General features: G+C 63.9%; 52 protein-coding genes and 1 pseudogene (1 of these 53 cut by a window edge). 24 read left to right on the top strand and 29 right to left on the bottom strand.

All coding sequences use genetic code 11. The features are described from left to right. The first annotated feature begins 32 nt into the window (after positions 1-32). From ACSQ20_RS12475 to ACSQ20_RS12465, 3 genes are all read left to right on the top strand, one after another. On the top strand, positions 33-266 hold the full coding sequence (locus ACSQ20_RS12475; RefSeq protein ID WP_436023068.1) for a FitA-like ribbon-helix-helix domain-containing protein: 234 nt from the start codon (positions 33-35) through the stop codon (positions 264-266). Next, positions 253-669: a type II toxin-antitoxin system VapC family toxin gene (locus tag ACSQ20_RS12470; RefSeq protein WP_436020347.1), complete on the top strand. Its 417-nt coding sequence runs from the start codon at positions 253-255 to the stop codon at positions 667-669. Before ACSQ20_RS12475 ends, ACSQ20_RS12470 begins: the two co-directional genes overlap by 14 nt. 184 nt (positions 670-853) lie before the next feature. Then, entirely contained in the window at positions 854-1258 is a 405-nt protein-coding gene (locus ACSQ20_RS12465; RefSeq protein ID WP_436020345.1) for a hypothetical protein, read from the top strand. 64 nt (positions 1259-1322) lie between these two features. On the opposite strand, the gene ACSQ20_RS12460 is transcribed toward ACSQ20_RS12465, so the two are convergent. Beyond that, positions 1323-2567 carry an MFS transporter gene (locus ACSQ20_RS12460; RefSeq protein ID WP_436020343.1) on the bottom strand — a complete coding sequence of 415 codons (1245 nt, stop codon included), beginning with the start codon at positions 2565-2567 and terminating at the stop codon, positions 1323-1325. Between the two features lie 316 nt (positions 2568-2883). Between ACSQ20_RS12460 and ACSQ20_RS12455 the strand changes: the two genes are divergently transcribed. Further along, positions 2884-4554 (top strand): methyl-accepting chemotaxis protein, encoded by a 1671-nt coding sequence (locus ACSQ20_RS12455; RefSeq protein WP_436020341.1) that lies wholly within the window; start codon positions 2884-2886, stop codon positions 4552-4554. 418 nt (positions 4555-4972) lie between these two features. Here the strand turns inward: ACSQ20_RS12455 and ACSQ20_RS12450 are convergent, their stop codons facing one another. From ACSQ20_RS12450 to ACSQ20_RS12440, 3 genes and pseudogenes are all read right to left on the bottom strand, one after another. Next, positions 4973-5701: an OmpA family protein gene (locus ACSQ20_RS12450; protein ID WP_436020339.1), complete on the bottom strand. Its 729-nt coding sequence runs from the start codon at positions 5699-5701 to the stop codon at positions 4973-4975. Positions 5702-5768: 67 nt separating this feature from the next. After that, positions 5769-10502, bottom strand: a complete 4734-nt coding sequence (locus ACSQ20_RS12445) for a YadA-like family protein (RefSeq protein ID WP_436020337.1) — start codon at positions 10500-10502, stop codon at positions 5769-5771. A 1079-nt stretch (positions 10503-11581) separates the two neighbouring features. Further along, a pseudogene (locus ACSQ20_RS12440) lies at positions 11582-11951 on the bottom strand (YadA family autotransporter adhesin); the annotation flags it as partial. A 200-nt stretch (positions 11952-12151) separates the two neighbouring features. Here ACSQ20_RS12440 and ACSQ20_RS12435 point away from each other — a divergent pair. Continuing rightward, positions 12152-12610 carry a hypothetical protein gene (locus ACSQ20_RS12435; protein WP_436020335.1) on the top strand — a complete coding sequence of 153 codons (459 nt, stop codon included), beginning with the start codon at positions 12152-12154 and terminating at the stop codon, positions 12608-12610. On the opposite strand, the gene ACSQ20_RS12430 is transcribed toward ACSQ20_RS12435, so the two are convergent. From ACSQ20_RS12430 to ACSQ20_RS12415, 4 genes are read right to left on the bottom strand one after another with little or no spacing between them, the layout of a single operon-like run. Then, the gene (locus ACSQ20_RS12430; RefSeq protein WP_436020333.1) at positions 12579-13439 is read right to left on the bottom strand and encodes an efflux RND transporter periplasmic adaptor subunit; all 861 of its coding nucleotides are present in this window, start codon (positions 13437-13439) and stop codon (positions 12579-12581) included. The two genes, ACSQ20_RS12435 and ACSQ20_RS12430, sit on opposite strands and share 32 nt — an antisense overlap. 59 nt (positions 13440-13498) lie before the next feature. Further along, positions 13499-13699: a DUF1656 domain-containing protein gene (locus ACSQ20_RS12425; protein WP_436020331.1), complete on the bottom strand. Its 201-nt coding sequence runs from the start codon at positions 13697-13699 to the stop codon at positions 13499-13501. Beyond that, on the bottom strand, positions 13689-15848 hold the full coding sequence (locus ACSQ20_RS12420) for an FUSC family protein (RefSeq protein ID WP_436020329.1): 2160 nt from the start codon (positions 15846-15848) through the stop codon (positions 13689-13691). Before ACSQ20_RS12420 ends, ACSQ20_RS12425 begins: the two co-directional genes overlap by 11 nt. A 12-nt stretch (positions 15849-15860) precedes the next feature. Further along, a complete protein-coding gene (locus ACSQ20_RS12415) occupies positions 15861-17393 on the bottom strand; it encodes an efflux transporter outer membrane subunit (protein ID WP_436020327.1) in 1533 nt (510 codons plus the stop codon). A gap of 158 nt (positions 17394-17551) precedes the next feature. On the opposite strand from ACSQ20_RS12415, the gene ACSQ20_RS12410 reads away from it, so the two are divergent. After that, positions 17552-18490, top strand: a complete 939-nt coding sequence (locus ACSQ20_RS12410; protein WP_436020325.1) for a LysR family transcriptional regulator — start codon at positions 17552-17554, stop codon at positions 18488-18490. Positions 18491-18577: 87 nt separating this feature from the next. Here the strand turns inward: ACSQ20_RS12410 and ACSQ20_RS12405 are convergent, their stop codons facing one another. Continuing rightward, positions 18578-18748, bottom strand: a complete 171-nt coding sequence (locus ACSQ20_RS12405) for a hypothetical protein (protein WP_436020323.1) — start codon at positions 18746-18748, stop codon at positions 18578-18580. A gap of 136 nt (positions 18749-18884) precedes the next feature. Here ACSQ20_RS12405 and ACSQ20_RS12400 point away from each other — a divergent pair, with 136 nt between their 5' ends. Next, a complete protein-coding gene (locus ACSQ20_RS12400) occupies positions 18885-19067 on the top strand; it encodes a hypothetical protein (protein ID WP_436020321.1) in 183 nt (60 codons plus the stop codon). Between the two features lie 10 nt (positions 19068-19077). Here the strand turns inward: ACSQ20_RS12400 and ACSQ20_RS12395 are convergent, their stop codons facing one another. The 4 genes from ACSQ20_RS12395 to ACSQ20_RS12380 all read right to left on the bottom strand — a co-directional run bounded on the left by ACSQ20_RS12395 (position 19078) and on the right by ACSQ20_RS12380 (position 23202). Beyond that, positions 19078-19401 (bottom strand): DUF2288 domain-containing protein, encoded by a 324-nt coding sequence (locus ACSQ20_RS12395; protein ID WP_436020319.1) that lies wholly within the window; start codon positions 19399-19401, stop codon positions 19078-19080. Between the two features lie 73 nt (positions 19402-19474). After that, positions 19475-21127, bottom strand: a complete 1653-nt coding sequence (locus tag ACSQ20_RS12390; protein ID WP_436020317.1) for an acyl-CoA synthetase — start codon at positions 21125-21127, stop codon at positions 19475-19477. 432 nt (positions 21128-21559) lie between these two features. Next, positions 21560-22246 (bottom strand): peptidoglycan DD-metalloendopeptidase family protein, encoded by a 687-nt coding sequence (locus ACSQ20_RS12385; protein ID WP_436020315.1) that lies wholly within the window; start codon positions 22244-22246, stop codon positions 21560-21562. Between the two features lie 44 nt (positions 22247-22290). Then, on the bottom strand, positions 22291-23202 hold the full coding sequence (locus ACSQ20_RS12380) for an aldose epimerase (protein ID WP_436020313.1): 912 nt from the start codon (positions 23200-23202) through the stop codon (positions 22291-22293). Positions 23203-23796: 594 nt separating this feature from the next. On the opposite strand from ACSQ20_RS12380, the gene ACSQ20_RS12375 reads away from it, so the two are divergent. The 7 genes from ACSQ20_RS12375 to ACSQ20_RS12345 all read left to right on the top strand — a co-directional run bounded on the left by ACSQ20_RS12375 (position 23797) and on the right by ACSQ20_RS12345 (position 30424). Next, entirely contained in the window at positions 23797-24816 is a 1020-nt protein-coding gene (locus tag ACSQ20_RS12375; RefSeq protein ID WP_436020311.1) for an AAA family ATPase, read from the top strand. A gap of 29 nt (positions 24817-24845) precedes the next feature. Next, positions 24846-25709: a DUF58 domain-containing protein gene (locus ACSQ20_RS12370; protein WP_436020309.1), complete on the top strand. Its 864-nt coding sequence runs from the start codon at positions 24846-24848 to the stop codon at positions 25707-25709. Then, complete coding sequence (locus ACSQ20_RS12365) at positions 25706-26704, top strand: calcium incorporation protein MxaA (RefSeq protein ID WP_436020307.1); 999 nt, start codon at positions 25706-25708, stop codon at positions 26702-26704. Before ACSQ20_RS12370 ends, ACSQ20_RS12365 begins: the two co-directional genes overlap by 4 nt. Beyond that, a complete protein-coding gene (locus ACSQ20_RS12360; protein WP_436020305.1) occupies positions 26704-27687 on the top strand; it encodes a vWA domain-containing protein in 984 nt (327 codons plus the stop codon). Before ACSQ20_RS12365 ends, ACSQ20_RS12360 begins: the two co-directional genes overlap by 1 nt. After that, positions 27684-28280: a hypothetical protein gene (locus tag ACSQ20_RS12355; RefSeq protein ID WP_436020303.1), complete on the top strand. Its 597-nt coding sequence runs from the start codon at positions 27684-27686 to the stop codon at positions 28278-28280. Before ACSQ20_RS12360 ends, ACSQ20_RS12355 begins: the two co-directional genes overlap by 4 nt. Further along, positions 28277-29263, top strand: a complete 987-nt coding sequence (locus ACSQ20_RS12350; protein ID WP_436020301.1) for an MxaL protein — start codon at positions 28277-28279, stop codon at positions 29261-29263. The genes ACSQ20_RS12355 and ACSQ20_RS12350 overlap by 4 nt, the downstream gene beginning before the upstream one ends. A 63-nt stretch (positions 29264-29326) precedes the next feature. After that, positions 29327-30424: a beta-propeller fold lactonase family protein gene (locus tag ACSQ20_RS12345; RefSeq protein WP_436020299.1), complete on the top strand. Its 1098-nt coding sequence runs from the start codon at positions 29327-29329 to the stop codon at positions 30422-30424. Between the two features lie 38 nt (positions 30425-30462). Here ACSQ20_RS12345 and ACSQ20_RS12340 read toward each other — a convergent pair whose 3' ends face one another. Further along, positions 30463-32754 carry a TonB-dependent receptor gene (locus tag ACSQ20_RS12340; protein ID WP_436020297.1) on the bottom strand — a complete coding sequence of 764 codons (2292 nt, stop codon included), beginning with the start codon at positions 32752-32754 and terminating at the stop codon, positions 30463-30465. 137 nt (positions 32755-32891) lie between these two features. Between ACSQ20_RS12340 and ACSQ20_RS12335 the strand changes: the two genes are divergently transcribed. After that, entirely contained in the window at positions 32892-33920 is a 1029-nt protein-coding gene (locus ACSQ20_RS12335) for an ATP-binding protein (protein ID WP_436020295.1), read from the top strand. On the opposite strand, the gene ACSQ20_RS12330 is transcribed toward ACSQ20_RS12335, so the two are convergent. The 11 genes from ACSQ20_RS12330 to ACSQ20_RS12280 form a co-directional block, all read right to left on the bottom strand. Continuing rightward, the gene (locus ACSQ20_RS12330; protein WP_436020293.1) at positions 33890-34552 is read right to left on the bottom strand and encodes a response regulator; all 663 of its coding nucleotides are present in this window, start codon (positions 34550-34552) and stop codon (positions 33890-33892) included. The two genes, ACSQ20_RS12335 and ACSQ20_RS12330, sit on opposite strands and share 31 nt — an antisense overlap. Next, entirely contained in the window at positions 34549-35739 is a 1191-nt protein-coding gene (gene pqqE / locus ACSQ20_RS12325; protein WP_436020291.1) for a pyrroloquinoline quinone biosynthesis protein PqqE, read from the bottom strand. The genes ACSQ20_RS12330 and pqqE overlap by 4 nt, the downstream gene beginning before the upstream one ends. Before the next feature lie 4 nt (positions 35740-35743). Then, entirely contained in the window at positions 35744-36037 is a 294-nt protein-coding gene (gene pqqD, locus ACSQ20_RS12320) for a pyrroloquinoline quinone biosynthesis peptide chaperone PqqD (protein WP_436020289.1), read from the bottom strand. After that, on the bottom strand, positions 36034-36774 hold the full coding sequence (gene pqqC, locus ACSQ20_RS12315; RefSeq protein ID WP_436020287.1) for a pyrroloquinoline-quinone synthase PqqC: 741 nt from the start codon (positions 36772-36774) through the stop codon (positions 36034-36036). Before pqqC ends, pqqD begins: the two co-directional genes overlap by 4 nt. A gap of 30 nt (positions 36775-36804) precedes the next feature. Continuing rightward, positions 36805-37734 (bottom strand): pyrroloquinoline quinone biosynthesis protein PqqB, encoded by a 930-nt coding sequence (gene pqqB, locus ACSQ20_RS12310; RefSeq protein WP_436020285.1) that lies wholly within the window; start codon positions 37732-37734, stop codon positions 36805-36807. A 13-nt stretch (positions 37735-37747) separates the two neighbouring features. Beyond that, entirely contained in the window at positions 37748-38368 is a 621-nt protein-coding gene (locus tag ACSQ20_RS12305) for a cytochrome b (RefSeq protein ID WP_436020283.1), read from the bottom strand. A 70-nt stretch (positions 38369-38438) separates the two neighbouring features. Then, positions 38439-39272, bottom strand: coding sequence for a formylmethanofuran dehydrogenase subunit C (locus ACSQ20_RS12300; protein ID WP_436020281.1), 834 nt, complete (start codon positions 39270-39272; stop codon positions 38439-38441). Beyond that, a complete protein-coding gene (gene fhcD / locus ACSQ20_RS12295; protein WP_436020279.1) occupies positions 39269-40225 on the bottom strand; it encodes a formylmethanofuran--tetrahydromethanopterin N-formyltransferase in 957 nt (318 codons plus the stop codon). Before fhcD ends, ACSQ20_RS12300 begins: the two co-directional genes overlap by 4 nt. Before the next feature lie 16 nt (positions 40226-40241). After that, on the bottom strand, positions 40242-41987 hold the full coding sequence (locus ACSQ20_RS12290) for a formylmethanofuran dehydrogenase subunit A (RefSeq protein ID WP_436020277.1): 1746 nt from the start codon (positions 41985-41987) through the stop codon (positions 40242-40244). Next, complete coding sequence (locus ACSQ20_RS12285) at positions 41984-43396, bottom strand: formylmethanofuran dehydrogenase (RefSeq protein ID WP_436020276.1); 1413 nt, start codon at positions 43394-43396, stop codon at positions 41984-41986. Before ACSQ20_RS12285 ends, ACSQ20_RS12290 begins: the two co-directional genes overlap by 4 nt. A gap of 335 nt (positions 43397-43731) precedes the next feature. Next, positions 43732-44508, bottom strand: a complete 777-nt coding sequence (locus tag ACSQ20_RS12280; RefSeq protein ID WP_436020274.1) for a HisA/HisF-related TIM barrel protein — start codon at positions 44506-44508, stop codon at positions 43732-43734. A gap of 30 nt (positions 44509-44538) precedes the next feature. On the opposite strand from ACSQ20_RS12280, the gene ACSQ20_RS12275 reads away from it, so the two are divergent. The 3 genes from ACSQ20_RS12275 to ACSQ20_RS12265 are packed head-to-tail and all read left to right on the top strand — an operon-like array spanning position 44539 to position 47382. Next, entirely contained in the window at positions 44539-45609 is a 1071-nt protein-coding gene (locus ACSQ20_RS12275; protein WP_436020272.1) for an ATP-grasp domain-containing protein, read from the top strand. Then, positions 45606-46718 carry a hydantoinase/oxoprolinase family protein gene (locus ACSQ20_RS12270; protein WP_436020270.1) on the top strand — a complete coding sequence of 371 codons (1113 nt, stop codon included), beginning with the start codon at positions 45606-45608 and terminating at the stop codon, positions 46716-46718. The genes ACSQ20_RS12275 and ACSQ20_RS12270 overlap by 4 nt, the downstream gene beginning before the upstream one ends. A gap of 40 nt (positions 46719-46758) precedes the next feature. Next, positions 46759-47382 carry an amino acid kinase family protein gene (locus ACSQ20_RS12265; RefSeq protein WP_436020268.1) on the top strand — a complete coding sequence of 208 codons (624 nt, stop codon included), beginning with the start codon at positions 46759-46761 and terminating at the stop codon, positions 47380-47382. A gap of 31 nt (positions 47383-47413) precedes the next feature. Here ACSQ20_RS12265 and ACSQ20_RS12260 read toward each other — a convergent pair whose 3' ends face one another. From ACSQ20_RS12260 to ACSQ20_RS12245, 4 genes are all read right to left on the bottom strand, one after another. Continuing rightward, entirely contained in the window at positions 47414-48151 is a 738-nt protein-coding gene (locus tag ACSQ20_RS12260) for a (5-formylfuran-3-yl)methyl phosphate synthase (RefSeq protein WP_436020266.1), read from the bottom strand. Positions 48152-48169: 18 nt separating this feature from the next. Continuing rightward, positions 48170-48796, bottom strand: a complete 627-nt coding sequence (locus tag ACSQ20_RS12255; RefSeq protein ID WP_436023066.1) for a DUF447 domain-containing protein — start codon at positions 48794-48796, stop codon at positions 48170-48172. A gap of 120 nt (positions 48797-48916) precedes the next feature. Further along, positions 48917-48991, bottom strand: coding sequence for a pyrroloquinoline quinone precursor peptide PqqA (gene pqqA, locus ACSQ20_RS12250; protein WP_013342881.1), 75 nt, complete (start codon positions 48989-48991; stop codon positions 48917-48919). A gap of 315 nt (positions 48992-49306) precedes the next feature. After that, on the bottom strand, positions 49307-49615 hold the full coding sequence (locus ACSQ20_RS12245; RefSeq protein WP_436020264.1) for a hypothetical protein: 309 nt from the start codon (positions 49613-49615) through the stop codon (positions 49307-49309). Between the two features lie 228 nt (positions 49616-49843). Here ACSQ20_RS12245 and ACSQ20_RS12240 point away from each other — a divergent pair, with 228 nt between their 5' ends. The 6 genes from ACSQ20_RS12240 to tkt form a co-directional block, all read left to right on the top strand. Further along, positions 49844-51316 carry a form I ribulose bisphosphate carboxylase large subunit gene (locus tag ACSQ20_RS12240; protein WP_436020262.1) on the top strand — a complete coding sequence of 491 codons (1473 nt, stop codon included), beginning with the start codon at positions 49844-49846 and terminating at the stop codon, positions 51314-51316. Positions 51317-51384: 68 nt separating this feature from the next. Further along, the gene (locus tag ACSQ20_RS12235; protein WP_436020260.1) at positions 51385-51813 is read left to right on the top strand and encodes a ribulose bisphosphate carboxylase small subunit; all 429 of its coding nucleotides are present in this window, start codon (positions 51385-51387) and stop codon (positions 51811-51813) included. A gap of 55 nt (positions 51814-51868) precedes the next feature. Continuing rightward, the gene (gene cbbX / locus ACSQ20_RS12230; protein ID WP_436020258.1) at positions 51869-52825 is read left to right on the top strand and encodes a CbbX protein; all 957 of its coding nucleotides are present in this window, start codon (positions 51869-51871) and stop codon (positions 52823-52825) included. A gap of 9 nt (positions 52826-52834) precedes the next feature. After that, entirely contained in the window at positions 52835-53920 is a 1086-nt protein-coding gene (locus ACSQ20_RS12225; RefSeq protein ID WP_436020256.1) for a class 1 fructose-bisphosphatase, read from the top strand. A 63-nt stretch (positions 53921-53983) separates the two neighbouring features. After that, a complete protein-coding gene (locus ACSQ20_RS12220) occupies positions 53984-54856 on the top strand; it encodes a phosphoribulokinase (RefSeq protein ID WP_436020254.1) in 873 nt (290 codons plus the stop codon). Between the two features lie 39 nt (positions 54857-54895). Further along, positions 54896-55963 carry the 5' portion of a transketolase gene (gene tkt, locus ACSQ20_RS12215; RefSeq protein ID WP_436020252.1) on the top strand. 1002 nt of this gene lie beyond the right edge of the window, so 1068 of the gene's 2070 nt are visible here — the first part of the coding sequence; the start codon lies at positions 54896-54898; the stop codon falls past the right edge of the window.

The following is a 55963-nucleotide window of genomic DNA, read 5'->3' as shown; positions in this document are numbered from 1 at the left end:
TCATTGATAGCAACATCACAGGAGTTACTGCAATGGCAAATCTTTTGGTGCGCAACGTGGACGACAGCTTGGTCCAGAGTTTGCGCGAGCTGGCCGCTGCTCATGGCCGCAGCGCCGAAGCCGAGCATCGCGAAATACTCGCAAAGGCTTTGCGCAAGCCCAAGCGTAAAAGCTTCGCGGAAGTGTTGAGGGGGATTCCAAACGTCGGTGCGGATTCGGATTTTGAGCGCGTCGATGACGGCGAGGCATCGCGTGTATTTGGTTGATACGAACGTTATCAGCGAGGTCAGAAAACGGGACCGCGCGAACAAAGGGGTGCGTGCTTTCTTCCGCCGAGCAATGCGAGAGGACAGCGATATTTATTTGTCTGTGGTTACTGTTGCGGAATTGCGCCGTGGGGTCGAGTTGATCCGACACCGGGGCGACACGCAGCAGGCGACAATCCTCGAAACGTGGCTCGGGGCAATCATGGCTGACTTTGCCCAAAATGTTCTGTCTGTAGACGAAGAAATCGGCCAGCTATGGGGACGGCTCCGGGTGGCTCATCCAGAGCATGCCTTGGACAAACTGATTGCGGCCACGGCTTTGATTCATGACCTGACCGTTGTGACGCGCAACGTCGAGGATTTTGCAGGAACAGGGGTTAGGTTGTTGAATCCCTTTGACTAAAGGAAAACGCCGTCGGTGCCGACACACGGGAAAGGACGTAACTGCGGTATCGCATGCTAAAAATTGGAGCAAGCCCACCGGCGTGGACGAGGCGGCGATCGTCGAACTCATTAAGAGTTGTAGTTCTCTGGTCGCAAATATCGACGAACAGGTGCAGTATTCAACGGAAGCAAGATAGGAAAACATGAGCCTGAACGCATTCCTCCTCGTGCTTCTTTGCAGTGCATTTGGCAGTGCTGTTGGCGCGTTTCTGCGCAGCTACTTTGTCACGAAGGGGCAGAATCTCGCAACTCGTGAAGACATCGCTGGAATCACGCAGGCACAAGAAGATATCAGACACCAATTCAATGTGCTGATCGAAGAGTCAAAGCAAAAACTTGCTCTGCGAACACTCGTGGCCGACAAACGCTTGGAGGCTCACCAGGGCGCCTTTAAGCGAATCAAGAAGTTACTCTCCGCCGGTAAGGACACGGGGGTCATTGATGAGATTTACGCGTGGATGGACGACAACTGCTTGTATCTCGGCGCCGAAGCACGGAAAGCCGTTTGGGCCGAACGATCGCATCGGGCGTCGGGGCATTTAGCGTAGGGCTTCAACCGCGAAATACGGATAATCCCCCCCAAAAAAAGCGGCCCCGGTGGGCCGCTACGCATCACGCCTTGGCGCGTTTGGATTCGAGGTCCGGCAGTAGAATCGTCAGCACGCCGATCAGCGGCAAGAACGAGCAGACCTTGTAGACGTAGGCAATGCTGGTGGCGTCGGCCAGATTGCCGAGTACCGCCGCGCCGACGCCGCCGAGGCCGAAGGCGAAGCCGAAGAACAGCCCCGCGACCATGCCGACCTTGCCGGGAATCAGCTCCTGCGCATAGACGAGGATGGCCGAGAATGCCGAGGCCAGCACGACGCCGATGATGACGACGAGCACGTTGGTCCAAAAGAGATTCGCGTACGGCAGCAGCAACGTGAACGGCGCCACGCCGAGAATCGAAGCCCAGATCACATATTTTCGCCCGATGCGGTCTCCGATCGGCCCGCCGATGATCGTGCCGGCCGCCACGGCTGCGAGGAATACGAACAGGTGGATCTGCGCGGCCTGCACGCTCAGATGGAACTTGTCGATCAGATAGAACGTGAAGTAGCTGTTGATACTCGCGAGATAGAAATACTTCGAGAACACGAGCAGCACGAGCACGCCGATGGCGAACGCCACGCGCTGACGAGACAACTCCGGATGGCCCACGCGGGCGCCGCCTTTTTTCTTGGTGGCGGGGTGCCGGCTGTACCAGCGGCCGATGTTCGCCAGCACGACGATGGCGACGAGCGCGGCGACCGAAAACCAGGCGATGCTGCGCTGCCCGTGCGGAATGATGATCAGCGCCGCCAGCAGCGGCCCGAGCGAGCTCCCGACGTTGCCGCCCACCTGGAACAGCGACTGCGCGAGCCCATAGCGGCCGCCCGAGGCCATGCGCGCCACGCGCGAGGATTCCGGGTGGAACACCGACGAACCGCAGCCGACGAGCGCTGCCGCTAAAAGCAACATCGGAAAGTTCGGCGCGACCGACATCAGCAGCAGGCCCGTGAGCGTGAAGCCCATGCCGACCGGCAGCGAATAGGGCATCGGACGCTTGTCCGTGTAATAGCCCACGAGCGGCTGCAGTAGCGACGCGGTGATCTGATAGGCGAGCGTGATCAGGCCGATCTGCATGAACGACAGCGAGAAGCTCGCCTTGAGCATCGGATAGATCGCCAGAATCAGCGATTGGATCATGTCGTTCATCAGATGCGAGAAGCTGATCGCACCGAGCACCGAATAGGCGGTGCGCACAGGCGCGCCGCCGGCGGCGACCGAGGACGGCATCGCGGCCGCGGCTTGCGTCGCAAGAGCATTTTTCTGCATGCGGGACATCCTGAAAAAAAGAAGGGCCGCCAGCTTTCGGCCGGCGATGGCACGTGCAAAGTACGACGGAGCTACGACGAAGCTACGGCGAAGCGGCGAATCGATACCCGCCAGTGTAATTTGTCTCAAATAGAGTGTTCGGACATTATTTGTCGTGTTTGAGACATCTGTTGTGAAGAAAAGCATGCAGGCCGGGTTTCCCCGGGCATCTTGGCCCTAAAGAAAGATCGGTGCGATGCCGTTGAACTGCGGGAGGCAGCTGCATCGGCTGCTCGCACTGCCCACGAGGCGGGTGCGTCATAAGAAGGGGGTTCGAATGAAGGCAGTCTCGCTGCGCAAGCATCCGGGCGCGGGGTTTGTATCAGACAGCGAAGGGACCGGCGGCCGGTCGCAAAAGAGGGCTGCACTTACGAGGCTCAGCGGTTTGTCTGTGAAGGCATCGTTGCGGCTCGCCTTTGCCGTGCTTTTGCTCGGCACGCTGGCAATCGGCATTTTCGCGTTGACGCAAATCAGCCGGCTCAACGATTCCTCACAATCGATTTACGACCAAGGACATGTCGCCAGCCGGGCGGCCGAGGAGATCCGCGGTAATCTGCTGCGTGCCAGCCGCGCCCAGAAAATGCTGCTCACGGCTACGACGGCCAAGGAGCGCGACGAACTCGGCACCGAGATCGACAAAGGGCTTGCTGCCATCACAGGCCAACTCGATACCCTCAAGCAATATACCGACGGTGCAGATAACGTCGAGCTGGCGCAGCAAAAGGCGCTGGCGGCGGCGGTCTCGGCATGGAGCGCTCATCTGCGCGATTTTGTCACGCTCGTGAAGGCGCAATCGCTCGATCTTTCCCAGATGAATTGGCAAGTCGGCATGCAGGACGTCTCGTTGCTCGTCGAGACCGGCAAGCTCGAAAAGCTCGTCGATGCGCTCGTCGCCGAGCGCGGCGCGCAGGCCAAGGCGACGATTGCGGCGTCCGCGTTCATCTTCAAATCGTCGTTCGTGATGATGGCAGCCATGACGGCCGCATTGATCGGCGTGGCGATGGTCGTTAGCGAATGGGTGGTGCGGCGCCTCACGCGTCAACTCGGCGGGGAGCCCGGATACGCGAAGGATATTGCCAGCAAGATTGCCGCCGGCGACCTTTCGCATCCGATCGCGCTGGGCAGGAAAGACAGCTCGAGTCTGTTGTTCGCGCTCTCCGATATGCAGACCGGGCTTGCCTCGACGGTGGGCGAGATCGCCAGCAGTGCCGAAGCGATTGCGTCGGCGGCCGGTGAGATCTCGATGGGCAACCTCGACCTGTCGCGGCGCACCGAGCAACAAGCGCTCTCGCTCGAGCGTACCGCTTCCAGCATGGAGGAGCTGACGTCGACGGTGCGCCAGAACGCCGATAACGCCAAGCAGGCGAGCACGCTCGCCAACAATGCGTCCGAGATTGCGTCGACGTGCGGCTCCGTTGTGTCGCGTGTTGTCACGACGATGGGCGAGATCAACGAAAGCGCGCGGAACATCGGCGACATCATCGGCGTGATCGACGGCATTGCATTCCAGACGAACATCCTCGCGCTCAACGCGGCGGTGGAAGCGGCGCGCGCGGGAGAGCAGGGGCGCGGGTTCGCCGTCGTCGCCGGGGAGGTCCGCTCGCTCGCGCAGCGCAGCGCCGCAGCCGCGAAGGAAATCAAGACGCTCGTCAATACGTCGCTCGAGCGGGTGGGCAATGGCTCGAGCCTTGCGGGCGATGCCGGCCGCACGATGGACGAGGTCGTGAAGGCGGTCAAGCGCGTGACTGACATCATGGGCGAAATTTCGGCTGCGTCGTCGGAGCAAAGCGCCGGCATCGAGGAAATCAATCAGGCTGTGACGCAGATGGACGAGGGCACGCAGCAAAATGCGGCGCTGGTCGAGGAAGCGACTGCCGCGGCGCGCTCGCTCGACGATCAGGCGAAAGCGCTCAAGGCGCTCGTGGGGCATTTCAGGTTGCGTGATTGAGGTGGTTTGCGCGGGCTGATTGATGTCCGTGCTGCTGCGCTTGGCCGTTATCGCGTGCCGGCCCCTTCCCGCGTCCCGGCGCACTCGAACGCATGACGCTGACCGTCATAAATTCAGGCGTTTCGCTAATCGCCTTGTGTGTCTTCTCGACGCCTTTGGCGGTGCGCGAGTAGCCAAACAAGCGGACGCGTGAACACTATCGCAGGAGCGGTGCCGGCACGTCGGCGATAAGCGAATTGTGCCGACCGTCGTAGGCGGTGACTGATACAAGCACCAAAGTGGTGTCCATCAGGTTCGCGTGGCATCAACTACATGGGTGATGCTCGCCGTCCCTTGAGGGAGAGAGCATGCCCTTGCATTGGATGAACATGCGCTTGATCAAGGACGTTTTACGACCCAGATCTCAGGGCGGCTCACATCACTTGCGCCGCTGAACTGTGATCGATACATAGCGATCCTGTTGCAGACACGTAATCAGCGCGCGAGCGTCGCCATTCGCGCAGTGCGTCCTCGGCTGGCTCGAGCCCACGCCCTTCGCGTGAATGATGCTGCCGTCCAACCCGTGTGCAACGAGATAGTCGCGTACGGTGTTGGCCCGCGCTTGCGACAACGGCGCGTTGAGCGACTCGGGACCGAGCCTATCGGTATGGCCCACGACCGTGATTGCGCTCACCTGCTCGTGCTGGCGGATGCGCACGGCGATCTCGTCGAGTTTGGCTTTTGCGGACGGCAACATGGACTCAGGCGCCGACTTGCCGAACGGGAACAGCGCATCGCTTTCCAGCGCGAAATTCTCCAGCGTGGCTGCTTCAGTAGCGACCGCACCGGTTTCGGCGGGCGTCGTACTGCTGACCTCCTGGCCGCATTGGAAGAGCAGAACGCGCGGGTCGCTCCGTGTGTCGTTGGCAGCGCGAACCACATCGATTTTGTCGATCGGTTGAACCGGCTTGTCGCCGCAGATACGTCGCGCGACGTCCATGCAGGTCGACGCACTCTCGAACAGTCCGTGGCACTCGGCACGGTATGTTCTCGCGCTGTTGCTCGAATCGACCGAATAGGCGTTGAAGGTCGGACCACTCGCTGCCGTGCATCCGGTCACGAGAAGCACGGCGGCAGATAGAAGGCTTGCGAAAAAGAGTCGGTTCATCCGGTACTCCATAGACTGTGTGTGGCGAAGAATGCGGGACGCGCCCCTGCGGCCCCGCCTCTACGACTTACCATTGCATGGCCGCGCCGACGCCGACCGTCGTGCCTCCGGGGCTCATGCCAACACCGGCTTTCATCTTCAGGTTCTCCGTCAGGCGTGCCGTGCCGCCGATCGCCACCGCCTGATATCCGCGAAAGCCCGCCGTGCCGATACCGAGCGACAGTGTTTTGTCCTTGTCCACTTCCGGAATCATCGTGAGCGCGGTCGCCGCCGCAATACCCGAATACGCATTGCGCGCGGTCGAGTTGATGCCGTTCTGCAGGTCGTTCATGCGCGCATCGGTATAGGCGTTGGCCTGAGACAGCGTGGCATTCAACTGTTGGACGTTGACTGCATCCGTAGGCGCGGTGCCGGCTGCAACATTGATGACCTGCCGATTGGTTTCAGCGGAGCCGACTGCTACCACATTCGTGCGGCCGCCGTCGTTGCTATTCGCGCCGACCGCCGTCGATCCGGCGCCCGTCGACGTGGCCCCGGCCCCCAGCGCGGTCGAATTGTTGCCCGACGCGTTCGAGCCGTTGCCCACCGCTGAACTGTTGGTGCCGGACGCCACAGCACCCTGTCCACCCGCCGAGGAGTTCGACCCTGACGACGCAGGCGGCGTCGGCGTGCCGGGCGACGACGAGAAACTGCCGCCGTTGTTGGTCGTCTGCTGCGTGATGAGTGTGGTCAATCGGTTTGCCACCGCATCGAGCTGCGATACATTGACGGCGTCGGTGCCGGCCTTGCCGGCCGCGAGGCCGGTGATCTGCCGGTTGCCAACATTCACTTCGCCCGCCGACGACTGCGGGCTGCTCAGTCCGTACGCGATGTAATTGCTCAAAGCGCCGACCGTTGTAAGCGAACCGGCTCCGAGGGCGACGCTGTTCGCGAACGACGCGCTCGCACCGGCGCCCAACGCGAGTGCGTCGATTGCGGTGCTGTGCGAGCCTGAGCCGATTGCGATGGAACCGGCGTTCGCTGCGCTGGCATTCGCGCCTTGAGCAATAGACTGTGCGCCGCTTGCCACCGAGCCGCTGCCCACAGCAATCGCATCAGCCTGCGCGGAATTCGCAGCCTGACCGATTGCAACGCCGCCCGGCGCGGTCGAGTCGACGATTGCGCCGTTTCCCATGCCCACGCCGTTGTCGCCGTTGACCACTGTCGTCGGGCCAACGGCAATCGACTCGGCGCCGACCGCAAGCGAGTCCGCTGCCGTCGAGTTCGCGTGGAAGTACATCTGCCCGGTCACCGCAAAGGACGAGAGTGCGCCGGCCAACTGCCGGACAGTTACGGCGTCGTGCGCCTGCGTGCCGTCGGCGACATTCGTCAACTGTCGATACGTATTGCCGCTTGCGCTGCCGAACGACACGGCGCCGAGCAGCGTCTGGTCCGCGGTGTTAAACGGGATCGAATGCGTGCCATTGGCAATCGAGCCGACGCCCGACAGCACCGCGCGGTCGGACACTGAGCCCGAGCCAATCGCGACGCCGCCCGCCACCGATGCACTCGACAGCGCGCCAAGCGCAACCGCGTTGTCCGCGAGCGCGGAAGCGCCGTTGCCGCCGGCGAAGCTGCTCGCGCCGCTCGCCGTCGCTGCCACGCCCGCCGCCAGCGCGTTCAGACCAGTGGCGCCGTTATTGTTGTAGTTGCCGCCTTGCGTGCCGCCGTCGTTGACGCTGTAGTAGTGCGTTTTGTCGGCGGCGACAGTGGTCGCGAGCGCGTCGATCGCCTGATTGCTCTGATACAACTGCGAGCCGTTCACGGCGTCCGTGCTGCTTGCGCTCAGGCTGCCCGCCGCCACGTTCTGGATTTGCCGCTCGGCACCTACCGCGCCCACGCTTACGACGCTGGTCGGATTGGCGCCCGCGAAGCTGTATACGGTCCCGTTGATCGTCGCGCTGCCCGTCGGCGTGGCGGTGCCGGTCTGCGAGCCGGACCCGAGCGCGACATCGCCCGTGTTGTTGGCGACCGCGTTCGGGCCTATCGCGACGCTGTCGGTTCCGAGTGCCTGGCTGTCCGGCGCCGTCGAGTTCGCGTGGAAGTACTTGATGCCGAGCGCGCTGCCGCCGCCGGTGATGGCGGTGATGAGATTCTGCACCGAGGTATAGGTGTTGCCGCCGTAGCTGAGGCTGGTGGTCAGCGCCCCGGTCGTGCTGTTGTACGTGGTGCCGCCGCCGAAGCTCGAGGCCACGCTGTTACCCAGGTTCGTCACCTGGCTGCCTATCGTGTTGATGGCGGTATCGGCGGCGAAAAGCTGCGAGCCGTTCACGGCGTCCGTGCTCGACCCACTCACGCGCCCGGCCGCGACGTTGGTCAGCTGACGCGGCGCGGCCGAGGTGCCGACGCTGACCACGCCCGCGGGCGCTCCGCCCGCGTAGATGACGCTCGTGCCGTTGATGGTGCCGCTGGCGGTGGGCACCGCGGCCGACGTGACCGTCGACCCTTGGCCCAGCGCCACATTGGAACCGGTGACGCCGCTCGCGATGCTCGCGCCCTGGCCCAGCACGGTGGAATTTGCCACGCCGTTATCGGTGGACTGATTGCCGACGACGAGCGAGGCCGCGCCGGTCGCGGAAGCGCCGAAGCCGCCGGCTGCGGCATTCGCACCGGAGGAAACCGGCTGCGTCGACGTGACGGAGTTGTTGGACACGAACGGGCCTACGGTGCCGCTCGTCAGACTGTCGACCGCCTGGTTGGTCGCATACAGTTCGCTGCCGTTCACTGCGTCCGTGCTCGTCGCGTTCACGCGGCCCGCGGCGAGATTCGTGAGCGTGCGCTCATTGCCCACCGAGCCGATGCTCACCGTGCTGCCGGGCGTCGTGCCTTGCACTGCGCGTGTGACGCCGCCCACGGTGACGGTCGCCGTGTCGACCGCTGCCGCAGTGGTGCTGCCGGAGCCGAGCGCCACTGCGTTCGCATTGGTCGCCGACGCGCCCGCGCCTAACGCAATCGCGCCGCCCAGGTTCGCCACTGCTGAGTCGCCGAGCGCGAGCGCACTCGCGCCCGTTGCGTTGCTCGCGTTGCCGAGCGCGACGGCGCCCTGGCCGCTCGCCGTGTTGCCGTTGCCTTGCGCGAGCGCGCCGTTGCCGGTTGCCGTGTTGTCGGCGCCTACCGCGATTGCGCCATTGCCCGTTGCGCTATTCGGATCGCCGATGGCAACCGCGCCGTTGCCGCTGACTGTCTGCGCTTGACCGAGCGCGACAGCACCGGTGCCGCTCAACACTTGAGAGTTGTGGCCGCCGGCAATCGAACCGGCACCCGCGCTCGCCGATACTGTGTTGCTGTCGCCAATGGCTACGGTCGACGCGGCCAGGGCTTGCGACGTAAAGCCGATAGCCGTCGCATTACCGTTGCTTGCCGCCGCCTGGTTGCCCAACGCAACAGCACTGCTTCCCGACGCCGATGCATTGGTGCCCATCGCGATGGCGTTTGCATTGGCGCCCGTGCCGGCTGAATCGCCTATCGCAATCGACGAGGAACCCGCCGAACTCGCGCCGGAGCCGATCGCAATCGCGCGAATGCCTGAGGCCGCGGCGCCGCCGACGGCCGCCGGCGCAGACGAACCGCCCTGCGCGACGGAGTCCGACGCACCGAGTGCTATTGCGTTGGCACCGCTGGCGCTCGAGCCGTTCATCATCCCGAGCGAATTGAGTCCCGAGGCGGTAGCTCCCGCCCCTAGTGCCACTGCGTTCTGCGCAGTGGCCGCAGCCACTGTACCCGCCGCCAGCGAAGAGGGGCCGGTTGACTTCACATCCGTGCCGACGGCAATGGCCCCCGCCGCGGTTGCGCCCGTGCCCGCAGTGTTACGCGCCCCCAGATACACGGCGTTGAGGCCGCTGGCGATAGACTGGAAGCCGACAGCAACGGCATGCGTCCCGGAGCCGCTGGCGATATAACCCATCGCGACCGCTGCTGCTCCGCTCCCCACCGCCTGGAAGCCGAAGGCAGTGGCATAGTCGCCGGTAGAAGTAACGTCAGTGCCAATCGCAACGGACGACAGTCCGGTCGAACCGGTGCCCGCGCCGGTGCGCGCGCCCAGATAGATCGCGTTGACACCGGCGGCACTGGCTCCCGCACCCACCGCTACTCCGTTGGTTTGCGAACCGATGGCTCCACTGCCCACGGCCACCGCGCCCGAAGCGGCAGCGCGTGAACTCGCGCCCATCGCGACGCCGTTGTCCCCAGTCGCCTTCGCTAGGGGGCCGACCGCGGTCGAGACGTTACCGCTGGAAACTGCGTCAAGGCCGATACCAATGGCCGACGTTCCGCTAGCGGTGACATCCGTACCGATGCCAATCGCCGCCGACGCGGTCGCGCCCGTACCGGCAGCAGTGCGGGCGCCCATGTAAATGGCGTTGGTAGCAGCCGCAATGGCCTGAAAACCGACCGACAACGCATTGATTCCCGTACTGTTGGCGCCATAACCTACCGCAGTGGCTCCGCCCCCACTGGCTGCCGACTGAAATCCCACGCACGTGTTGCTGCCGCTATAAAAATTGTAGGGCGCCGTGGAGCAGCTCACCTGGGCCTGCGCCTGCGCGCTCCATCCGCCCACACCCATTGCGAGCAGCACCGTCAGCACGCGCGGATTCGCACCATGCGGCGCGAGAGACCGGCACTCGCCGCGTTCACCGTTGCGTCCATCGCACACTGAGGCAGCCGCCCCTGACTTTCCCTTGCCGCCCGACGTGTCCAACTCCGACGCCGCGACGAATGCGCGCAGCGCGTTGTTCCAGATGGTCCGATATGCCCTGTTCATGTCGTTATCTCTGAATTATTGAAATGCGAAGTTCGTAAGCACGAGCGTGCGCCCGCCTCCCGTTATTTAGGATGCCTAACTACTGCGTTTAGAACGTCTGTCAGGGGCGAACTTCTTTAGCGCTGGAGTTGCCGAAGTCGCTTATGACCTTGATGCACGACGAACGGTCAGCGCGAGCAAAGAGCGCTTCGCGCACGATGAATTCGCGTGCTTTAAATGAAAAGCGAACCTCAATCAGATATCCGGCTTTCCGACGAGCTGACCGCTGAGGCAATCGATGGATTGCCGAGCTATGAAGGCCCAAACGGACACGGAATAGCGACAGCAATTGGGCGGAGGAGGGCCAATTGCCCGCCCTGAGATTGTTGTTTTGCCAAGCATGCGCCCGGACGCTTTCCGGCTCGGATACTCATAGTTGCCTGCCCTTGATGTCGCATCATTTCGTTTCGCCGGCGCTTAATGGCTCAATGGTCTTATGCCATGCGACCACTATGTGAGACGAGGGTCGACCTACTCGCGTTAGATATGGTGGCTCGCACGACGTACTGCGGAAGAAAAAGAAAGTTGTTGCTCACGGGAACTTTCTCATAAGGCTTTTCATTTGTCCACAGAAAGCCCGTGACTACTTCCGTTATTGCAATATTTAACAATGCGCAAGTCTGAAGTCCAACACTTGATCTGCTCTGGTGTTGTGCATGTGTTCCAGCAAGTGTCAGCAGTTGCAGCCTGAAGAGCGGGGGACGATCGCAAGTCTGAAGCAGCAGGGGGGAGCGTGCGGGTCATTGCGCGCCCTCCTGCCAGACCGGTTCATTGGGCTCGTATACATTTTTTAATGTATTTCTCGCTAAATCATTCAGGCCGACCAATGCTCTTTTTGTTGCTATTTCGCGCGAATCCAAGCAGTAATCTTTACAGCAGACTCTGCTCACGGAAAGGGGGCGCTAATTGACGGCAATCATCCAAGCGGCTGTCTTTGTATGTGCAGACCACTCGTCCGTCAATGGCCAATTGAATGTGACAACAATAAGTCCATTGCGAAGTCTGCGTAACGCGGGACATCGCAGCGGCTTCACAACATACCCGACTGCCATCGCGCTCTGTCCGCCGTAGGTTCCCGCACCGAGTGCTACGACCTTCTCTCCGGCAACACGGCTTGCGGCAGATTCGCCATTGCAATGGCGCTCGCCGAGCCAGCGTTCGCGTCGCGGCGATACTTCTGCATATCGTCTCGAACCCAGTTGGCTGTGCTATTCAATTGGCGCACGTTCACGGCGTCGGTCGAAGCCGTACCGTCTGCAACGTTGGTGATCTGACGCTCAGCACCCGGCGCACCGACCGAAACGTGTTGTTCCGGTCTGCGACTGAACTTGCACCCAAGGCAATCGACTTGTTCGCCGTGACCTGAGAATTCGCACCAACTGCAGTTCCGTTCGTGCCGGTGACATTCGAACGCGTTGCAAATCAGCAACCACTGCACGTCCGCAAAACACACGCTACAATGCGAAGCGGGCGCGGCAGGGCGCCCGTTCTCGCAAAAGCCATCCGCACCTGTCATCAGCGGTCCTAGCAATCAGCTATTCCTGTCGGACGCATAGCAACGTCGAACCTTTGAGCCGTAGCGAGAGCGGCGCAGCTAAAGGAGAACGTTTATGTGGTCCACCGTTTCCCCGATCCGTTCGGATCTTTCGCACGTCGAATTCTTGCGCCGCCATGCGCGCCGTCTGCTGCGGGCAGTTCGCGCCGACGCGAGCCGTGCGCTGCCTGTCTTGCGGCGGATCCAGGCAGCAGACGTCATCCCCGCTCACACACTCGCAGCGCTTTACGTTGCCCGCGACGCCGTGCGGCTCAAACACATCCTCAATATGCTGGCCGCCGAGCTGGGCTACGCAGATTGGGCGGCTTGCAAACGCGATGTCGATACCCTCGAGACCGCACGACTCGATGCGCTACGGTTCGACGCAGGACTCTTCGGCGACTTCGCAACGAACTGGTTCGCGGGCGAAGTCGAGGCACGCGCATGGCAACGAGAGCACGGCGGGTACGTCGTGCGTTACGGCAAGCAGGCAGTGGCGATCCTCAACTCGGCGACACGACAACCGTGCACGTAATACCCGCGGCGAGCACGACGCCGGCCGGCACCCGGTCGATATGGATGCGTACCGGCACGCGTTGTGCCAGCCGCACCCAATTGAACGTGGGGTTCACATCCGCAACGAGTTCGCGGCTGACCGGATTGTCGCGATCGTAAATGCCGCGCGAGATGCTCTCGACATGGCCTTCAAGCGTGCCGCCGCTCATCAGGCGGATGCGCGCCTTGTCGCCGACTTTCAAGCGCGGCAGCTTCGTTTCTTCGAAATAGCCATTGACCCAGAATGAATCGCTTCCGACGATGGCGAGCTTCGGCGTGCCGGCCGTCGCGTAATCGCCGCGATAGACCGAGAGATTCGTCACGTATCCGTCGATTGGCGAGAAGACCGTCGTGCGCGCCAGATTGAGCTTCGCCGCATCGAGTGTCGCAAGCGCCTGCCGGTATTGCGCCTCGGCGCTTGCCGCCGATTGCAACGCGTTTTCGCGGCTTTCCTTCGACACGACGAGGTTGTCCAGGTCGGCGCGCCGCAACGCGTCGGCGCGGCGCATTTGCCACTCGGCACGACGCGCGGCCACCGTTGCCGCGGCTTGCTCCACGGCCACTTGATAGTGCGATGGATCGATGCGCATCAACACCTCGCCTTTGCGGACGTGGGCGTTGTCAGTCACCGGCAGCGCGAGCACGGCGCCCGAGACGTCCGGTGCAATATTGACGATTTCGGCTCGCACGCGCGCGTCGCGTGTCCACGGCTCGTCCATGTAATGGACCCACAGAGTGCGGCCGGTCGCCAGCGCGGCGATAAAGATGGCCGCCGTCGCAACAAAGCCAATCAATTTTCTCGTTGTCATGGTTCGGCTCGATCGATAAAGGGTAAACAAACGGCAAAGCGTGATGGGCAACGGAAGTATCAACGGTAGACGGCAAGCCCAAGCGCGCCGCAGATGCCGACCAGCACACTTGCTCTGAACAGCGACGGATGCCAGACGAAGCGATACAGGCCCGTTGTCGCAAGCAGGCGGTCGGCGATCCAGGCGAGCGCCGCGGAAGCGATGCAAAGCGGCACCATTGCGGGCACGTAGGCCCCAAAAATGACAAGCTCACGTGGCATGCGTTGCTCCTTGGCCCGCGGCGAGCGGGGAATGCGGGTCGATCAGCGCCGTGCGCATGAAATGCAGATAGCTGATGATTCGCTGCAACCGATGCCGCTCGTCGCGTGGCGGCGCAAACGCGGCGAGCGTTTGTCGGGTCGCGGCGGTGGCGTCCACGCAGGCTGCCAGCGCAGCGTCGAGCCGCGCTTCGCCCGGTCGCGAAAAAAGTGCGGCAAGCTCGCGCTCGACTGTCGCGATGCTGCGTCGCCACGGCATCGTCGGCGCATAGCGAGGATCAGCCGGCAATGCTTGCAACTCGCGCCGCAAATCGATGACGGCATGCCCGGTTTCGAGCACGGCAAATAGCCACGCCAGCGTTTGTTGGCGCGCGGCGGGTTCGCCTTCGGCCACCGCGTAGGCCTGAAATGCGATGTCGCGGGCGCGGCTTTCGAAGCGTGCACGCACGCGGGCCAACGGCGCGCGACAAGCGAGCACGACTTGGCGGCGCAAGTCAGCAATCAGGTGCTCGCGCAGCCATCGCGTCGACGGCGGCAGCAGCACCGCGAATGCGAGTGCGCAGGCAAGCATCGAGAGAATCAGTGCGAGCGCGGTGTCGGCGAAGCCTGCCGGATCGTAATGCATCAGATTGTCGGGGCCGGCCAGCACGCAAAAGAAAATGCAATAACCGGCACCGATGCCGGCCCACTTGCGCCGCGTCGCGATGAACACACCGAGCGCGAGCGGCGGCGCGAGTACCACGCATAGCAGCGCAAGCCCATCGATGTGCGGATAGACGCCGAACACGACAGCAAAGCCGAAAACGGTTGCGAGCACGGTGCCGATCGTCATCTGCATGGCCCTACGGGCCGGTTTCGGCGAAGACGACGCAAGCGCGCAAACGGCCGCGGCATTGAGTACGAGCGTGGCGCCGCTCGGCCACGCCGTCGCGATCCAGAATGCGCTTAGCACCGCCATCACGATGGCCCCGCGTACGCCAGCGACGATTGTGACGATCGCGCTCGCCTTCGGTTCGTAGCGCTCGGGCGTGCGCTCGCGCCCGTGCGTGGTCGAAGCGAGCGACGCATAGGTGAGCGCGTAGGCATGCATGTCGTCGACGAACCGATAGAACAGCTCGGAGGCGGTATCGAAATCGAGCAGCGCCGCGTCGGGTTGTTGCGCGAGATCGGCGCGCGTGGCCCGCACGCGGTCCGGCAATGCGGCCTTGTAAGCGGCGAGCCGATCAGCCGCGCGCTCGGCGTCGTGCGCGCGTAAGATCGGCGCGCCAGGCGTATAGACGAGCGGTGCAAGTTCGGCGAAATACGGCTCGAGCGCGGCGACGCTCGCCTGTGCGGCGGCTTCGCGCAGACGATTCATCAGTTGATGCAGGGTATGAAAGCGCGTCGATGCGCTCATGAACTCGCTGTTCAGCCGCGCGAGGCGGCCGCTGCGCGCGCGAGCATCGTGGCTCTCGAAGACGGCGATGCTGCGCATCGCTTCGAAGCCGACGATTTCGGCAAGAAAACGTGCATTCGTCCGCTCGATTTGCTCGCGCGCCAGCGTGCCGCCCAACGCCGCTGCCACATATTCGACGAAGCGCGAAAAACGCGCGCGCACTGCGCTGCGCATTTGCTCGCTGGCATGCTCGGGCAGGATCAACGCACTGACGAAGCCCGCGCACAGCACGCCGAGCGTGACTTCGGCCGCGCGCGTGAGCGCCGCGAGAAACGCGCCGTCGGGGTGCTGCGCGGCCGGCACGCCGATCAGTGCTGCAGTGTAGCCGGCGAGCAAAAAGCCATATGAGCGGAAGTTGCGGTTGCGGGCCGCGCCGGCCGTGCAAATGCCGGTCCATAGCGCGAGCGCCGCGAGAAAAAGTTCGGGCTGCTGCGCGAAAAGCCCCACCAGTGTCAGCGTGGCCACAAGCCCGACGAACGTGCCGGCAATCCGGTAGAAGCTCTTCGCCAGCACCGCGCCGCTTTGAGGCTGCATGACGATGAATACCGTCGTCATGGCCGTGCGCGGTTGCGGCAAATCGAGCCGCAGCGCGATGGCGAGCGCGAGAAATGCCGCTAACAGCGCTTTGGCGATATGGGCCCAGGTGCGCCCCTCGGTCAACCACCAATCGGAAAACGCCGCGTTAAAGGAGAAGGGAAGGCTTGCTTTATCGGACATGGCAGCTCTCTCTTAGCGTGCCGCATGCGCGCCGGAGTAGGCCGGCTGCGGCTCACGTTGCGCCGCGTGAGACGGTTCGAGGCTGGCGCGCCCCGGGCCGTCGGCGGGCACAGCAAGCCCGCCGCCGAGTGCCGCCATCAGCGACGCATAAGCGGTAAGGCGCGCCGCATCCGCTTCGGCCACGCGTTCTTGCGCGTTCAGCCAGCGCGTTTGTTCGACGATGACGTTGACATAGTCGGTAAGCCCGCGCTCGAAGCCGCGATCGGCCAGGCGATAGCTGCGCTGCGCGGCGTCGGCCGAACGCTCGGCATCGTGTTGCTGGCGTTCGAGCGAGCGCACGCGCACGATTGCATCGGCAATTTCCTTGAGCGCACCGACGACTGACTGGTTGTAATGCGCGACGGCTTCGTCGTAACCGGCCGATGCGGCGCCCAGACGTGCGCGCAGCGCACCGCCGTCGAAGATCGGCAGCGAAAGGGCGGGGCCGCCGCTCCAACCGCCGTTCGCGGCGTGCAGGAATTGAAACAGCGGGCCCGCGGCCGCATAGCCGCCGAGCGACGCAATCAGATCGATGTTCGGATAAAACGCTGCATGCGCCACGTCGATGCCGCGCGCCTCGGTTGCGACGGCCCAACGCGCCGTGACGACATCGGGTCGGTGGCCGATCAGCTCCGCCGGCACCGTCGTCGGCAACGAGGCACGCGCGCTCAGTGCGAGCGCCGGCCGCCGTAGCGCCGCGCCGGCACCAGGGCCTTTACCGATGAGCGCTGCCAGTCGGTCGCGATCGAGTTCGATTGCCTCGCGCCGTGCATCGATTTGCCGCTCGTATTCCGGCTGCGACGCTTGCGCCTGGCTCAGTTCGAGCTCGGTGCCGATGCCGCTCGCCAGACGTCGGCGAGCCAGGTCGGTCAGTTGGCGCTGGCGTGCGAGCATCTCGTTCGCGATGTCCAACTGCATGTACTGCTTGGCGAAATCGACATAGGCGCGCACGACGTTGACTTCCAGCTCGAGCTGGGCCGCGCGGGCACCCGCCGCCCGTTGATGCGCGACGTCGAGCGCGCGCGCGGTTTCGTGTTTGTCGCGCCCCCAGACATCGAGGTGATATGACAGACGCAACACGCCCGTGTTGTTCCAGGTATTGCGCTCGGCGAGCGGTCCGGGGCCGTAATAGAGGTTGTCTGGCCAGTGCTCGCGCGTGACCGAAAGGCTCCCCGTCAGTTGCGGCGCTTCCTCGGCGGCAGCGGCGCCTGCCAGCGATTGCGCCTCGCGTACGCGTGCGGCGGCCATCGCAAGAGAGGGGCTGTCGGTGATTGCGGTGCTGACGAGCGCATCGAGTTGCGGATCGCCGAACATGCGCCACCAGTCAGTCGCGGGCCAATGCGCACTGGCGTCGGCCGCGCGGACGGCGTCTCCTACATCGAACGATGCCGCCTCGGCGACGTGCGTCTGCGGACCGATGTCGTGGGTGCTCGCGCAACCGGCGATTATTATCGGCAGTGCAAGAAACGCGAGTGCAGCACGTCGTTTCAAGTTGAACAACTGCACGATTCTTTCCCCTGAGCGGTGTTAAGGACTGGAATCGATTATATTTTTCGTTGGATTATCGAATAAGCGGTAACGATGCAAGAGATCCTTACCGATGCTGAGATAATCGTCGTTGCGCGCTATGTAACAATGGCTCGCGTCAATGAACGGGGAATGATATGGACACGCTACAGAACATGCGGGTCTTCGTGCGCGTGGTGGAGTCGGGCAGTTTTACGGCGGCGGCCCACCATTTGGACACGACGACCGCCTACGCATCGCGCGCCGTCTCCGATCTGGAAGCGCATCTGCGTACGCGCCTATTGAACCGGACGACACGGCGCATCGCATTGACGGAGGCGGGTCAGCGCTATTTACAGCGCTGCCAGCAGATTCTCGCGTACGTCGAAGAAGCGGAGGCGGAGGCAGGCGACGCCCACGCTCGCCCGTCAGGCACGTTGCGCATGCATGCGATGGCAAGCTTCGGCGGGCATTACGTGGTGCCGGCCATTGGCCGCTATCAGCAACGCTACCCGGACGTATCGGTCGAACTCACGTTGGCTCAGCGCATTCCCGATCTGCTCGACGAGGGGTTCGACGTCTCTCTCTCGCTCGGTTACGACCTTCCCGACTCGGGCCTCGTCTCGCAACGGCTGGGCACGGCGTTCAGTATCGCCTGCGCGTCACCGGCTTATCTGGAGCAGCACGGCGTACCGACGACACCTGCCGATCTGGCCAACCATATTTGTCTGCGCCTCGTCACGCCCGGCTCGATATTCGACAGATGGAATTTCGATGGCCCCGACGGCGCCGAGACCTTCGCGTTGCCGCCTGCGCGGTTTCAGGTCAACGGTGCGGAGGCGATGGCTATCGCTGTGCGCGAAGGAATGGGAGTTGCCGTCTTGCCGACTTATACGGCCGTGCGCTGGCTCAGAAACGGCGATTTGGTGTGGGTGATGCCCGAATATACGTCGCAGCCGATCAATATTTATGCGCTTTATTCGTCGCGACAATACCTCGACGCGAAGATCAGGACGTGGGTCGATTTTATGCGCGAAGCATTGCCCGCCACATTGAGCGCCGAGCAAACTGCGCTCAGGCAGTTCGCGCGCATATAGGCGCCCCGCGCGCCGGCCTTGCGGCCGAGCGCGCGGGGCATCGGTGTGTCGCCGTCAGGTGGGCGCGCGCTATGGCGCGGCCCTGCATTAGTGCTTCGGGTGGCGCCAGTCGAGCATGTGATGCGTGGCGAGCCAGTGATGAATGGCCCCTTCGCCATGCTCGCGCTTATACGAGCGCGATTCGAAAACCGTCAGCCCGACTAGTACGAGCAGGCCCACACCAAGTCCAACCAGGCCGGCAATCGATTCAGCGTCCATGTAAGCCTCCGTTTCGCCATGTGGTAGCGGCAATGCGTGCGCATGTACATATTAGGACACTCCGCGAGGATCGTTTGACGAAGGCGCTTTGCAGATTCCGTTAGACTGCCCGTCTTTTGTTTTTTCGGGAGAGAGTATGAACCGCTTGGTTGCCACTATTGGTTTCGTGGCCGCGTTGCTGGCTGGGTTGTTGTCTGGATGCGCAGACGACGGCGCCCATCGCGGCCGCCCGCCGCGCGATCCGTCTGATTATCACGGCGTGCCGACGGACGACCGGCCGCCTGCGATGCTGGAGGCGCCGCCGGCCTCGCCGAAGTAGTTACGCGGTATCAGCCGCGCTCCTGAACGCAGACCCATGGCGAGACCACGACGGCCCACAGTTGCGGCTCGCGCGCCGCGAAGTCCGCCGCCGTGTTCGCTTGTAGGCGCTCGACCAAGCCCGCCGCCAACCATTGCGCGACTTGCTGCGCGTTGTCGGCAGCGAGCGCCTCCGCGACGCTGACGAGGTCGAGATCGCGCGCCACGCGCAGCAGCATGCCGCGCGCGAAAAAGCGCTCGAGTTCGGGCCACGCGATCTGCGCGGTTTCACCAAGCAGTTTCAGATAAAGCGGGCTGTGCTCGCCGGTGCCGGCAGCGGTGGGTTCGGATGTCATGAAAAAAGAAAGGGCCGTTCAATCCAAGCGGGCGTCACTATAACCGATTAGCCGACGCCAGCCGTGCGTCTGATCATGGCGCGCCCGAGGTGCCATCGCGCAGCGCGCGGCGAACGATCTTGCCGGTCGCTGTCATCGGCAGGCTATCCACAAATTCGACCGCGCGCGGATATTCGTGTGCGGCCAACCGTGTCCTCACGTGCGCTTGGATCTCTCGCACAAGCGCATCGCTCGGGTCAAAGCCCGCATTCAGCACGATGAACGCCTTGACGATTTCTGTGCGCGCGGCGTCGGGTATGCCCACCACGGCCGCGAGCCTGACGGCCGGATGCCCTAACAGGCAATCTTCGATCGGCCCGGGGCCGATGCGGTAGCCGGCGCTGGTGATGACGTCGTCGTTGCGGCCCACGAAGCGAAAAAAGCCGTCTTCATCCATGACGCCGACATCGCCCGTCAGCAGATAGTCACCGGCGAATTTTTCGCGCGTGGCCTCGGCATTGCGCCAGTAGCCGAGGAACATCACCGGGTCCGGTGCACGGATGCCGATGTTGCCTTCGGCGCCCGGCGGCAGTTCGCGCCCGCTGTCGTCGACGATGGCAACCCGATGACCTGGCACCGCCCGGCCAATCGAGCCGATGCGTGGCTCGAAGAGGATGCTGCACGCGCTCAGCACCACGTTGCACTCGGTCTGGCCGTAGAACTCGTTGAGCGTCACGCCGAGCACCGTGCGCCCCCATTCGAGCAGTTCCTCGCCGAGCGATTCGCCGCCACTCGAGACGGCCACGAGCGAGAGCCGATACCGCTCGTTTGGCGCTTCCACGGTACGCATCATTTTGAGCGCGGTGGGCGGCACAAAGGCGTGGGTGACGCCATGGCGTGCCATCAGATCGAACGCGGCTTCGGGATCGAACTTCTCGAAGCGCCGCGCGAGCACTGGCACCCCGTGGTGCCATGCCGGCAGCAGCACGTCGAGCAACCCGCCGATCCACGCCCAATCGGCAGGCGTCCACATCAGCTTCGCGTTGTCCGGGAAGAACGCCAGCGGCATTTCGACGCCCGGCAAGTGTCCGAGCAGCACACGGTGCGCATGCAGCGCCCCCTTCGGTTTGCCGGTCGTGCCCGAGGTGTAGATGATGACGGCGGGGTCGTCGGGCGTCGTATCGGCGGGTTCGAAGTCGGGCGCATGCCGCTCGAGTTCCGGCCAGAAGGCGAGCGTGGCCGGTGCATTGGGCACGGCGGCTTTCCTGGCCTCGTCGCCATCGATGCAGTAGATCGTTTTGAGCTCCGGCAGCGCGGCACGAATGGCGGCGATCTTCGCCATGCCGGCGGCGTCAGTGATAAGCGCCGCCGCGCCGCTATTGGCGAGCCGGTATTCGAGCGCTTCGGTGCCGAACAGCGCAAACAGCGGCACGGCGATCGCACCGAGCTTATAGGCTGCAAGATGCGCCAGTGCGGTTTCAGGTGCCTGCGGCAAAAAGATGCCGATGCGCTCGCCGCGCGTAATGCCTCGCGCAGCGAAGCTGCGTGCAAGCCGGTTCGACAGCGCTTTCAATTCGTCGAAGCTGTAGCGGGAGACCGTGCCGTCGCGTCGTTCGTAGATCAGCGCGAGCCGGCCGCTGCCGTCGGCCCATTTGTCGCATGCATCGACGCCAATGTTATAGCGTGGCGGAATCTGCCAGGAGAACGTTCGCGCGAGCGTTTCGTAAGTACTGGTCCGAGTCAGCATGACGATGTCTCTCCCGTTTATCGGTGGTCAGATGTTTGAATTAAGCTGATTTAAATCGCACTGAAACGTTCAATAAGCGCAATGCCGATTTTAATAAATCGGGGGAATTGCCGATTGCCTGCGTTCCGGTGCCGCGTGTGCGGCGCATAGCAGACAACACCGAGACCGAAGCTCATCATCATTTCGATTGAATTACATCACATCGATTTTGATCATTGGTCAGTCAAATTTCCTTGCCATATTTTTAATGCCATTACCTCGGCTTTAGCAGCCAATTAGGACCGGAGTACCAATTGACCGATTAGATTGCAATTGGCGCTCGGTGAGCCGGTCCTTTACTGCTGCGTCAAACCCCGTTTGCCCGGCACTGCCGGGCTCTTTTTTTGGGGCGCCCGAATACCCTGATAGTTAGGATAACTGAATGTTGCGCGCTCAACGTTTTGGAAGATAGCGCGTTGGGTCGATCGACTGGCCTTCGTAGCGTAGCTCGAAGTGCAGCGCCACGCGATCGTTGTCGCTGTCGCCCATCTCCGCGATTTGCTGACCCGCTGTGACCCGTTGGCCTTCGTTCACCAGCAGCTTGCGGTTGTGGGCGTAGGCGCTCAGGTAATCGGCGTTATGCTTGACGATCAGCAGGTTGCCGTAGCCGCGCAAGCCGTTGCCCGCATAGACCACGACGCCTTCAGCGGCGGCTACGACGGGCGTGCCCGGCGCGTTCGCAATGTCGATGCCCTTCGAATTCGCGCCGTTGAAGCCGCGCACGATCGTGCCCTGCGTGGGCCATATCAGCGCGATCCGCGTCGCCGGAGCAGGCGCCGCTGCGCTGCCGGATGAACCGGCGCCCGCCGCAGCGGCTGGTCCGCTATTCGTCGGCACGCTCGCGGTTTTGCCGGGCGGCGTGACGCGCAGCAGTTGACCGACTTCGATGGCGTCGGGGTTCTTCAGATCGTTCCAACGGACAATGCTCTGTACCGATTGACGATGGCTGCGAGCGATTTTGTTGACCGTATCGCCGCGCTCCACGCGGTAGTACCCCGGTGCGACACTCGCGGTGCCGCATGCGGCCAGCACAGCCACGAGCAGCATGGCGGCCAGTCGCATCATTATTGTTCTCGACATTCAACCTCGCTTGAACTGCGTCGTCGGCGCAAAAAGGAAAGATTTTAACGGCCGGCGGGCACCACGTTAATTCGTAGTACCGCTGTCTCGCCATGCCCCGGGGCGAGCCAGTGCACGCCGAGCCCGTTATGGATGGCATCAGGCAAGCCCAGCCACGGCTCGACGCAGTAAAAGTCGGAGGTGTCTTTTTCGGTCCATGTGGTTACCGCATACCACGGGATCGACCCGGGCCGCTGCAAGTCGATTTCGATGCGCTTGCCAATCGGCGGGCAATTGATCTGCACCGCGGTCGAAGGAATGCTCTGCAGACAGTGGAAGCGGTCGTGAATGCGGGCGTCGTCGAGCGTGTATTGCGCATCGCCGGGCTCGGGCGCGCTGATCGTGCCGTCGTCGAGCTGGCGCCGGCGCTCGCTGGGCGGCAGCGTAAGCGTGGTCTGCGCACGCAACGTGTGCGGCAGCGCGAAATAGAAATGATGGCCGCTGTAGTAGGGCAGCGGCTCTTCCCCAGTATTGGCGGTCGTGAGCGAGACCTCGAGCGTATGCGCGTCGACAAGCCGGTACTGAGCCTCGAAACGGAATGCGAACGGGTAGGCCTCGCGGGTGTAGTCGGTGTCGCTCAAGGTCATCCGAATGCCGCGCCCGTCGGCGTCCACATCGGCTGCAAACGGCAGGTCTCGCGCGAAGCCGTGCATCGGCAGCGCGCGAACCGTGCCGCGGGTGTCGCGCCATTCGCCGAGCTGGCCATCCACGCGATGCCGGCCGAGAAACGGAAAGAGCAGCGGGTTGCCGCCGCGCACGCGGCCGAGCTGACTCCAATCGGCCTGATCGGGCCAATAGATGACAGGCTCGGGGCCGATGCTCCACGACAGCAGGCGTGCGCCGAATTGAGGGGCGACGCGCACGAGGGCATCGCCGTGGCGAAGTTCTACGATCTCTTGATTTTGGAAGCGGCTCATGGTCGACGGATACAGGGGTAAGCGCTGCGCCGCAACGTGCGGCAAAACCGTAATTGTGCGCCAGGATCGTCTTGGGACAAACCCTTGCTCGGGAAATCGCGACTGTGTGTGGCGTTCACAGTTGACCATAATGCCCATTCGTGCCTGACCGGTGCCGACCAGACACCGCTCGCTACCCGCATCATCGCTTCACTGGAGAACGCATGGATCTCGCCATGGCAATGGGGCTCGCACTGTTCGGCATGTTCGCCGGCAGCACGGTGCTCTTCTTTTACCGCATCGCTCGCTAAGCCCGCGGGTGCCCGCTCGCGTTGCCTGAGCGTGGCCGGCGCTGGCGCTGGCGGGCTCGGCTGATCACTCGCTCGGTGACAGACTGTCCCGGCGCGCCGTGACACATGGCGTCGTTCGTCACGACGCTTCACTCGCCCGTCCGCTTTTCCCGGACCTTTCTCCAGTCTGTCGGCCCGTTCGCCAACGGTTTGTTGCCTGCTTGTTGCCTTAAGCGCGCTGCGCCGGGCATGAACTCTGCTTCCACGCGTCCCGATTCGCAGACGTGTTGGCACAGCGCAAAGCAGCGCGACAGAGGACTGACCGATGGCATTCGACGAACAGCTTCACGATTGGCGCAGCGATGCGTTGCGGCTCGAAGACGAAGTCGGCAAGATCGTGATCGGCCAGCGGCAGACGATTCGCCTGATCAACGTGGCGCTGTTCGCGCGCGGTCACGTGCTGCTCGAAGGCGGCGTCGGGGTCGGCAAGACGACGGTGCTCCGCGCGTTCGCGCGTGCTGTGGGCGGCGCGTTCGAGCGCGTCGAAGGCACGATTGACTTGATGCCGGGCGATCTTGTCTATCGCACCTATGTCGATGCGCAAGGCAAGCCGCGCATCGATCCGGGGCCGCTTTTGCGGCACGGCGAACAACTCACGACGTTCTTTTTCAACGAGATCAATCGCGCGCGTCCGCAAGTGCAATCGCTGCTGCTGAGGGCGATGGCCGAGCGCTCGGTCTCGGCATTTGATCGCGAGTACCGGTTTGCGCACATGACCGTTTTCGCCGATCGCAACAAGGTGGAGAAGGAGGAAACGTTCGAGCTGGCGTCGGCGGCGCGCGATCGCTTTCTGTTCGAACTCAACATGCCGACGCCCGACGACGACGATGTCCGGCGCGCCCTTGTGTTCGATACGACGTTTCACGACGCCGATGCCTTGATCGAGCGGGTGCGCCCGGGCGTGGTCGCATGGGAGCGGCTCAATGCGATGGGTGCGGCGATTCAGTCCGGCGTTCATGCGAGCGGCGAAATCGAACGTTATGTGCTCGACATCTGGCGCGCGACCGAAACGCCGCAGCGCTTCGGCATCGCGCTCGATGGCGTCGATATGGACCGGCTCATATTGGCCGGGGTGAGCCCGCGCGGCATGAGCGCGCTGATGCGTGCGGCACGCGTCAGCGCGTGGCTCGACGGCCGTTCGCATCTGAACCCCGAGGATATTCATGCGGTGTTGCCGCCGGCGCTTGGTCATCGCGTCTTCTTCACGCCGATCTACGAATTGCGGCGACAGGAACTGGCGCAGGCCCTCATCGACGCGATCATCACCCGGCTGGCCGTGCCCTGACGCGCCGCCCGCGATATCGGGACACCGCGATGAACAACGGACCGAGCGAATTCCACTACCGCCTGCCGGGGCGCGCAAGCGGCTTTCGTCCTGGCGCGCATCCGGGCACGAGCTTCGGCGCGGGGCAGGAGTTCGCGATGCACGCGCGGCTCGTCGACTATCCGGACCCGAGGCGGCTCGATTTGCGTGCCAGCATTCAATCGGTACGGGGCGAGTGGCTCGTGCGGCTGCATCTGCAACGTGTGGCCGTGCCGGTGCAGGTGATCGTCGATGTTTCTTCGTCGATGCGCTTCGGCGGCACGAGGACGAAGCTCGACATCGTGGCCGACTTCGTTCAGGCGCTCGGCCATAGTGCGTTTCGGGCCGGCGACCGAGTGGGGATGTCCGCTTTCGATGCAAGCGAGCGCGAGGATCTGTTCGTCGCTCCGCGGCACGCGCGCGGCAGCGGCGACATCATGGCAGCGGCTTTGCGCGGCGCGCGTTTGGGCCATGACGGCGACGGCGCTCGCGGGCTGGCGCAGGCCAGCGCGCGGCTCGCCGGGCGCGCGGGGCTGGTCTTCATCGCCTCCGACTTTCACTGGCCGCTCGATGCACTGCCCGCGCTGCTCGATACGCTCTCGCATGCCTATGTCGTGCCGATCGTCGTGTGGGATGCCGCCGAGTTGGCGCCGCCGTCCGCGGGCACGTGGCTGGCCACGCACGATGTCGAATCGGGTGCACCCCGCACGGTATGGCTTTCCTCGCGCGTGCGCCGCGACTGGCATGCTGCCGTGGCGCGGCGTCGCGCCGAAATCGATGCGCTTTTCTCGCGGCGCGGCATGCAGCCGTTTTACGTCGAAGGCGCTTTCGATGCCGATGCACTCTCGCGTTACTTTCTGGAGAGGACGGCATGAAGCGGCGGCTCGCCGACGGACTGATGCGAGTGACGCTTGCCCGGGCGTTGGTGGGGTTATCGCGGCTCCTCCCCGTGTTCCTGCTCCCGCTTCTGGTGTCGTTCCAGCCGGCCGCCGCCGCGCAAATCGTAGCGACGGTTACGCAGCCGCGTGCGTTCGGCCATACGATTGGCGATGTGCTCACGCAGCGCGTGTTGCTCGGCGCAAGCGGCCACGACGCGCTCGATGCGCCGATGCCGTCGAGCGGGGGCATCGGCATATGGTTCGAACGCCGCGCGCCGCGCGTCGAACCCGATGACCAGGGTCGACGCTGGCTCGTGCTCGACTATCAGCTGACCAACGCGCCGCGCACGCTGACGCAAACCGTGTTGCCGTCGCTCGCGCTGCACACGCGTGCGGGCGACGTGCTGCAGGTGCGCGAATGGCCGATCAGCATCGGTCCGCTCGCGCCGGACATGGCGTTGGGCACGGGCGGACTGAGCGCTTTGCAGCCGGACCGCGCAGCGCCAAATGCCGACTATGCGGCGATCAAGCGGCGCTTGAGCTTTTCGGTCGGCTGCCTTGCGGCGACGCTGGCGGTTTGGTTCGGCTGGTGGTTCTGGCGTAATCGCCGGGAGGCCGCACGGCTGCCGTTCGCGTCGGCGTGGCAGCAGATGCGCCGGCTTGCCGCGGAAAACGACAGTGCGGGCGACGGCGCGGCGCTTTGGCGGATCGTGCATCGCGCGTTGAACGAGACGGCCGGGCACGTCGTGCATTCACACACGCTGCCGCGGCTCTTTTCGCACGCACCGTGGCTGCAGCCGTTGCGGCCGCAACTCGAGCAGTTTTATCAGCTCTCCGAATCGCGGTTTTTTGCGTGCGTGTCTGAATCGCAGGCGCAGGTCGACAGTCACGCCGACTGTCACGCCAATGCCTCGCGCGATGACGCTGCGATGCGCGGCTTGCTCGTCTCGTTGACGCGCGCACTTTACCGCGCGGAACGGAGCCATCGCTGATGAGCGCGCCCGTCGATTTCGCGTCGCCCTGGATGCTGTTGCTGCTGCCGCTTGCGCTCGCGCCGCTTGTCGCGCGGCGCGGCGATACGCTGCCGTTCTCGTGGTCTGCGTGGCTGCCCGAGGATCGCATCGGACGCGCGATCGGCGCCGTGGCACGCGGCGCGGCCTCGCTCGCGATGCTGGCGATTATCGTTGGGCTCGCCGGGCCGGGCCGCTCGCACCTCGAAGTGCAACGTGCGGGCCGCGGCGCCGAAATCCTGATTCTGATGGACCGCAGCGGCAGCATGCACGACACGATGGCAAGCAAGGGCGTCAACAGCTCCGGCGAATCGAAGAACAACGTAGCGCGGGCCGCTCTCGCTCAATTCGTCGATGCACGCCCGAACGACCGGCTCGCCTTCATGATGTTCGGCATCAGCCCCGTGCTTGCGATGCCGTTCACTTACGATCACCCGATCATCCAGGATGCGATCGCGGGCACGCGGATCGGTCGCGGCATGCCCGACACGCAGCTCGGCCGCGGGCTCATTGCCGCGATTGCGCTGTTCGACGCGCGGCCGTTCACCGGCCATCGTGCCATTGTGATGGTGACCGACGGCGGCGCGGTGCTCGATGCGGCTGAGCGCCAGCGCATCGCCAGCGGACTCGCGCGCAACCGTATTGCGCTTTACTTCGTTTATCTGCGTAGCAGCGTGTTCAGTCCCGAGCTCGGTTCGGCTGCGCGTTCGGGCGATGCTTCGCCGGAAGCACAGCTGCATCGCTATTTTCTAACGCTGACGACACCGTATCGGCTCTTTCAGGCGGGCGACGCCGGCGCAATGGCTGCGGCGATGAGCGAGATCAACCGGCAGCAGAACCATCCGGTGTCGTTCGTCGAACGGCTGCCGCGGCAAGACCGCAGCGCTTGGTGTTTTGCGGTGGCGCTCGCGTGCTGTGCGATGCTCGTTGCGCTGCGCGTGGTTCAAGTGCGGAGCTGGACATGAGACGTCTGCCGATTCATGCCGCGTTCGCAGTCGTGACGCTCGTTTGCGCGGTATTCGCTGGCTACGACGCGGTGCGGCTTGTACAAGCGAAGCGTGTCGATGGCGAGTTGGCGGCGATCGCTGCCAGGCTGCCCACATCGACGTCCGCATCGGTATCCGCATCGCACGCGCAGACCACCGTCGAAGACGATGCGGCTCGATCGCATGACGCGCGTCCGGTGCAGCTTGCCCATGCGATTGCGCTATCGCGCGCCGGCCAGTATGCGGCTGCAACCAGCGCGTACGAAGCGCTAATCGGCGATGGCCCGCTCGACGAAATCGGACGCGCTGCGCTATTCGATCTCGCCAACATGGCCTTGCGCCAAGGTGCGGGCGACGCGGCTGATGCGTTACGCTCGCCGCAGTTGGTCGAACAGGCGAAGGCGCGCTATCGGACGCTGTTGCGCGCAGCCCCCGACGATTGGGATGCGCGCTACAACCTCGAGCGCGCGCTGCGGGTCGCGCCCGAGAATCCGGCCGATCTCGAATCGGAGCAAACCGCTACGCGGCAGGATATCCGGCTGCGCGGCGCGAAAAGCGAGGACCTGCCGTGAAGCACGTGCGCTTGGCACGCTCGCTCGCAGCGGAGCGTCAGTGGGCGCTCGGGGCCGCGACGTCGCTGCTGGTCGCGGCGCTCGCGTTTCCGCGCGTCGAACTGCCGCGCGATACGTTCAGCTACATGGTCACGTTCGACATCACGCAGAGCATGGACACCGAGGACATGAGCCTAGGTGGCGCGCCGGCGAGTCGGCTCGCGTTTGCCAAAGCGACGATGCGTGAGGCGCTCGCGCATCTGCCATGCGGCTCGAAAATCGGCTGGGGCATCTTCACCGGACAAAGCACGCTGCCGCTCATTCCCCCCATCGAGGTTTGCAGCAACTTCGACGGGCTGCTGGCCTCGCTCAACGGTATCGACGGCCGTATGCGTTGGACGAACTGGAGCCGTATCGCCGAAGGCGGCATTTATTCGGCGGTGCGGGTGGCGCGCGAGTTGGGACGCGGTATCGATATCGTTTTGGTCACCGACGGCCAGGAGGCGCCGCCGCTCTTGCCGTCGAATTCGCCCGAGCGCGACATTGGTGTGTCGGGCGTGAGCGGCTGGCTGATCGGCGTCGGCGGCGATCAACCGGCGGCGATTCCAAAATCCGATCTGAACGGCAACCGGATCGGTTTTTGGGGCGCGTCCGATGTGATTCAGGTGCCGCCCGCCGCGCGCGCGTCGGCCACGGCCGAAAGCCACGAAGAACTGTCGGCGTTGCGCGGGCAGTATCTTACCGATGTCGCGGCGCGCCTCGGGCTCGGCTATCAGCGCTTGACCGATGGAGCATCGCTTGCGAATGCCTTGCAAAGCCCGCGCTTCGCACACCGCGCTCAACTGCCGACGGACGTGCGCCGCATTCCAGCGTTGCTCGCTCTGCTGTTGCTCGCGTGGCGTTACTTGTGGTTGCCGCTCAGGCCGCGCCGCCGCCACGCGGCGATTCGGGAAATCCTCCCGGCTTCGCGCGTTGCTACCCGCGTGCGCAATGAGCTACCTTGACGGGGGATGTCTAATGCAATCAGGACGACGAAATTCACCATGCCAAGACGGAGATCGAACGACATGCTAACGACTCGAACATCACCGCGACAACTTCGGAGCGGGCCTGCGCGCTGGCGTTCGGCGCTCGCGGCCACAGCAGCTGCCGTTGCGGCGCTTGCCGCCGTCAGTGCGGCGCAAGCCGCGCCGGTGGCCTACGTGACGAGCGAGAAGGCCGGGGTGGGTGTGATCGACCTCGACAAGATGACGCTCGAAAAGACCTTTTCGATTGGCGCAAGTGGCCCGCGCGGTCTCGGGCTCAATGAGGACGGCTCGCGTCTGATGGTCGCCGATAAAACGACGGGCGAGCTTGTCGCTATCGACACTCAAACCGGCAAAGTGACGGCGCGCGTGAAAATCGGCAAGAACCCGGAATATGTCCGCGTGCACGGCGGCCGCGCTTATGTCACGTACGAGCCGGGCGATACCGGCAAGCCGGAACCCTCGGCCAAGCCCGGCGCGAGTGATGATGACGATGCGAACAAGCCGCCCGCCGAGATTGCGGTTGTCGATCTGAAAACGTGGCGCGTGATCCGCTCGGTCAAAAGCGGACACGAGACCGAGGGCGTCGAATTCTCGCGCGACGGCAGCCTGATGCTCGTGACGAACGAAGGCGACGACACCGTGTCGATCTACCGGACCGATACGGCTGAGCCAGTCACGACCGTCAAGCTCGCCGCAGGCGGACGCCCGCGCGGCATCAAGGCGTCGCCCGACGGCAAAGCCTATGTCGTCACACTCGAATCGCTGAACAAGTTCGTCGTGCTCGATGCGAGCGATTACCACGTCATCAAGACCGTCGATACGAAACTCGGCCCGTACGGGGTGGCCTATGGGCCATCCGGCCAGCGCATTTTCGTGGCCGCTGGGCGCGATAAAACATTGCAGGTATTCGATGCACACAGCTACGAGCACATCGCCGATGCGGCGATCGGGCAACGCTGCTGGCACTTTAGCTTCACGCCCGACGGCAACCGGCTGCTGTTGGCATGCGGCCGCTCGAACGCGGTCTATGTGCTCGATGCGAAGACCTATGCGCCGATTACGCAAATCGGCAATTTGCCGCTCGCGTGGGGTATTGTCACGTACCCACCCAGCGACGGCTCGATCGAATCGCGCTGATCTGACCTGACATAACGACATAGGACATAGCGCAGCGTTCAGTCCCACGCGTAACGCAGCCCCACCCATACGCCGCGGGGCGCCCCCACGCCGACGAATTGCTCGTTGACGGGGTTGGCCCCGTCGAACGTATGGTCCGGTCCGGTGAAGACGTTCGCGCCGAGCACGCCGAAGCTCGCATAGCGCTTGTCGAGCAGGTTTGTTACGCGTGCGAAGAGTTGCAGTTGCTTCGTCACGTGGTAGGTCGTATCGAGATCGACAAGGAAGTACCCCGCGAGCTTGCCGTTCACGTCCTGATTGTTTTCGTCGCCGCGCGCGAAGATGCTGCCGCGATAGGTCAGATTCGCGCCGAGATCCCATTGTGGCGTGGCGCTGTAATCGATGCGCAGCTTGGCCGTATGAGCGGGAATGCCGGGCAGATGGTTGCCGGGCTTCACGACGATGTTGCGCTCGGCATCGGCGCTTGAGTTGCTGCCGCTGTGTTCGGTCCATGCAGTGCGGTAGGTTGCGTCGAGGTAGCTGTAGCTCGCGCCGAGCGTCACTGGGCCGAACTTCGTGCGGCCAGCCAGCTCGACGCCCTGCCGGCGCGTCTTGCCGACGTTCTGGAAGTAGCCTTGCGAGCTGCCGGCACTGCCGATGAATTGAATGTCGTCGGCAAGCGTCGTGCTGTAGAGCGCGGCGCTCCATGTCGTCGCTTCGCCAAGCCGGCCCCGTGCGCCGATTTCGAACGTCTTCGAGACGACGGGCTTCAATGCCGGATCGGCCAGGAAGTCGTTGGGTAACGAGCAGGGCGCGTTCGGGTCCGCGCAGGCGAGCTCGATGGCGGTGGGCGCGCGCATGCCTTCGTTGTAGCTGGCGTAGGCCGTGAACGCGGGCGTCGGATTCCAGTTCACGCCGATAGCCGGATTGAACCGCGAAAACACATGGCGCCCGTCGAGTTGCGGCTGCGTGCCGCTCGCATCACCGATCTGCGCGCTCGACCAGTTGTAGCGTCCTGACAGTGTCAGCGCCCATTGCTTCGTCAGCGCGAGCGTATCGGTGAAGTAAAAGCCGTAATTGGCGCTACGCGTTTTCGCATCTGTTTGCAACGCGAAGTCACCGATGCCGACTGTCGCGCGAGAAGCCGTGAAGTAGGCATCTTGTGACCGGGCTTGATAGCGCGAATTCGAGAGATCCGCCGCCACGCCCGCGACGAATTGATTGTCGTGGCCCGCGAGCGTGCCCAGCATCGTTAGCTGCAGGCTCGCGCCGTAGCTGTCGGTGATGACGACGGATTGCTGATTCGTGCCTTGCAGCGTATCAAGCGTGCCATCGTCGTTGAGCGTGCCGAACTCACCGTTCGTGTTGCTGCTCAGATTGCTGTTGCGATAATGCCGGTAGTAGGCGTTGCCGCTTAGTTGCAGTTGATCGTTGAGCGCACGCTCGCCCGAAAGCGTCAGGTAGCCGACGCTATTGTGATTGCGATCCGGAAACGTATAAGCCTGACTCGCATTGCCAAGGAACGAGCGCGGCAGCGTTTGCGAGCCTTCTAACGTGTTGTCTGCGCCGCCAGCCGAAATGGAGAGCGTCGTATCGGCGTCCGTATAGCGCAGTTTGCCGAATGCCTGCCGCACGCGGCTGGCGTTGTGGTCGGCCCAGCCGTTTTCGTTCGCCGCGTTCGCCGTGAAGTAATAATCGAGATTCGCGCCGACGGTGCCGCCTTGCTCGATCTGCGCGGTCTTGCGGCCCCACGAGCCCACCGTTATTTCGGCCTCGCCCCCGGGGCTCGTTTTGCCGTTGCGGGTGGTGATCGCCAATGCGCCGCCGAGCGTATTGAGACCGTAGGTCGGGTTCGAACCGGGAATCAACTGCATCGTGTCGATAGCCGCTGCGGGGATCAGGTCCCAGTTGACGACGTCGCCGAACGGCTCGTTGACGCGCACGCCGTCGACGAATACCGATAAGCCTTGCGGCGTGCCGAGCAGCGGCGAAGCGGAGAAGCCCCGGTAGTTCACATCGGTCTGATACGGGTTGCCCTGCGCTTCGTTGATGTCGACACTCGGCAGGTTTTTCTCGAAATAATCGGTCAGCGTGCTGCGATGCTGTCGTTCGAGATCGCGTGCGCGAACGGTCTGCACATTGGCCGGAACTTGCGCGAGCGGCGTGCCCAGACCGAGCAGCGGCGTGGTGCCGATCACGACGATCGGCGCGAGCACTGTCGCGCTCGCGCCGGGCGGCGGCGTTTGTGCGAACCCGGCGATGGGTAGCCCCGCGAGCACACTGCTAGTGAACCAGCCGGGTGGCATCCGCATCCGCATCCGCATCCGCGGCTTGCGCTTTATCGTCCTCATCGTCTCCACTCCTGCCGATCGTATCGTTTTCGATATTTGGTCGAAGCATGGCATGCCAATCGGCTGGAGCACCCGGGAGCATTTCCCGAATTCGCTCGGGAGCGATTCTGGCCACCGTACTCGGTACAATCGAACGCGTGAACACGCCCGAGCGCGAAAGCGTCCATCCCCAATCCGCAGACCTGACGCAGCCGTCGCTGCCATCGCAGGCGCGTGTCTGGCGCGACCTTGCATGGGTGGCCGCTGCCACGGCGCTCGCGTTCGCGTGCAGCACGGCCTTCGACTTAGGCGAACGTCTTTACCGCTCGACGCGCGGCGGCGCCGAGCGGTTTCAACTCGACGAGCTGCCCGGCGTGCTGTGCGTGCTTGCGATCGGACTCGCGTGGTTTGCGTGGCGGCGCTATCGCGACGCGCAACGCGAATTGGTACGGCGGCGTGCGCTAGAAACGCGTGCCGCAGGCCTGCTTGCCGAAAATCGTCGGCTCGGGCATCAGGCATTACAGGCCCAGGAGCGCGAGCGCCGCCATCTCGCGCGCGAGTTGCATGATGAACTCGGCCAGTATCTGAACGCCGTCTCGCTCGACGCCGCACGTATTCGCGACCTGGCGGCGCCCCATGAGCCCGAGATTCATCGCGCCGCGCTTGGGCTGATCGCGAGCGCAGGCCACGTGTATCGGCAAATCGGTGACATGATTCGCCGCTTGCGGCCCATCGGCCTCGATGAATTCGGCTTGCCGAGCGCACTCGAACATTGCGTCGGCGGCTGGCGAGAGCGATTGCCGAATGCGTCGTTCGCGCTGACGATCGAAGGCGACTTCGACGGCTTGAGCGACGCACTCAACGTGGCGCTCTATCGGCTCGTGCAAGAAGGGCTCACGAATGTGTCGAAATTCGCACGGGCATCGCGGGTGGAGATTTTCGTCGTGCGTGCGCCGAATGCCCAACCACCGGTTCGTGCCGCCGTCGACGAGATCGTCGTCACGATGCTCGACGATGGCCCCGGCACCGACCTCACGCAGCCTCGCAGCGGGCTCGGCCTCGTCGGTATGCGCGAGCGCGTCGAAGCGCTGGGCGGCGAATTTCATATCGCCAGCCGGCCCGGCGAGGGCTTTGTCTTTTGCGCGCGCGTGCCGGCTCAGGCGGGCGCAGCCGAGCCGCTTGCGTGAAGCCCGAGACGGCTCGCGATTTGTGCGAGCTGTACGCCGTTGTCGACCCCGAACTTTTGCCGGATAGCGGACTGATGATTCGCCACTGTCTTTTGCGAGAGGCCGAGCTTCTCGGCGATGGTAGGCAACGGATAGCCCTGCACGAGCATGCGCAGCACTTCGAATTCGCGCGGCGATAGTTGACGCCCTGGCGGCCCTGCGCTCAACGCAGTGCGCATCGCAAGCGAATGCGACACATCGGGGCTCAGATAGCGTGTGCCCAGCGCGACGGTCCGCACGGCTTGCACGAGCACGTCGGGTGCGCTCGCCTTCGTCACGTAGCCGAGCGCGCCGGCATCGAGCGCGCGGCGCACATAGAGCGCATCTTCGTGCACGCTGAAAATGAGCACGCGTGCCGCGCGTTCGCGTGCCAGGATGCGGCGCATCGCTTCAATGCCGCTCGCGCCGGGCAGCGAGAGGTCCATCACGACCACGTCGGGCCGCAACGCGCAAAACTGCTGATAGGCGACGGCTGCGTTCGCGGCTTCGCCGCACACGTGCAAGCTTGCGTTGACTTCAAGCAGGCGCCGGTAGCCCTCGCGCACGACCGCGTGATCGTCGACCAGCAGCACGGAAATCTCGGGGCCGGTCATTTTGGTGTTGGCTCGCTAACTTCGCGTTCGTTCGCGTTGCCTGTCGCCGATGCCAGCTTGCGCGAGTTCGCGTCGTTGCGAAAAAGGATCGGCTGTTCGGTAGTGTGGGCTGCGCCCGCATCGGTTGTTGTGTGCCGGGCCTCGTTCACGAACCGCACGACTTGCTCGTGGGCCGGCGACTTGTCGCATACCGGGTCGGCGTTGGCCGCGTCGCCGGTGAGCAGATAGGCCTGGCAGCGGCAGCCGCCCAGGTCGTTGGCTTTTTCGTCGCAGCTGCGGCAAGGCTCCTTCATCCATTCGAAGCCGCGAAAGCGATTGAAGGCGTCGCTTTCGTACCAGATTTCCGACAAAGGCGTCTCGGTGACGTTCGGGAACGTGAGCCCGGGCAGGCTGCGCGCGGCATGGCAAGGCAAGGCCGCCCCGTCTGGCGCAATGCCGAGAAACACCGAGCCCCAGCCGTTCATACAACGCTTCGGGCGCCGTTCGAAGTAATCGGGCACGACGAAGAAAATCCGGCAGCGCTCGCCGTGCGAGGCGCGATAGCGCTCGACGACCGCTTCGGCGTCTTCGAGCTGTTCTTGCGTCGGCAGCAATTGCGCGCGGTTCGCGTATGCCCAGCCGTAGTACTGCGTATTGGCCAGTTCGAGATACTCGGCGCCCATCGCGAGCGCCATTTCGATGATCTTGTCGACGTGCGGCAGGTTGTAGCGATGCAGCACGCAGTTCAGCACCATCGGGAAGCCGTGCGCCTTGATCGATTCGGCAACGCGGCGCTTCAGATCGAACGTGCGCGTGCTGCTCAAAAAGTCGTTGAGCTGCTGCGTCGAATCCTGAAACGAAAGCTGGATGTGATCGAGCCCGGCGGTTTTCAGCGCATCGAGGCGTTGGTCGGTGAGGCCGATGCCCGAGGTGATCAGGTTCGTGTAAAAGCCCAGTTCGCGCGCGTGCGCAACGAGCACTTCGAGGTCGTCGCGCAACAGCGGTTCGCCACCCGAGAAGCCCAGCTGAGCCGCACCGAGCGCGCGCGCCTCGCTTAGCACCGCAAGCCATTGCGCGGTGTCGAGTTCGCGCGGGTTCGCCGTGTAATTCACGGGGTTGTAGCAAAACACGCAGTGCAGCGGGCAGCGGTAGGTCAGCTCGGCCAGCAGCCAAAGCGGCGGCGCGACGGTAGAGGATGGGTCGGTCACGTTGCTACTCCAGCCAGCCGCGCGAGCGCGCCTCGGCAATGAATGCGTGCACTTCGTCGGCAATACCGGTTGCGCTGAACTCGGTTTCGAGCTCGGCAATGAGCGCATCGACCTCTCGCGTGCCGTCGCAGCGTTTCAGAATCTCGGCCGCGCTTTGATTGAGCTTGACCATTCCCTCGGGATAGAGCAGCACGTACGCGTTTTGTGCCGGCTCCCATTGCAAGCGAAAGAGCGGCTTGATGTGCGGCCGCCCGGATGCCGGCGGTGTGGCGCCCGGCTCGTGCGAGGTTGCGCTCATGATGGAAAAGCCTTTTCGATCGAATCGAGCATCGACCAGAGAATGTCGAGCTTGAATTGAAGAATGGCGAGCGCGCGTTCTTGTTGATCGCGCCGCGTGAAGTGATCGAGCGTGACCTTGAGCCCGTGTTCGACGTCACGCTGTGCGAGCGGAATGCGCGAGCGGAAGTAGGCGAGCCCGTCCGATTCGATCCACGGATAATGCTGCGGCCAGGTCGCGAGCCGATCGCGATGGATCTGCGGCGCGAACATCTCGGTCAGCGACGAGCAAACGGCCTCCTGCCACGGCGCGCGCCGTGCGAAGTTGACGTACGCGTCGACAGCGAAGCGCACGCCGGGTGTCACGTGTTCGAGCGACCACAGCTCATCGCGCGTGAGCCCGACCGCAACGCCTAAGCGCGACCACGCTTCGATGCCGCCTGCGTTGTCGCCATAACCGTCGTGATCGAGAATCCGCATGACCCACTGGCGGCGCGTTTCCCGATCAGGGCAGTTCGAGAGGATCGCGGCGTCCTTGATCGGAATGTTGATCTGGTAATAAAAGCGATTCGCCACCCAGACGCGAATTTGCTCGCGCGAGGCATCGCCCGCCGTCATGCGAACGTTGAACGGATGATGGATGTGATAACCGGCGCCCTTGGCTCGCAACTGCGCCTCGAAATCGGCGCGCGACCAGGCGGGCAGCGCGGGATCGACCGCGCGCACGGGTGCCGTGCCGAAAGTGTCGTTCACGTTCATTCGCCTTTGTCTCCTCGCTCCGGCTGTGTGCTACAGCTCGAATGTCATGCCGTCTTGAGCCACCTCGATGCCGTGCTCGGTCAACACGCGTCGCTCCGACCCATCTTCGATCAGAATCGGGTTCGTATTGTTGATATGAATGAGCACCTTGCGCACGCGCCGTTTGGCCTCCGAATCGATCGAATCGAGTACCTCGATCATGCCGCCTGCGCCTGACTGTGGCAAATGCCCCATGTCCGCCGCGGTTTTCTTCGAAAAACCGAGGCGGATCATTTCGTCGTCGGTCCACGTCGTACCGTCGACGAGCAGCAGGTCCGCTGTGCGCATCGCCGCCAATACGTGCGGCTCCATCGAACCGAGCCCCGGTGCGTAAAACGAGCGCTTGCCGGTATCGAGATTCGTGATTATCAGGCCGATGTTGTCACCGCGCTCCGGTGCGTCGCGGTGCGGCGAGTAAGGCGGTGCCTTGCTTGTGAGCGGCAGCGGATCGATCCGCACACGCGGCAGCGCGGCCAACTCGAGCGGCGTGTCGTCGAGTGCAATCGGGCGATGCTCGACGCCGCAGTAATGCGACAGCATCGGGCCGATCGGAAAGCCGGTGCTGAGATCCTGCCAGACGGCGGCCGTCGCATAAAGCGGCAGCGGTGTGTCGCGCTCGCGCAGCATCAGGAGACCAGTGACGTGATCGATTTGCGCGTCCATCACGAGCACGCCGACAATGCCTGTGTCGCGCACGTGCCGCGCCGGCTGCAACTCCGGGTTCGCTGCGATCTGCGCGAGCAAATCGGGCGACGCGTTGACGAGCAGCCAATCCTCGCCGTTCGTGCTGATGGCGATCGACGACTGCGTGCGGCGCTTCGCCTTCACCGTGCCGCGGCGCACGCCGTCGCAGTTCGCGCAGTTGCAATTCCACTGCGGAAAACCGCCGCCCGCCGATGAGCCGAGTACCTTGATTTTCATAGGGCGCCGTGCCTCATAGGTTGTTCCTTCCAGCGGTGATTTTTGGCTTGCCACGCCGCGGCAGCATCGTCGCGAGCAGCCCGTCGCGGTCGATGAATTGATGCTTGAGTGCGCCGAGAACATGCAGCGCAACGAGTCCGATCATCGCATAGGCCAGCGCTTGATGCGTGCCGAAAAAGAGCTTGCGCAGCGCGGGGTCGTCCCAGCCCCATTTCGGCAGCGCCAGGCCCCAAAAGCGCGTGCCGTAGGTGTTGAAAGACGAGCCCAGATAGCCCGTCAGCGGCAGCGCGATCATGCCCACGTATAAAAAAACCTGCGTCGTGCGCGCGGCGGCGCGTTGCCACGGTCGCATCGGTGGCAGCGGCGGACGATGAACGGCCACGCGCACCATGATGCGGAAAAGCACAAGCAGGAAAACCGTTAGCCCGAGCGACTTGTGAAGATTGATCAATGTCGCTTTGACGGGCAGACCTTTGGGCAAACCAACCATATAAAGACCGAGCGCGAGAAGCGCGATGATGCCTAGCGCGATCATCCAGTGCAGCGCCATCAACGACGGCGCGAAGCGCGTTTCTTCCGGCGGCACGCCAGCGGGGCGTACGTGCGATGTAGCGCAGAGCGTGGGGCGCGTCATGGCCATGTCCTGAATTCGTCGGCTATCTGTTCATTGAGCGTCGCGGCGCTCGCAAGTTCGCTCGCATTCGTCATACAGGGATCAGTATTTCCCCTCGGCCGTCGACCGCGACGTCGCCGGCATAGCGCCGCGGCAAACGGTGCGGCGCCAAGCGCGAGAACGGCGCCATTTCGTTCGCGAGGCTGCGCACGAAAAGCGACCAGAAGACATCGAAACCGCGGCCGCCGTCGACGAACGTCGTCGGCAGCGTCGCGGGGGCAGTGTTCAGCAAAAGCGTGCCGCGCCGCATGCCGTAGCCGTAATGCGCGCCGACGCGGCCAGCCACGCAGATCGTGCCCGCGACGAGGCGCGAAGCCGCATAGTCTGCGCAGTCGCCGCCGACCAGCACGAGCCCGCGCCGCATCCGGTCCGCGAGCCGCTCGCCCGCGTTACCGCCGATCGCGAGCGTGCCGCCCGTCATGCCCTCCATTTCGCCCGCGCGTGCCGATGCAGCGAACGCGCCGCAGTTGCCGCTGACCGTCAAGCGCCCGCCACGCATTTCGCAGGCCGTGAATTCGCCGGCGTCGCCATCGATCGCGAGCAAGCCGCCGCGCATTTGCGCGCCGGCGTAGTCGCCTACGGCACCGTGCACGTGCAACGTGCCCGCCTCCATGCCGGCGCCGAGCCGGATCAGCCACCGCGCGTCGCCTTCGATGATCAGCGTGGGCGCTTGCTCGCTATCCGTAGCGGCTTCGGTGCGCGAGACGTCGAAAAGATCGCTGACAGCAACCGTCTCGTCGCCGGCTCGCAGCGCGAGGTGCTCGATCGTCGCGAACGGCATCGAGGCAAGCGTGGCCGGCTTGAGCGGCGAGCCGTCGATCGCAAAGCCTGGCGGCGCCTTGACGCGCAAAGTGATTGTCGTCATCTCGTGTGGCTTCCTTCGATGCCTGCCGAAAGGCGATGCAGCGCAAAGTGATAAGGCCCGAGCTTGCCGCCATAGTTGCCGGCCGAAATGCGCACGACACCGGCGGCCCGACCGAGCGCGGTCGCCGCGGCAATGCCAGCGGTCATGGCGGCGCCGACATCGGCTTCGGTCAACCCGTCGATGACGATTTCGAGCACGTTGCCGACGTCCTGCGTCAACTCGCTGCGCAACGAAAGCCCCGCGAGCGAGGGACAAAACGCATCGTTCGTCGATGCGGTGGCCCCGGCGTATTTCGAGCCGACCTTCGAGCCCGAACGCACGATGCCGCCTGGGAACGGCATGATCACGTTCGGCAGCGCGCGCATTGCCGCGACGGCGGCCTCGGTTGCCGCGAGCGCCGCGTCGATATCGCTCGCGAGCAAAAGCAGGTTGCCGCCGCCCACGGCCTTGACTGTCGGCACCGTGTCTTCGCAGACGAATTCGCCGTCCATCACGGGCACGCGCCAATAACGCCGGCCTTCCATGACCTTGGAGATTTGCCATCCGTCGCCAAAAAATCGCAGCCGGCTGCCGACACCGGCTGCATCCGATAACGGCGCGGCGCTCGTGGCCGGGTCGATGCCCGCATAGACAGCTGTGGTCGGGCAGGTCAGCACGCACTGACCGACGCGCCGTTCGAGCTGCTTGGCGAGTTCTTTCGACGACACCGCGAACAGCAAAACCGACACGCCGGGGCGCCCGTCGGGCGTTTCGTCGGCGGCGCAATCGCGTTCGATGCCGGCTTCGCAGCCGCAGCCGATCACCGACGTGGCGAACCCCGTCAGCGCATTCGCCGCATGGCGCGCCCAAACGGGCGTATGGGCCGTGATCACGAGGCGCGTCGCTTTCATCGGGAACGCTTCGGCAAACGTGTCGTCGATGACGGTGCCGTTGATCTCGATTGGTTGGCTCATCGTCGCTCGCGGCCCGTCAGGTTGAAGGGGATGAAGCAGCGTGCGTCGCGCGCGGATGCGCCAGGCACTCGACCGGCAACAGCCGCCCGCCGCGGCAGCAGTGGCAGACTTCGTCGTCGCTGATGGCTGTGTGCGCGAACTGCGTGGTGAGATGGCGCTCGCTGTACGCGCGCAGCGTTTTCTCGATGCCGCGATCGAACTCAGGTGTGACGAAGTGAATGCCACCCGTTGGTGCCGCGAGGAGCGTACCGTCGCGTGCAATCAACTCGCCGTCTTTGAAGACGTAAGCGGCGCGCGAGAACATGCGCTCGCGATCGGCTTCGTCGCGATAGACGGCGATATCCGCCGCCGCGCCTTCGCCCAGATGGCCGCGATCGGTCAGGCCGAGCAGCCGCGCTGGGCCGGCGCGCGTGACGACGGCAATCTCGTAGAGCGAGAATTCGCGCTGCAAAGTGGGCAGCGCGCTCGCGACCTGCGCTTCGGGATGAAGCGTGGCGAGTTGCTCCGCGCGGAAGTTCTTGTCCATCAGCAGGCGGATCAAATGCGGATAGCTGGTGAACGGGCCGCCGTTCGGGTGATCAGTTGTGAGCGACACACGCCACGGATCGTCGACGAGTAAAAAGAGCTCCAGCCCGATGATCCATTGCAATGCGTTGACGTAGCTTTGCTCGCGATAGCGAAACGGCACAACGCCGCAACCCGCGTCGCATTCGATGTCGCCCACAATCCATTTTCGCGGCTGCGCGAACGGCGTATTGCGAAACTGCATCATCGTGTCGCCCGACGCGGTGACAGTCTGGCCGAAGATCACCTGTCCGACGTCTATCGTGACGTTGGGCCGCGCGTTGACGGCCTCGGCAATGGCCCGCGAGCCCGACGAAAACTTGCGCGGCCCTTGCACGCCGTAGCTATGAAATTGGAGGTGCGTGAGATGGATCGGCAGGCCTTCCGCAGCGTCCATGGTCGCGATCGTCGATTCGACATTGCCCGGCACGCCGAGGTTGCTCGCATGCACATGCAACGGATGCGGCACGCGCAATTCGGTCAGCGCACGCGTGAGTGTGCGCAGCACGTCGCGCGGCGTCACGCCGTAATGCGTATGCGCTTCGTCCACGTTCAGCGCGCGCTGGTTGAATTTGAAAGCGGAGATGCCGCCCGGGTTGACGACCTTCACACCGAGCGCCTTGCTCGCCTGAATCGTCCAACCGACGTAGTCGCGCAGGCGCTCGAAGTCTTCACCTGCCGAGAGCAACTGCAAGAACAATTCGTCGTTGCCGAGCATCACGTATGCACCGTGATCGATGATCGGCGTGTCGCCCATCTCCAGGTGCGAATGCCGGGCGTTGCTCGGCATCATCGCCGGCTCGAACGCGGCCGTATAGCCCATTTCGGCGTAACGGTAGCCGGTCGCGAGCGTGCCGGGCGTGCACGTGCCGCACGACGGCAAACGCAGATAGCGGCCGGCGTTGCTTTCGGCATCGTCGAGTGCCGCGTGAGGAACATCAGTGGCGATCTCGCGGCTGCGATGGTCTTCGGGCAACAGCAGCCGTGACAGATTCGTTTTGCCGCCGCCGATATGCGAATGCAAGTCGATGCCGCCCGCCATCACGACCATGCCCGCCGCATCGTATTCGCGATCGACGGGTGCGCCTGCGGGCAGCGTGACGATGCGTCCGTCGCGGAACACGATGTCGCGCCGTTCGCCGTTCACGCCGTTGGTCGGATCGTAGACAGTGCCGCCTTTTAATCGGATCGTCGTCATGGCTGCGCTGTCCCAGGGCATGCGGCGAGTTGCTCGGCCACGCGCTCGACGATTTCGGCCACTGATTGCAGCCCCACAGAGCGCGCGGGCGTGAGCCGCGCGACGACTGATCCGTCGAGACGGAACAAATGGCCTGGTGCGTCGATCGCGGGCGTCGCGGCCGGGATGAACACCGTGTGCGGGCCGCGCGCGACGGCCGCCTCGGCGAGCGCCGGATGTCCGATCACGATCACCGGCACCTCGGCCGCGAGCGTTTCGGGCCAAGGCGTGGGGCCGAACGAGGCAACCCAGAGCAGCGCATCGATACCTCCGTCAGCGATAAGACGTGCGGCGGCGAGCCGACGCGCGTCATGCTCGAGCGGGGGCGCAGCGTTCGATATGCCGCCCGCTTCACGCACCCGTGCCGCGCGTGCGACATGCGGCACCTTGAGCGGCAGCGGCAAACCCGAGAGCCACGTCACAGCTTGATTGACCGTCAGCGCACCGTCGTCGCCTGCCAGCGCGAGTGCGCCCGCGCGCGTCGTGCGATTGATCGCTTTCACGATGCGCTGCAGTCCTTCGATGACGAGCGCGGCTTGATCGCCGGGCAGGGCAGCGGGTTCGTAGACGAGCACCGTGTACCGTGCCGCGGCGATGCGCGCGACGAGCGAGGCAAGCACATCGACTGCCGCTCGCCCGTCGGCGCGCAACGTGTTGAGCGATGCCGGCGGGCGCCCTTCGGCAAGGGCGGACCAAAGCGCCACCGTGTCGAGCGCGTCGCGCTGCGGCAGCATCGTTTCGGTCAGCACTTTCGGCAGCCCCTTCGCAGCGGGGTCCACCTCGGTGCCGACGAATACGAGCTCGCGCGCGATGCCGTCCACGCCCAGCGCGCGCGTATAAAAACGCGGGTAGCGCTCGGAGGGCCGGCAGCCGAAAAAGATCAGCAAGTCGGCGCGCGAACGGACTTCGGAGAGCGTCGTAAAGCATGCTCCGCGGTCTTGCATCACGCGGGTCGCTGCGCTCATTGACTCCCCGTGCACGTGATCGAGCGTCGCCCCGCACGACGCCGCCAGCGTGTAGAGCGCGCGGGTGCCGGCCACGTCGGTGGCGAGGCCACCGAATAACGGGCGGCGGGCGGCGGCGAGAATGCGTGCCGCGTGCGCGAGTGCGCCGTCGAATGAGGCGGGCAGCGCGTCGACCGAGGCCGGGCAGTGTGCGTCGTTCGGACCGTAACTGTCGAGCGCGCGAGCGAGCCGTGGACAACTAACCTCCGTCGCCTCTAGCGTGCCGTTTGCATCGACAGTGAGGGCGATGTCGTCGCACAGCAATGGGCAAAACGGACAAGTCCAGTATCGCACTGTGGACGGTGCGTCGGGGCTGAGGGCGCCGGGGGCGCCACCATTCGATGGATCGATAGACGAATAAGGCATGCGGGGGCCACGAGCAAGCTCTATGCCGACGCGCAGCGGGCGGCGGTTTAGCGACTGCCGCGAACGCAATGTGATCGATACCGATGCCGGTGCCATGTCACTGTGTCGCTGTGTCGCCGTGTCAAAGAACGGCAAGCTCGCGCAACCGATACACCCGAGCGTTTCCATTTCTCTTTTACCCCGCCGTCGCGCCGACGGCATGCGACGCACAGGTTGTTGCGATTTGGTGCAGAGTGTCACGCGTCTGGCTCGCGCGGCGTCGCGGAGCTTGCCGTTGGTTTACAGCGCGCCAGCGTGCGCGCAGATGGCATGGAACTTGTGTATCCGAGGTGTCATTAGGGCATGTGCTGTTGCAGTGCGGCGATGTCCAGCCGCCCGTCATGCAGTGCCGAGGCGACGAGCCAGCCCGCGGCGCTTGCTGCGGCCGCGGCGAGCAGGTCGTCTTGCGTGCGAATGCCGCCCGCGCCGATCACCGTCGTGCCGGGCGGCGCAGCGGCGACGAGGCGAGCAAACGTGGACAGATCGGGACCGGCGTAGCTGCCGACTTGGTCGAGCGTCATCGCGATGACACGCGCGGGCCAAGTGGCTTGTGCGTCTCTGAGGGTATGGACGAGTGAAGCGTCGGCGATGAGCTGCCCGGCGCGATAGTCGAGCGAGAGGATCGGCGCCAGGCCATCGGCACGCGCGGCGGCAAGCGCACCGGGCTCGCGCAGCGATTCGGAGCCGAACACCGGAACGAGCGTCGGACGCCGCGCGGGTGCCGATGCCGATGTTGTAGCCGAAGACACGCTACGGGCGGCTGCGATGCGCTCGAACAACGCCCGCATTGCAGCGTAATCGGCGAAGCCGGCGTCGAGCCAGATCTCGCAGCGGGGCAGCGCGGAGCACAGCTCGGCCACGACGTGCGCGTGATCGCCTCGACCGAGAATGGCGTCGAGGTCGGCAACATAAAGCGTGCGTGCGCCGCTCGCGTCGACGAGCGCACGCGCGAGCGTAACCGGTTCGCTCGTGCCGGCCAGCGACGACCGAATGGGCCGGTAGTCGTCGCGTTGGCCGCGCATGGCTCGCACGGCATGGCTGTCGAGCAAATCGAGTACGGGTATGACCTGCATGGGTTGTGTCCTTTGACCAAGATGACAACGATGACCAAGACGATCAAGATTTTCGTGTACGAGTATCTCACCGGCGGCGGCATCGATCCGGCGTTGGCGCGCGCGGGCAGCTTGGCCGACCTCAGCGCGCTGATTGGCGAAGGGCGGGCCATGCGCGAGGCGCTTGTTGACGAATTGCGCGAGCTCGACGGTGTGCGCGTCACCTATGCCACTTCGCGTTTCGAAGCGCCGGGCCGCAGCCACGGACATTGTCGGCCTGTTGATGGTGAATCGATCCAGGCGTTCGTGGCGCGGCTCGCGCGCGAGCACGATTACGTTTGGGTGATCGCGCCAGAATGCGACGACTTGCTGCTGCAGCTGCACGACGCCGTCGGCGACGCACGCTGGCTCGGCTGCTCTCGCGAAGCGATTCGTGTCGCGTCGAGCAAGCGCGCGAGTGCGGCGTGCCTCGCCGCACACGGCATCGCGACGACGCCGGCGCTCGACCCGGCAAGCGTCGCGCCGCCTGGGCCCGGGCCGTGGGTCGTCAAGCCGGACGATGGCGCCGGCAGTCTCGATACTTTCGTTTTCGAGTCGTATGCGGCTGCGTGCGCCGAATACGACTCGCGCGCGGCCGCCGGCCGCCGGTCGGTCTTGCAGGAATGGGTCGAGGGCGAGCCGTTGAGCTTGTCACTGATCTGTCGCGACGGCGGCGCCGAAGCAGGGGCCGAACTCGTCAGCATCAATCGCCAGCAGATCAGCATCATCGAGCGGCATGCGCCGGGCGCGCATATGGGCATCGTGGAATGCGACGGTGTGCGCATCGACCAGATCGGCCTTGGCAGCATGCGCGGCCAAACGCTTGCCTCACTCGCGCGGCGTGTCGCGTCGGCGCTCGACGGGTTGCGCGGGTTTGTCGGTGTCGATCTCGTGTGGCATCCGGCGCGCGGTCCGGTCGTCATCGAAGTGAATCCGCGTTTGACGCTCGCTTACGCGGGGCTCGCGGCGACGAGCGGCGGGCGTCTGACACAGGCCGTGCTCGCGGCGCACGGCGTGACGCTGGCGCATCATGCGCGGCGTCGTTCGTGCGGTGCGCAGGCGGAGTGCGAGGCACGCCTATGAGCGCGGCGCACGCCGTTGCTGTCGAGGGCGCGCCGACGTTCGGCTGGGACGTGGGCGGCGCGCATCTGAAGGTGTGCGCGGCCGATGCCGCCGGTAACGTGCTCGACGTTGGGCAGTGGGCGTGTCCGCTGTGGCAGGGCCTCGATCACCTGCACCGTGCGATCGATCAGGTGTTCGCGCGCTGGCCGGCCGCCCGCGGCGCGCACGCGCATCATGCCGTGACGATGACGGGCGAGATGGTCGATCTGTTTCCAAGCCGTGAGCAAGGGGTGCAGCGCTTGGTCGAAGTGCTCGCCGAGCGCCTCGCACCGCGGCTGCATTTTTTCGGCGGTGCAGCCGGCTGGCTTACCCCCGCCCAATGTGCGGCGGCATGGCACAGCATTGCGTCGGCGAACTGGCTCGCGACGGCCAGCTTGATTGCGACGCGCGTGCCCAATGCGGTTTTGATCGACATCGGCAGCACGACGACCGATATCGTCCCGATTGCGCAAGGCGCCGTGCGTGCCCGCGCAACCGACGACGCAGGGCGCCTTGCCACCGGCGAACTCGTCTATCAGGGCGTCGTGCGCACACCGCTATGCGGCCTTGCGCAGCGCATTGAATTTAACGGCGCGCTTGTGAACGTGATGAACGAATGGTTCGCGACGACGGCCGACGTCTATCGCTTGAGCGGCGAACTCGACGCCGATTGCGACTTGCATCCGAGCGCGGACGACGGCCCGAAGACGGAAGCGGGCAGCCGTGTGCGGATCGCGCGAATGATCGGGCGCGACGCGCGGGGCGCGAGCGACGCCGACTGGCACCGCTTTGCGCTTGCCTGGCGCACGCTGCAGTTGCGCGAGATGACCGAAAACCTCCGGCGTGTCGAGGCTGCTGACGCCGTGTTGGCTGCGGCACCGCTCGTCGGTGCCGGGTGTGGCCGATTTTTGGCAGCGGCGCTCGCGAGCGAATGCGCGCGCTCCTATATCGACTTCGACACGTTGATCGGCGCAGGAAAAGCAGACGCACTGTGGCGAAGATGGGCAGCGATTTGCGCACCGAGCGTCTCCGTCGCGCTACTGGCGGCGTCGCGCCGGCAAGCGGCGCCGATGCCGGCAGCACACGCATAAAAGACGGGGCAATCGGTACGAGATACGAGGGGCGACGATTATGTGGGTGGTCAAGATCGGGGGCAGCCTGAGTCATGATCGGGCGTTGCGTAGTTGGCTGACCGAGCTCTGCGAGATGGGCGGCGGACGTGTCGTGATCGTGCCGGGCGGCGGCGATTTCGCCGACAAAGTGCGGCAATATCAAGCGGAATGGGGTTTCAACGATTTGGCCGCGCACAACATGTGTTTGCTCGCGATGACGCAATACGCGCTGTTGATGCAAGGCCTGCTGCCTGATTTGGTGCTGGCGTCGAGCGAGGCGAAAGTCCGCCGCGCGCTGCGCGATGGCCGCGTGGCGATATGGGTGCCGACTGCGCTGATGCGTGATACGTCCGATGCAATGAGCAATTGGGACACCACCTCGGACAGCCTGGCGGCATGGCTATCGTCGATGCTGAACGCCGAGCGCTTGATGGTGGTGAAATCATGCCCGATCGAAATCGGTGCGTCGGTCGCGTCGCTCGCGGCCGACGGTGTCGTCGATGCGCGGTTTGCGAGCTACGTCAACGACGCCAACTATTTGGTTGAATTTTTCAACAAGGACGATATCGCGTTGATGCGCGAGCGTTTGTTGAACGTGCCCACCGCGTGGGGCGGGGCCGATCGCGCGGGCGATACCGCGTAAGCGTCAAAGCGCAAATCCGCCTTAACGCACACTACGCCCGCGATGCCGCTTGTGCCGGCTCGCTGCGCGCGTGATCGGCGGGGGTATCGGCGGGGCGATGCAGCGCGTTGGCCAAGTGCGCGACGCGGGCAGGGTCGAGCGCCGAGCTTCTGCCATCGACGCACAGCGCACCGCGAAACCCTGCCACATCGGGGGCGAGCGTCCGAATCTGCGCGAGTTGCGACCACCCGAGTGAGCCGGCAATGCCGCACATCGCACCGTGCTTGCGTGCAAGCCTGAGCCAACTGCCGAGCGTGTTTTCGTCGACATGGTCGAATAAGGTTTTGCCGTCCTTGCCGATCGTATCGAACATGACGCCGACGAAGCCAAGCGACGCCGCATGCGCGACGAGCTCCGCATCGACGCCGGCATCGCACAGCATCACCGGCACGACCGCCGCGGGCAGACTGGCGAGCGCATCGAGACAACGCATTGCGTTCGGGCCCGGCGTAATGCCCACTTTCACATAATCGACCCCGGCCGCGCCGACATCGATCACACGTGCGACGATTTCGTCGATGTCATCGCTATCCACATCGCCGATCGTCGCGCTGATCGGTTTGACGGCGTACTGCGCGCGCAACGCGGCGGCGATCTTGTTGATGTCGGCAAGCGGCAACCCACCGAGCGCACCCGCGCGCGGCTCCTTCAGATCGATCAACTCGGCACCGGCTCGTGCAGCGGCGAGCGCCTCTTGTTCCGAGCGAACGCTCGCAAGCAATGCGGTCATACGAATTCTCCGGACGTTTCAGTGGGCGGTGCCTCGGCGCGCAGGCGAGCTGGGTATGCCTGCGGTGGACATGCTCGCATTCGTGCTTGAGCTCGCCCGGTGGCGCGCAATGGCCGCAATGAGCCAACCCCATGCGGTTCGCTCGCGTTCACCGGCGGTTTTATCGATAGCGATCTGCAGATAGCCCATTTCGCGGTCGACCTTCTCGGCGGGGAGCATGAAAAGGCGGCTTACGAGAATGGCGCCTTCGAGCACCGCCGATTGCGCGCGGTTAAATCCAGCGAACGGCTGATGCTCTTCGCGATACACGGGCTTCATGCGCAGCAGCGGGCGCTGGGCGTCGTCTTCCATGCGTTCGAGTTCGAGTTCGGTATGTGCGATCGATTCGGCGAGCCTCACGCTGGCTACGCGGCTCGCGGCCGTTGTCGGCCAATCGGTGGCGCAATGCGTGACACAGCCCGCGAAGATGCGCACGTCGGTCGTGAAGTTCAGCACAGCCGAGCGTGTCGCGACGATGTTATCGAGCGTGACGGATGGCCGGAAAGGGGAGAGCAGCGCGAAGCCGTCCTCGTAGCGCACACCCATCGGAGCGATATGAGGCCGGCCGTCGAGCGTCGATGTGGTAACGATCGTTTCGAAGATCATGTCGGTACCGCTGGTCGTCACGGCGCCGTCGGCCGGCCGCACGCGTGTTACGAAAGACGAAGGAACAGCTTGCTGTGAAGAAGGGCCGCGTAGCGCGTAGCCCGCGCGGCCCGCATCGACTTATCGCGTTGCGATGTACATCGTGATTTCGAAGCCGAAACGCATGTCGGTATAGCTAGGTGTCGTCCATTGCATCGATTGTCCCTCCATCAGTGTGCCGAGAAATATGCCGCCCGCTGGGTCCGGCAGTTCGTCGGCTGTCGGGCGGCGTGCCCTGCGACGCAATGTTCGTGCCGGGGCACGCGTTGCCGGGCGGCGCACGCATCGGTGTGCAACCTGCCGGTGCAGCGCCGAAAACAGTATGGCAGACGAATCGCAAATGCACACGCTTGGCGTCGCAAGCGCCGGCCTGTGCGGCGCGCATGCTGTTGCTGCCCGCCGAGCGCGCCGGTGCCAGTGTCGCTAAAACGCAGCAAAGTGTGTCACCCGCGTGCGCAGCGGGTTTGTCTGTCACTTCCCCGGTGGGCGAACAGGCTCCCAACTGACAGGTGCGGCCGTCGTGATTTGTAGCCGCGCTCTCAACTCGGGATGCGCCCCCGCCTGCGTGAGAATGGCCAATCCACCGAGCTGGCGGGCGTCCTCGTCGGTCAGTGCGCTCGCGTCATGCACCTGTGCGCCCGGCGGGATGGTCATGCCGCCACTGCGGGCGATTTCGCGGTCGAGTACGGCCTGTACGTCCTTTCGGAAGACCGTGCACGTTCGGATCTGTTCCAAATCCTCGTCATAGAAAACAATCGTGGCCCGCGGTGGCTTTTCCATTTCAATATCCTCTGCAAGATTGGTAGTTCGCGAACGCGCGCGCAGAACAACCAAACCATGTTCGCACATCCCGCAACCACACTCCGCCATCCGCAATCGATAACGCATTGCTTAACTCACGGGAATGAAATCGTGATTTTTCAATAGTGTCGCGCTCCCCTACAGTGCAACTCAAGCGCTTCGCCTGACGCCTCGCAAAGCGCGCTTTCGCAAACCAGAGGACACGTCATGAACGATTTCAGCAAGGCAGCGGTCGAGCCCGCACGCACCCCGCGCGAACGTTATGCCGCCGGCGTGATGAAGTATCGGGAGATGGGCTATTGGCAACCCGACTACGTACCGAAGGACACCGACGTCATCGCGCTGTTCCGCATCACGCCGCAAGACGGCGTCGAGCCCGAAGAAGCGGCGGCTGCGGTGGCCGGCGAATCGTCGACGGCCACCTGGACCGTCGTCTGGACGGACCGCCTGAGCGCATGCGACATGTACCGGGCCAAGGCATATCGTGTCGACCCCGTGCCGGGCAACGAGGCGCAGTACTTCGCCTACATCGCCTACGAACTTGATTTGTTCGAAGAGGGCTCGGTGGCGAATCTGACGGCGTCGATCATCGGCAATGTGTTCGGCTTCAAACCGTTGAAGGCGCTGCGTCTCGAAGACATGCGCATACCCGTTGCTTATCTGAAGACGTTTCAGGGTCCGCCGACGGGCATCGTCGTCGAACGCGAGCGCCTCGACAAATACGGCCGCCCGCTGCTCGGCGCGACCGTCAAGCCGAAGCTGGGCTTGTCGGGCAGAAACTATGGGCGGGTGGTCTATGAAGGCCTCAAAGGCGGTCTCGATTTTCTGAAAGACGACGAAAACATCAACTCGCAGGCTTTCATGCACTGGCGCGACCGCTTCCTCTTCTCGATGGAAGCCGTCAACCGCGCGCAAGCTGAAACGGGCGAGGTGAAGGGGCATTACCTGAATGTGACCGCGGGCACGATGGAAGACATGTACGAGCGCGCTGAATTTGCGAAAGAGCTCGGTTCTTGCATTGTGATGATCGATCTCGTGATCGGCTGGACCGCGATTCAATCGATGTCGAAATGGGCGCGACGCAACGACATGATCCTGCACTTGCATCGTGCAGGACATGGGACCTACACGCGGCAACGCAATCACGGCATTTCGTTTCGCGTGATCGCCAAGTGGCTGCGCATGGCGGGCGTCGATCATGCGCACGCGGGCACGGCAGTCGGCAAGCTCGAAGGCGATCCGCTTTCGGTACAGGGGTATTACAACGTGTGTCGCGAAGCGCGCAATGAGGTCGATCTGTCACGCGGGATTTTCTTCGATCAGCCGTGGGCCGGGCTGCGCAAAGTGATGCCGGTGGCCTCGGGCGGCATCCATGCGGGGCAGATGCATCAACTGCTCGATTTGTTCGGCGACGACGCGATTTTGCAGTTCGGCGGCGGCACGATCGGGCACCCGGCCGGGATTCAGGCGGGTGCGGTGGCGAACCGCGTGGCGCTCGAAGCGATGGTGAAAGCCCGCAACGAAAACCGCGACATTGTGGGCGAGGGGCCGGACATCCTCGAGGCCGCGGCGCGCACGTGCACGCCGCTCAAGCAAGCACTGGAAATATGGAAGGACGTGACGTTCAACTACGAATCGACCGATACACCCGATTACGCGGCTACGCCGAGTGTGGCCTGACCTCACGACGTAATGACCTAATGACCGAAGCAGTTGCCCACCGATAGAAAGCCAACGAGAGGTTTGTCATGCGAATCACGCAAGGGACGTTTTCTTTTCTGCCTGATCTGACCGATGAGGAAATCGGTCTCCAAATTGACTACGCATTACGCCAGGGCTGGGCCTGCTCTGTCGAATTCACCGATGACCCGCATCCGCGCAACACCTATTGGGAGATGTGGGGCCTGCCGATGTTCGACCTGCGCGATCAGGCCGGCGTGATGCAAGAGGTGCGCGCATGCCGTACCACTTATCCGAATCATTACATCAAGGTCAACGCGTTCGACTCGACGCGCACATTCGAAACGATGCGCATGTCGTTCATCGTCAACCGGCCAGCCGAGGAACCCGGCTTCCGTCTGATGCGCACCGAGGGCAAAGGCCGCAGCCAGCACTACAGCGTGACGGGCTACGCAAGCAATCAGCCCGCAGGCGAGCGCTACGGCGCAAAGGGTTGAAGTGCTCCAGAAGTGTCCCAGCAGCGCCCCATGAAAAAACGATAGGGAGGTTTCGATGACAGCCGTTGCCATGCAGCCGGCGAGCGCGAGCGCGCCGGTGCATCAAGCGCCAACCGTCGATCTGGCCGGGCTCTATCGCGATTCCGGCATCGCCGAAGTGCTCGACGAACTCGATCGCGATCTCGTGGGTCTCCTGCCGGTGAAAACCCGCATCCGCGAGATTGCGGCGTTGCTGATCGTCGAGCGCGCGCGAACGCAGCTCGATCTCGCCAGCGGCCCGCCCACGTTGCACATGTGCTTTTCGGGCAACCCCGGCACCGGCAAGACGACTGTTGCGTTGCGCATGGCTGAGGTGCTGCACCGGCTTGGCTATATCCGACGCAATCATTTGGTTTCGGTCACGCGCGACGACCTCGTCGGCCAGTATATCGGCCACACCGCGCCGAAAACGCGCGACGTGCTCAAGCGCGCGATGGGCGGTGTGCTGTTCATCGACGAAGCGTATTACCTGTATCGCCCCGAGAACGAACGCGACTACGGGCAGGAGGCCATCGAAATCCTGCTGCAGACGATGGAAAACCAGCGTGACGATCTTGTCGTGATTCTGGCCGGCTATAGCGAACGTATGGAGACCTTCTTTCAGAGCAATCCCGGGTTTCGTTCGCGGATTGCCCATCACATCGTGTTCCCCGATTACGAGGAAAGCGAACTGTTGCAGATCGCCGAGCGCATGCTCGATTCGATGCATTACGCGTTCGATGCCGATGCGCGCGCAGCGTTTGTCGAGTACCTCGCGCGCCGCATGCGGCAGCCGAACTTCGCGAATGCGCGTTCAGTGCGCAATGCGCTCGATCGGGCGCGGCTGCGTCAGGCGCGGCGCCTTTTCGCCGCGGCGCTCGCACACGGCGAGCCGATCGATACGTCGGCGCTGATGGGCATCGCCGCCGAGGACATCTTGGGTAGCCGTGTCTTTGCAGACTCGTCACCGCCAGGCACCGGAAGTCAAACTTAGGAGAGCGCGATGCAGGACGGACGTACGACCCTTTCGAAGTTCTTGATTGACACGCTCGATCGGCAGCGTTCGCCGGTGGCAGCCGCGGGCCTCTCGGCGCTGCTGATCGATGTGGCGGCGGCGATCAAGACGATTTCGTCGGCATTGACACGCGGTGCGCTCGGCGGCAATTACGGTTCCGCGCAGTCCGTCAACACACACGGCGAAGAGCAGAAAAAGCTCGATATCGCGACCAATGAGATTTTCGTCCAGCATTGCGAGTGGGATGGCCTGCTCGCGGCGATGGTCTCGGAGGAAATGGAGACCGTCTATGCCATCCCATCCGAGTATCCGCGCGGTGAATACCTTCTCGCGTTCGATCCGCTCGACGGGTCGTCGAATATCGACATCAACGGGGTCGTGGGTTCGATCTTCTCGGTGCTGCGCACAACGGACGGGGACGGCAGCGAAGCCGCTTTCCTGCGGCCAGGTCGTGAACAGGTTGCCGCGGGTTATGCCGTCTACGGACCCTCGACCATGCTGGTCCTCTCCGTCGGCAACGGCACGCATGGCTTCACGCTCGAGCGCGACGTGGGCAACTTCGTGCTTACGCATTCGGATATCCGCATTCCGCATGAGACGAGCGAGTTCGCGATCAACGCGTCGAACGAGCGCTTCTGGGAGGACCCGGTGCGCCGCTATGTCCAGGAATGCAAGGACGGACGCACCGGCTGCCGTGGGCGCGATTTCAACATGCGGTGGATCGCGTCGATGGTCGCGGAGGTGCATCGCATCTTGATGCGCGGCGGCGTCTTCATGTATCCGCGCGATTTCAAAACGCCGGGCGTCGCGGGGCGGCTGCGGTTGCTTTATGAAGCGAACCCGATGAGCTTCCTGATCGAGCAGGCGGGCGGCCTGGCGATCACCGGGCGCGAGCCGATTCTCGACGTGATGCCGCACGCGCTGCACGAGCGTGTGCCGGTGATCCTCGGCTCGCGCAGCGAAGTCGAACGCATTGGCCGTTATCACGGCGATTTCGATCGCGGCGAGGACAAGCCGTTCAGCTCGCCGCTATTCCAGCCGCGCTCGCTGTTCTTGCCGGAGACGCCGGTTTAGCGAGGGCCTGCGATAAAGGCCACGCCCGTACCGATCTGAAAACGACACTCCGGAGACACAGGCATGTCCACCAAGCATCCGATCATCGCGGTAACCGGCTCGAGCGGCGCTGGCACGACGACCGTCATGAAAAGCTTCACCCATATCTTTCGACGCGAGCGCATCAATGCGCAGGTGGTCGAGGGCGATGCGTTTCATCGCTACGATCGCGCCGGCATGCGCGACGCGATGCAGCAGCACGAGCGCGACGGCTTCCGTGACTTCAGCCATTTCGGCCCCGAGGCCAACTTGCTCGAAGAGCTCGAAGGTCTGTTCGAGCGCTACGGTACGTCCGGCACGGGGCGCTATCGTCATTACGTGCATGACGACGGCGAAGCGGCACGATTTGGCCAGCCCGCGGGCACGTTCACCCCGTGGGAGGATGTGGCGAGCGACAGCGATCTGCTCTTTTACGAAGGGCTGCACGGCGCGGCTGTGACTGATAAGGTCGATGTCGCGCGCCATGCCGATCTGCTGATCGGTGTTGTGCCGACCATCAACCTCGAATGGATTCAAAAACTGCATCGCGACCAGACGATGCGCGGCTATTCGCACGAGGCCGTGGTCGACACCATCTTGCGCCGCATGCCTGACTATGTGAATTACATCTGCCCGCAGTTCTCGCGCACGCACGTCAATTTTCAGCGCGTGCCGACCGTCGATACCTCGAACCCGTTCATTGCACGCGAGATTCCTCAGCCCGATGAAAGCTTCGTCGTGATCCGCTTCGCGCGGCCGAAGGGCATCGACTTTCAATACCTGCTCACGATGCTGCACGACTCGTTCATGTCGAGGCCGAATGTGATCGTGGTGCCGGGCGGCAAGATGGGCTTGGCGATGCAGCTCATTTTCACGCCGATGATTCTTCAATTGATGGATCGGCGCGCACGCGCCTAGCGCGGCATCGCGCACTACCGACGAGAAGGAGGCAAGCCGATGAATGCCGCTGCACAACCGCTTATGTCGTCCGCGTCCGCAACCGCGCTTATGGCCAACGCCTTGCGTATGCTTGCGATCGACGCTGTTCAACAGGCGAACTCGGGCCACCCGGGTATGCCGCTCGGCATGGCCGAGATCGCGCTCGCGCTGTGGGATCGCCATCTGAAGCACAATCCGGGCAATCCGCATTGGGTCGACCGCGACCGGTTCGTGCTGTCGAATGGACATGGTTCGATGTTGCTCTACGCGCTGCTGCATTTGACCGGGTATGCGTTGCCGCTCGGTGAACTGAAGCGCTTTCGGCAATTGAACAGCAAAACACCGGGACATCCCGAGGTTGGCGTGACACCCGGCGTCGAAACGACGACAGGCCCGCTTGGGCAGGGTCTTGCCAACGCAGTCGGAATGGCGCTCGCCGAGGCGTTGCTGGCCCGCGAATTCAACCGTCCTGGACATTGCATCGTCGATCACCGCACTTACGTGTTCGTCGGTGACGGGTGCTTGATGGAGGGCATCTCGCACGAGGTCGCTTCGCTTGCGGGCACGCTCAAATTGGACAAGCTCGTCGTGCTGTATGACGACAACGGCATCTCGATCGACGGCCACGTGCAAGGATGGTTCGCCGACGATACGCCTGCGCGCTTTGCCGCCTACGGTTGGCATGTCGTGCGGAACGTGGATGGGCACGATGTCGAAGCCGTCGACCGCGCCATTGCCGGCGCGCACGACACGCGTCAGCCGACGCTGATCTGCTGCAAAACCGTGATCGGACGCGGCTCGCCTACGAAGGCGGGCACGCACGACGTGCATGGTGCGCCGCTTGGCGCCGCCGAGATTGCTGCGACACGTAGCGCGCTCGATTGGCCGCATCCACCGTTCGAGATTCCGCATGAAGTGCGAGCGTTGTGGGACGCGACGGCTCGCGGTGCGCGCGCCGAGGCCGAATGGTCACAGCGGTTCGCTGCATACGGGCAGCAGTATCCGCGCGAGGCGGCGGAATTCACGCGGCGTATGGCAGGTGCGCTGCCGTCCAGTTGGCGCGACGCGGCGCGGATGATCGTGCAC

Source organism: Trinickia sp. LjRoot230 (assembly GCF_964253315.1).
In the GTDB taxonomy this organism is placed as follows: domain Bacteria; phylum Pseudomonadota; class Gammaproteobacteria; order Burkholderiales; family Burkholderiaceae; genus Trinickia.
The sequence above is the reverse complement of the archived record's forward strand: the minus strand, read 5'-3'. Positions and strand labels throughout refer to the sequence as shown.

What these genes read in the sequence shown, in the direction of transcription:
- fhcD (WP_436020279.1), bottom strand. Translation starts at nt 40,225, where the DNA reads ATGAGCCAACCAATCGAGATCAACGGCACCGTCATCGACGACACGTTT.
- pqqB (WP_436020285.1), bottom strand. Translation starts at nt 37,734, where the DNA reads ATGAAAATCAAGGTACTCGGCTCATCGGCGGGCGGCGGTTTTCCGCAG.
- ACSQ20_RS12245 (WP_436020264.1), bottom strand. Translation starts at nt 49,615, where the DNA reads ATGGAAAAGCCACCGCGGGCCACGATTGTTTTCTATGACGAGGATTTG.
- ACSQ20_RS12235 (WP_436020260.1), top strand. Translation starts at nt 51,385, where the DNA reads ATGCGAATCACGCAAGGGACGTTTTCTTTTCTGCCTGATCTGACCGAT.
- ACSQ20_RS12330 (WP_436020293.1), bottom strand. Translation starts at nt 34,552, where the DNA reads ATGACCGGCCCCGAGATTTCCGTGCTGCTGGTCGACGATCACGCGGTC.
- ACSQ20_RS12280 (WP_436020274.1), bottom strand. Translation starts at nt 44,508, where the DNA reads ATGCAGGTCATACCCGTACTCGATTTGCTCGACAGCCATGCCGTGCGA.
- ACSQ20_RS12455 (WP_436020341.1), top strand. Translation starts at nt 2,884, where the DNA reads ATGAAGGCAGTCTCGCTGCGCAAGCATCCGGGCGCGGGGTTTGTATCA.
- ACSQ20_RS12240 (WP_436020262.1), top strand. Translation starts at nt 49,844, where the DNA reads ATGAACGATTTCAGCAAGGCAGCGGTCGAGCCCGCACGCACCCCGCGC.
- ACSQ20_RS12365 (WP_436020307.1), top strand. Translation starts at nt 25,706, where the DNA reads ATGAAGCGGCGGCTCGCCGACGGACTGATGCGAGTGACGCTTGCCCGG.
- ACSQ20_RS12220 (WP_436020254.1), top strand. Translation starts at nt 53,984, where the DNA reads ATGTCCACCAAGCATCCGATCATCGCGGTAACCGGCTCGAGCGGCGCT.
- ACSQ20_RS12265 (WP_436020268.1), top strand. Translation starts at nt 46,759, where the DNA reads ATGTGGGTGGTCAAGATCGGGGGCAGCCTGAGTCATGATCGGGCGTTG.
- ACSQ20_RS12355 (WP_436020303.1), top strand. Translation starts at nt 27,684, where the DNA reads ATGAGACGTCTGCCGATTCATGCCGCGTTCGCAGTCGTGACGCTCGTT.
- ACSQ20_RS12360 (WP_436020305.1), top strand. Translation starts at nt 26,704, where the DNA reads ATGAGCGCGCCCGTCGATTTCGCGTCGCCCTGGATGCTGTTGCTGCTG.
- ACSQ20_RS12225 (WP_436020256.1), top strand. Translation starts at nt 52,835, where the DNA reads ATGCAGGACGGACGTACGACCCTTTCGAAGTTCTTGATTGACACGCTC.
- ACSQ20_RS12475 (WP_436023068.1), top strand. Translation starts at nt 33, where the DNA reads ATGGCAAATCTTTTGGTGCGCAACGTGGACGACAGCTTGGTCCAGAGT.
- ACSQ20_RS12460 (WP_436020343.1), bottom strand. Translation starts at nt 2,567, where the DNA reads ATGCAGAAAAATGCTCTTGCGACGCAAGCCGCGGCCGCGATGCCGTCC.
- ACSQ20_RS12290 (WP_436020277.1), bottom strand. Translation starts at nt 41,987, where the DNA reads ATGACGACGATCCGATTAAAAGGCGGCACTGTCTACGATCCGACCAAC.
- ACSQ20_RS12435 (WP_436020335.1), top strand. Translation starts at nt 12,152, where the DNA reads ATGTGGTCCACCGTTTCCCCGATCCGTTCGGATCTTTCGCACGTCGAA.
- ACSQ20_RS12285 (WP_436020276.1), bottom strand. Translation starts at nt 43,396, where the DNA reads ATGCCTTATTCGTCTATCGATCCATCGAATGGTGGCGCCCCCGGCGCC.
- ACSQ20_RS12255 (WP_436023066.1), bottom strand. Translation starts at nt 48,796, where the DNA reads ATGATCTTCGAAACGATCGTTACCACATCGACGCTCGACGGCCGGCCT.
- ACSQ20_RS12270 (WP_436020270.1), top strand. Translation starts at nt 45,606, where the DNA reads ATGAGCGCGGCGCACGCCGTTGCTGTCGAGGGCGCGCCGACGTTCGGC.
- ACSQ20_RS12370 (WP_436020309.1), top strand. Translation starts at nt 24,846, where the DNA reads ATGAACAACGGACCGAGCGAATTCCACTACCGCCTGCCGGGGCGCGCA.
- pqqC (WP_436020287.1), bottom strand. Translation starts at nt 36,774, where the DNA reads ATGAACGTGAACGACACTTTCGGCACGGCACCCGTGCGCGCGGTCGAT.
- ACSQ20_RS12345 (WP_436020299.1), top strand. Translation starts at nt 29,327, where the DNA reads ATGCTAACGACTCGAACATCACCGCGACAACTTCGGAGCGGGCCTGCG.
- ACSQ20_RS12385 (WP_436020315.1), bottom strand. Translation starts at nt 22,246, where the DNA reads ATGTCGAGAACAATAATGATGCGACTGGCCGCCATGCTGCTCGTGGCT.
- ACSQ20_RS12300 (WP_436020281.1), bottom strand. Translation starts at nt 39,272, where the DNA reads ATGACGACAATCACTTTGCGCGTCAAGGCGCCGCCAGGCTTTGCGATC.
- ACSQ20_RS12390 (WP_436020317.1), bottom strand. Translation starts at nt 21,127, where the DNA reads ATGCTGACTCGGACCAGTACTTACGAAACGCTCGCGCGAACGTTCTCC.
- ACSQ20_RS12420 (WP_436020329.1), bottom strand. Translation starts at nt 15,848, where the DNA reads ATGTCCGATAAAGCAAGCCTTCCCTTCTCCTTTAACGCGGCGTTTTCC.
- cbbX (WP_436020258.1), top strand. Translation starts at nt 51,869, where the DNA reads ATGACAGCCGTTGCCATGCAGCCGGCGAGCGCGAGCGCGCCGGTGCAT.
- ACSQ20_RS12410 (WP_436020325.1), top strand. Translation starts at nt 17,552, where the DNA reads ATGGACACGCTACAGAACATGCGGGTCTTCGTGCGCGTGGTGGAGTCG.
- ACSQ20_RS12380 (WP_436020313.1), bottom strand. Translation starts at nt 23,202, where the DNA reads ATGAGCCGCTTCCAAAATCAAGAGATCGTAGAACTTCGCCACGGCGAT.
- pqqD (WP_436020289.1), bottom strand. Translation starts at nt 36,037, where the DNA reads ATGAGCGCAACCTCGCACGAGCCGGGCGCCACACCGCCGGCATCCGGG.
- ACSQ20_RS12400 (WP_436020321.1), top strand. Translation starts at nt 18,885, where the DNA reads ATGAACCGCTTGGTTGCCACTATTGGTTTCGTGGCCGCGTTGCTGGCT.
- ACSQ20_RS12465 (WP_436020345.1), top strand. Translation starts at nt 854, where the DNA reads ATGAGCCTGAACGCATTCCTCCTCGTGCTTCTTTGCAGTGCATTTGGC.
- ACSQ20_RS12275 (WP_436020272.1), top strand. Translation starts at nt 44,539, where the DNA reads ATGACCAAGACGATCAAGATTTTCGTGTACGAGTATCTCACCGGCGGC.
- ACSQ20_RS12395 (WP_436020319.1), bottom strand. Translation starts at nt 19,401, where the DNA reads ATGACATCCGAACCCACCGCTGCCGGCACCGGCGAGCACAGCCCGCTT.
- ACSQ20_RS12305 (WP_436020283.1), bottom strand. Translation starts at nt 38,368, where the DNA reads ATGACGCGCCCCACGCTCTGCGCTACATCGCACGTACGCCCCGCTGGC.
- ACSQ20_RS12340 (WP_436020297.1), bottom strand. Translation starts at nt 32,754, where the DNA reads ATGAGGACGATAAAGCGCAAGCCGCGGATGCGGATGCGGATGCGGATG.
- ACSQ20_RS12450 (WP_436020339.1), bottom strand. Translation starts at nt 5,701, where the DNA reads ATGAACCGACTCTTTTTCGCAAGCCTTCTATCTGCCGCCGTGCTTCTC.
- ACSQ20_RS12445 (WP_436020337.1), bottom strand. Translation starts at nt 10,502, where the DNA reads ATGAACAGGGCATATCGGACCATCTGGAACAACGCGCTGCGCGCATTC.
- ACSQ20_RS12375 (WP_436020311.1), top strand. Translation starts at nt 23,797, where the DNA reads ATGGCATTCGACGAACAGCTTCACGATTGGCGCAGCGATGCGTTGCGG.
- ACSQ20_RS12405 (WP_436020323.1), bottom strand. Translation starts at nt 18,748, where the DNA reads ATGGACGCTGAATCGATTGCCGGCCTGGTTGGACTTGGTGTGGGCCTG.
- ACSQ20_RS12260 (WP_436020266.1), bottom strand. Translation starts at nt 48,151, where the DNA reads ATGACCGCATTGCTTGCGAGCGTTCGCTCGGAACAAGAGGCGCTCGCC.
- ACSQ20_RS12430 (WP_436020333.1), bottom strand. Translation starts at nt 13,439, where the DNA reads ATGACAACGAGAAAATTGATTGGCTTTGTTGCGACGGCGGCCATCTTT.
- ACSQ20_RS12425 (WP_436020331.1), bottom strand. Translation starts at nt 13,699, where the DNA reads ATGCCACGTGAGCTTGTCATTTTTGGGGCCTACGTGCCCGCAATGGTG.